27 protein-coding genes and 1 pseudogene (2 of these 28 cut by a window edge) are annotated in these 57671 nt (G+C 69.5%); 12 read left to right on the forward strand and 16 right to left on the reverse strand.

Annotated features, from left to right (window positions below):
* On the reverse strand, positions 1–87 hold the beginning of the coding sequence (locus ACFYTQ_RS01400; RefSeq protein ID WP_387356085.1) for a BTAD domain-containing putative transcriptional regulator. It extends 1971 nt beyond the left edge of the window; only the first 87 of its 2058 coding nucleotides appear in the window; its start codon is at positions 85–87; its stop codon lies beyond the left edge, outside the window.
* A 1177-nt stretch (positions 88–1264) separates the two neighbouring features.
* On the opposite strand from ACFYTQ_RS01400, the gene fabD reads away from it, so the two are divergent.
* Positions 1265–20860, forward strand: a complete 19596-nt coding sequence (fabD, locus tag ACFYTQ_RS01405; RefSeq protein WP_387356087.1) for an ACP S-malonyltransferase — start codon at positions 1265–1267, stop codon at positions 20858–20860.
* 130 nt (positions 20861–20990) lie between these two features.
* Here the strand turns inward: fabD and ACFYTQ_RS01410 are convergent, their stop codons facing one another.
* Positions 20991–22220 (reverse strand): cytochrome P450, encoded by a 1230-nt coding sequence (locus ACFYTQ_RS01410; protein ID WP_387356089.1) that lies wholly within the window; start codon positions 22218–22220, stop codon positions 20991–20993.
* Positions 22217–22486: a phosphopantetheine-binding protein gene (locus tag ACFYTQ_RS01415; protein WP_387356091.1), complete on the reverse strand. Its 270-nt coding sequence runs from the start codon at positions 22484–22486 to the stop codon at positions 22217–22219. Before ACFYTQ_RS01415 ends, ACFYTQ_RS01410 begins: the two co-directional genes overlap by 4 nt.
* Positions 22487–22889: 403 nt before the next feature.
* Between ACFYTQ_RS01415 and ACFYTQ_RS01420 the strand changes: the two genes are divergently transcribed.
* The 3 genes and pseudogenes from ACFYTQ_RS01420 to ACFYTQ_RS01430 form a co-directional block, all read left to right on the forward strand.
* Positions 22890–23102: an MbtH family protein gene (locus ACFYTQ_RS01420; RefSeq protein WP_387356093.1), complete on the forward strand. Its 213-nt coding sequence runs from the start codon at positions 22890–22892 to the stop codon at positions 23100–23102.
* A complete protein-coding gene (locus tag ACFYTQ_RS01425) occupies positions 23099–28258 on the forward strand; it encodes an amino acid adenylation domain-containing protein (RefSeq protein WP_387356095.1) in 5160 nt (1719 codons plus the stop codon). Before ACFYTQ_RS01420 ends, ACFYTQ_RS01425 begins: the two co-directional genes overlap by 4 nt.
* A 451-nt stretch (positions 28259–28709) precedes the next feature.
* Positions 28710–28850: pseudogene (locus ACFYTQ_RS01430) on the forward strand (ribonuclease E/G); the annotation flags it as partial.
* Positions 28851–28919: 69 nt separating this feature from the next.
* On the opposite strand, the gene ACFYTQ_RS01435 reads toward ACFYTQ_RS01430, so the two are convergent.
* The 4 genes from ACFYTQ_RS01435 to ACFYTQ_RS01450 are packed head-to-tail and all read right to left on the reverse strand — an operon-like array spanning position 28920 to position 37924.
* Positions 28920–30449, reverse strand: coding sequence for a serine hydrolase domain-containing protein (locus ACFYTQ_RS01435; protein ID WP_387356097.1), 1530 nt, complete (start codon positions 30447–30449; stop codon positions 28920–28922).
* The gene (locus ACFYTQ_RS01440; RefSeq protein WP_387356099.1) at positions 30439–36546 is read right to left on the reverse strand and encodes an amino acid adenylation domain-containing protein; all 6108 of its coding nucleotides are present in this window, start codon (positions 36544–36546) and stop codon (positions 30439–30441) included. Before ACFYTQ_RS01440 ends, ACFYTQ_RS01435 begins: the two co-directional genes overlap by 11 nt.
* A 4-nt stretch (positions 36547–36550) precedes the next feature.
* Entirely contained in the window at positions 36551–36751 is a 201-nt protein-coding gene (locus tag ACFYTQ_RS01445) for an MbtH family protein (RefSeq protein ID WP_387356101.1), read from the reverse strand.
* A gap of 24 nt (positions 36752–36775) precedes the next feature.
* Positions 36776–37924 (reverse strand): NAD(P)/FAD-dependent oxidoreductase, encoded by a 1149-nt coding sequence (locus tag ACFYTQ_RS01450; RefSeq protein WP_387356103.1) that lies wholly within the window; start codon positions 37922–37924, stop codon positions 36776–36778.
* A gap of 389 nt (positions 37925–38313) precedes the next feature.
* On the opposite strand from ACFYTQ_RS01450, the gene ACFYTQ_RS01455 reads away from it, so the two are divergent.
* From ACFYTQ_RS01455 to ACFYTQ_RS01480, 6 genes are all read left to right on the forward strand, one after another.
* Positions 38314–39081: a hypothetical protein gene (locus ACFYTQ_RS01455; RefSeq protein ID WP_387356105.1), complete on the forward strand. Its 768-nt coding sequence runs from the start codon at positions 38314–38316 to the stop codon at positions 39079–39081.
* A gap of 13 nt (positions 39082–39094) precedes the next feature.
* Positions 39095–40807, forward strand: a complete 1713-nt coding sequence (locus ACFYTQ_RS01460) for an amino acid adenylation domain-containing protein (RefSeq protein ID WP_387356107.1) — start codon at positions 39095–39097, stop codon at positions 40805–40807.
* Entirely contained in the window at positions 40804–42093 is a 1290-nt protein-coding gene (locus ACFYTQ_RS01465; RefSeq protein ID WP_387356108.1) for a cytochrome P450, read from the forward strand. The genes ACFYTQ_RS01460 and ACFYTQ_RS01465 overlap by 4 nt, the downstream gene beginning before the upstream one ends.
* A gap of 25 nt (positions 42094–42118) precedes the next feature.
* Positions 42119–42880, forward strand: a complete 762-nt coding sequence (locus ACFYTQ_RS01470; RefSeq protein ID WP_387356110.1) for a thioesterase II family protein — start codon at positions 42119–42121, stop codon at positions 42878–42880.
* The gene (locus ACFYTQ_RS01475) at positions 42880–43845 is read left to right on the forward strand and encodes a fatty acid desaturase family protein (protein ID WP_387356112.1); all 966 of its coding nucleotides are present in this window, start codon (positions 42880–42882) and stop codon (positions 43843–43845) included. Before ACFYTQ_RS01470 ends, ACFYTQ_RS01475 begins: the two co-directional genes overlap by 1 nt.
* Before the next feature lie 255 nt (positions 43846–44100).
* Positions 44101–45894, forward strand: a complete 1794-nt coding sequence (locus ACFYTQ_RS01480) for an amino acid adenylation domain-containing protein (RefSeq protein WP_387356977.1) — start codon at positions 44101–44103, stop codon at positions 45892–45894.
* A 422-nt stretch (positions 45895–46316) separates the two neighbouring features.
* Here ACFYTQ_RS01480 and ACFYTQ_RS01485 read toward each other — a convergent pair whose 3' ends face one another.
* Positions 46317–47174, reverse strand: coding sequence for a hypothetical protein (locus tag ACFYTQ_RS01485; RefSeq protein ID WP_387356114.1), 858 nt, complete (start codon positions 47172–47174; stop codon positions 46317–46319).
* Between the two features lie 222 nt (positions 47175–47396).
* Positions 47397–49880, reverse strand: a complete 2484-nt coding sequence (leuS, locus tag ACFYTQ_RS01490; RefSeq protein WP_387356116.1) for a leucine--tRNA ligase — start codon at positions 49878–49880, stop codon at positions 47397–47399.
* 570 nt (positions 49881–50450) lie between these two features.
* On the opposite strand from leuS, the gene ACFYTQ_RS01495 reads away from it, so the two are divergent.
* Positions 50451–50810, forward strand: a complete 360-nt coding sequence (locus ACFYTQ_RS01495) for a DUF4254 domain-containing protein (protein WP_387356979.1) — start codon at positions 50451–50453, stop codon at positions 50808–50810.
* Positions 50811–50888: 78 nt separating this feature from the next.
* On the opposite strand, the gene ACFYTQ_RS01500 is transcribed toward ACFYTQ_RS01495, so the two are convergent.
* The 6 genes from ACFYTQ_RS01500 to ACFYTQ_RS01525 are packed head-to-tail and all read right to left on the reverse strand — an operon-like array spanning position 50889 to position 56650.
* The gene (locus tag ACFYTQ_RS01500; RefSeq protein ID WP_387356118.1) at positions 50889–51686 is read right to left on the reverse strand and encodes an ABC transporter permease; all 798 of its coding nucleotides are present in this window, start codon (positions 51684–51686) and stop codon (positions 50889–50891) included.
* 3 nt (positions 51687–51689) lie between these two features.
* The gene (locus ACFYTQ_RS01505; RefSeq protein ID WP_387356120.1) at positions 51690–52586 is read right to left on the reverse strand and encodes a 2-aminoethylphosphonate ABC transporter permease subunit; all 897 of its coding nucleotides are present in this window, start codon (positions 52584–52586) and stop codon (positions 51690–51692) included.
* A complete protein-coding gene (locus tag ACFYTQ_RS01510) occupies positions 52583–53743 on the reverse strand; it encodes an ABC transporter ATP-binding protein (protein ID WP_387356122.1) in 1161 nt (386 codons plus the stop codon). Before ACFYTQ_RS01510 ends, ACFYTQ_RS01505 begins: the two co-directional genes overlap by 4 nt.
* Positions 53743–54792 carry a 2-aminoethylphosphonate ABC transporter substrate-binding protein gene (locus ACFYTQ_RS01515; RefSeq protein WP_387356981.1) on the reverse strand — a complete coding sequence of 350 codons (1050 nt, stop codon included), beginning with the start codon at positions 54790–54792 and terminating at the stop codon, positions 53743–53745. The genes ACFYTQ_RS01510 and ACFYTQ_RS01515 overlap by 1 nt, the downstream gene beginning before the upstream one ends.
* 53 nt (positions 54793–54845) lie before the next feature.
* The gene (locus ACFYTQ_RS01520) at positions 54846–55523 is read right to left on the reverse strand and encodes a phosphonatase-like hydrolase (RefSeq protein ID WP_387356123.1); all 678 of its coding nucleotides are present in this window, start codon (positions 55521–55523) and stop codon (positions 54846–54848) included.
* 11 nt (positions 55524–55534) lie between these two features.
* Positions 55535–56650: a TIGR03364 family FAD-dependent oxidoreductase gene (locus ACFYTQ_RS01525; protein WP_387356125.1), complete on the reverse strand. Its 1116-nt coding sequence runs from the start codon at positions 56648–56650 to the stop codon at positions 55535–55537.
* A gap of 97 nt (positions 56651–56747) precedes the next feature.
* On the opposite strand from ACFYTQ_RS01525, the gene ACFYTQ_RS01530 reads away from it, so the two are divergent.
* Positions 56748–57452: a GntR family transcriptional regulator gene (locus ACFYTQ_RS01530; RefSeq protein ID WP_387356126.1), complete on the forward strand. Its 705-nt coding sequence runs from the start codon at positions 56748–56750 to the stop codon at positions 57450–57452.
* 3 nt (positions 57453–57455) lie between these two features.
* On the opposite strand, the gene ACFYTQ_RS01535 is transcribed toward ACFYTQ_RS01530, so the two are convergent.
* Positions 57456–57671: the end of a protein kinase gene (locus tag ACFYTQ_RS01535; protein WP_387356128.1), read on the reverse strand. It continues 1602 nt past the right edge of the window; only the last 216 of its 1818 coding nucleotides appear in the window; its start codon lies beyond the right edge, outside the window — the gene reads right to left on this strand; it ends in the stop codon at positions 57456–57458.

Below are 57671 nucleotides of genomic sequence, written 5' to 3' on the forward strand. Positions count from 1 at the left end.
ACGCGAGGCGACCTCGTGCTGCGTCAGCCCGACGCGACGACGGCCGCGCCGGACGACCGCACCCAAATCGTTCTGTTCGTTGATCATTGACACCCCCGGTGAAAGAAGGAATAGCGGTGGCCAAAACGTTTGGCGTACTTCCGAAAATGACGCCGTAGAGATAGCGAATTCGCACAGCCGTCGGTCTCGGCGACGACCATTCATGTCGGCGAGTCCAACCGCGTTACCGCGCATCCCAGCCGATCACCTCTTGGCGTACTCACCCCCAGAATCGACCATGACCGGAAACATACCAGCGGACCTAGGGGTGTGCAAGATCAAAAAGGATCGACTGTTAGCGACTATGTCGACGCGTCGGGAAAAGCGATGTCGATATGACAGACGGATGCCAGAAACCTTACTTCGGACATGACGTTACAACTACTGCTAGTGCCACGTCTCGACCTGCGCGGCGATGGTCGATACGGGAACAGCACGGGCATCGATCGGGAATCGGAGAACCCCGGCGATCGACTGTTGTCAAGACCGGACATGGCCGGGCGGCAGGGCCATCGACCCGCCCGAACAGTGTGAATCCACCCGAACACTGTGTGGTAAGGATCCGATCGGAAGGGTCGGCGTGTTGCACGGACTCGACGCGCGGGTTGCGGAGACCCGCGGTCGGGGACGGCGGCGTTCCGACCGGAAAGCGAACACCGCTGTTCATCGAATCGTCCGATTCTCGTGCGGGCGGTGATGTCGAATCCGGATTTCCGGTCCGCCGGTGGAACGGTATTTCCGGTCTTTTTCGGCAATGCCTGCTCCCTTCTTCTCGTTTGCGGAAAATATCCTGGGGTCGGTTGATCGCGCACTCGATTCGGGCATGACAATTCATGCTTGCGCGATGCGAAAGTGGAGGAAACCTTGGAACGTATTTCAGTTGTCGACCCTTGTCGGGTCCGTACGCTCAGTTCCTGAAAATATTCGGCCCGACGATCGTCGCCGTGCTTCCGGAACGCTGTCGGGAAGTCGACGAGCGATGAGTTCGAACCGTGCCTCCGAAGATACTGCGGGGCACCGACAACAACGAGGAGCGACGGTCGCGGGACCGTCGGGCGCTGCCGTAGCGCAGTGGCATCGGTGCCCGCATCCGCCTTCTGACCAGCGCCGACCGATCGCGTGGTGTGTCAGGGACGTGACCGCGCCTCGCCACGCGCCTCCGCGACGATGAGCGTGCCCGACTCCACGGGTCGCGAACGTCGGTTGCTGAAGGGGAATGGTGACGGTGTCGAACGGGAATGTGTTCATGTTCGCCGGGCAGGGCTCGCAGTACTTCGGCATGGGTCGCGAACTGCGTTCGGCCCACCCGGTTTTCGCGCGTTCGCTGCGTGAGCTGGGCACGATGTTCGCCGACCACGGCACGCCCGGCCTGCTCGACGAGCTGTATCGGACCGACGTCTCCGCGGCCACGCCGTTCGACGCGTTGCGCTACACCCATCCCGCGCTGGCCGCGCTGCAGTTGGCCCTGTTCGACATGCTCGTCGCCGAGGACATCGTGCCGGACTGTCTGCTCGGCTACAGCCTGGGCGAGTCGGTCGCGGCCTGCGCCGCCGGCGTACTGGACCGGGAACGCCTGGTCGCGTGCCTGAGCGAACAGGTCCGACTGGTCGAGCGGCACTGCCCCGAGGGCGCGATGCTGGCCGTGCTCGGGATCCGGCCCGAGGACTACGACCCGGCGGCCGACGAGGTCGAACTCGCCGCGATCAACTACGACGAGCATTTCGTGCTGTCCGGTCGTCCGGAGGCGATCGCGAGGGCCGGTGAGCGGTTGCGGGCCGCCGGTGCCACCTGCCCGATCCTGCCCGTCCGGTACGCCTTCCACACCGCCGACATGGATCGCATCGGCGCCGACTACCTCCGCGTGCTGGCCGCGGAACCCTTGCGGCAGCCCGAGATTCGCCTCATGTCCTGCGCCGCGAGCGGCTTCGTCGCCGACCCCGCTCCCGACGACCTGTGGCGAATGTTCCGCGCCCCCATTATGTTCCGGGACGCGGTGCGGCTGTTGGAGCAGCGGGAGGACGGGCTGCGCTATGTGGACCTCTCGCCGTCGGGCACCCTCGCGGGCTTCGCCGCCCGCGACTTCGGCCCGGACTCGACGGCCCGTACCTTCCCGCTGCTGGACCGGTTCGCGCCGGTGTCCCGCCGCCTCGAGGAGGTCCGAGCGTTGCGGCCGAAGACTGCCGCGCGCACGCCGTCCCGGCCGCCGCGGACCGCCGTGGTCTTTCCCGGCCAAGGCTCACAGCAGCTGGGCATGGCCGACGAGCTCTTCGATGAATTCCCCGATTTGAGAGCACAGGCGGATGAAATCCTCGGATATTCGGTTGCCGAATTGTGCCGGGAGGACGCCGCGGGAAATCTGGGTCGCACCGAATTCACCCAGCCCGCACTGTTCGTGGCCAATGCTCTGTACTACCGAGCCTGGGAGCGCGAGCACGGTCCGGCAAATTTTTTCGCCGGCCACAGTCTCGGTGAATACAACGCCCTCTGGGCGGCCGGCGCCTTCGATTTCGCCACCGGGCTGAGGCTGGTACGCGCCCGAGGCCGCCTGATGGCGGCCGCGACCGGTGGTGGAATGGCCGCGATCGTCGGCAAGAGTGAGTCGGCGGTGCGAGCCGTGCTCGCCGATCACGGTCTCGACCTCGACATCGCCAACTTCAACGCCCCGGATCAGCTGGTGCTGTCGGGTCCGGAGGACGTGGTGGCACGCGCCCAGGACGCTTTCACCGCGGCCGGTGCCCGATTTGTACGATTGCGCGTGAGTGGCGCCTTTCATTCGCGCTGGATGGCCGGCGCGCGAGCGGAATTCGAGCGGTTCCTCGCCGGAGTGGAGTTGCGTCCGCCGACCCGGCCGGTGATATCGAACGTGACCGCGCGCGCGTACCCGGACGCCGATATCCGCCCGCTGTTGCTGGATCAGCTCACGAGCCCGGTGCGCTGGGAGGCCGGCATGCGGCACCTGCTCGACCAAGGTGTCGGCGAGGTGGTCGAAACCGGCCCGGGGCGGGTGCTGACCGGACTGCTCGGCAAGATCCGCGCCGCGGCCGACGGCGACGTCCCCGTTCCATTCCGGAAGGATTCGGCCGCACCGGCTTCGGTGCCGACCCGGAGCGCCGGTATGGCGGTCGCGGTCGTCGGCATCGGGTGCCGGATGCCGGGCGCCCGCGATCATCGCCGGTTCTTCGCCAACCTGCGGGCCGGGGTGGACTCGGTGCGCGAGGTGCCCGCCGATCGCTTCGATGCCTCGCGCTACTACGACCCCGACATCACTCGTCCGGATCGTTCGGTCAGCAAGTGGCTCGGGGTGCTCGACGACCCGTACCGCTTCGACCACGAATACTTCGGCCTCACACCGCGAGACGCGCGCCTCCTGGATCCGCTGCAGCGGCTGCTGCTCGAGGAGACCCAGCACTGTCTCGACGACGCGGGCATCACCGCCGCCACGCTCGCCGCGGCGCGCACCGCCGTCTACATCGGCAACTTCGAGCGCGACCACCTCATCGAGATGAGCGACCGGCCGATCGAAAGCCATTCCGTGCTCGGCGTTTACGACTGTCTGCTCGCCAACCGCCTCTCGGACGCGTTCGACCTCACCGGCGCGAGCGTGTCGGTGGACGCGGCCTGTGCCTCGTCGCTGGTCGCGATCCACCTGGGCGCGCAGGCGCTGGAGACGGGCGAGACCGACTACGTGCTCGCGGGCGGGGTGAATCTGAGCACCCAGCCGTGGAAGTACATCGGCTTCTCCAAGGCACGCATGCTGAGCCCCGGCGGCCGCTGCAAGACCTTCGACCGGGACGCCGACGGCTTCGTTCCCGGCGACGGGGTCGGGGTGGTGCTGTTGCGGCGCCTCGACGACGCGGTGCGCGACGGCGACCACATCTACGGCGTGATCCGCGGCACCGCCGTCAACCACAGCGGCTCCCGCACCACGATCACCGCACCGACCGTCGCCGCCGAACGATCGGTCGTCGCCGCGGCGGTATCTCGCGCGGGTGTGGATCCGCGCGCGATCACCTATGTCGAAACACACGGCACCGGAACGGCTCTCGGCGATCCGATCGAGGTGGAGGCGCTGCGCCAGGTGTTCGCGCCCGCGTCCGGCGACACCGGCTGGTGCGCGCTGGGCTCGGTGAAATCCAATATCGGGCATCTCGAGGGTGCGGCCGGGGTGGCCGGCCTGATCAAGGTGCTCATGATGATGCAGCGGCGGCGGATCGTCCCCACGCTGCACGTGCGCACGGTCAATCCGCTGATCGATGTGACGAGCAGCCCGTTCCGCCTCGCGTTGGCGGAGTCGGACTGGCTGCCCGCCGCACCGGGAGCGCCGCTGTGCGCCGGGGTTAGTTCGTTCGGATTCGGGGGAGTGAACTCCCACATCGTCGTGGAGGAATACGTGGGGGAGCGGCCCGCGAACGCGGCGGCATCATTGACGACGGAACCTGGTGCGCGCCAACCCTTCCTGCTGTCCGCGCACACTCCCGCCGCACTCGATCGTCTGGTGACCTCCTGGCGGCAGGCCACCGGAGCCGACGGCTACGTGGCCGCGCCGATAGCCGACATCTGCAAGACGTTGGCGACCGGCCGCACTCATCAGCGAATCCGGCTCGCCGGTCTGGTCGCCTCCTACGCCGACATCGACGCACTGCTGTCCGCGGCGAGCGGAACAGCGACAGCGGAGCCGCAGGGCTGGGCCCTGGAGATCGGGCTGCTGCCGCTGCCCTCGCCGGACGAACTCGAAAGCCTGCTCGCCGCAGCGCCTTTCGACGAGATCCTCACCGACTGCGCGGCTGGCGAGACCCCTGCCGAGCGGGCGGCCGCCATCCGAGCCGAGTTGTCCCAGGGCGGCGAGCGGGCCCGATCCCGGTACACCGAGCTGATCGTCCGCGCACTGCTGCGCCTGGGACTGCGCCCCGATCTGGTGGTTCCGATCGGAGCGGGCATCCGGCCCACCCTCGCCGCTCTCGGCTGCCTGGACTCCCCGACCGCCGTCGAAAGCGCCACGGGCGCAACCGGACAATCGGACCTTCGCCCACCGGCATTCCCGGTGCTGGTTCCCGCGACCGGTCGAGTCGTCCATCCGATCGCCCTCGACCGGGACTACCTCGCCGAGCTCGCCGCCACCCCGGATCCTGCACCCGCCACTCTCACCGCGGCACTGGATCTGGCGATCCGCCTCGCCGGTCAACGCACCCTGCGCCAATACCTGCACGACTGGCAGCGCGTGCTCGACGAGCGTGGGCTCGCCGACTGGACCGTCCGCGATCCGGCTGCTGTCGCCTCGAAGACCGCCTTCCAGCCCCGCGAAACGCTGATCCTCACCGTCGCGTTCCAGCACGCGCTGCGTCGGCTCACCAGCAAATGGTCGCTACCGCTGGCTCGGCTCGACGCCGACGAGCGCGTAATGGAGTTGGTCGACCTCCTGCTCGACGACGTCCTGACCCCCGCCGCGGTTCTGGATCTGCTGCTCGGCGGCGCGGACGGACTCGCCGCGGCCGCCGCGCGGGCCGATCGTGATCGAGTGGACCTTGCCCAACCGGATCGTTACCCGGTGCTGCGTCGTCGCCACGCGTTCCCGACCGGCCTGCGCGATCCTCGAGACTGGGTCGAATCGAATGCCAGCACAGCAGATTTCGCCGTTCCCGACGGGTTGTCCGTCGTACGGGTGGGCGCCAGAGCGGGCGTCGCGGATCCGGCGGTGTCGATCACCGGCACTCCGGCGGCCGACCCGCTCACGCCCGCCCTACTCGAATTGTGGCGTCGGGGAGTGGATATCGACTGGTCGCACCATCCCGTCGGATCGGCCGGAGTCACCGTTCCTCTGCCCACCACGGAGTTCGACGGCATCGTGCATCGCGACGCTCCCGCCGTGGACGAGCCGCAGGTGATCGAGGTAGCGGCGGAGTGGGTGACCGCGGATTCCCGAATCGGAGCGGAGCCCGGTCCCGTCCTGATAGGGGCATCGCCGACCCAGCTCCATGAAATACGCGGCGCCGCAGCGGGTCCGGCGAAGGCCGCGAGCGCCGCGTTTCCCGCCGTGAGGTTCGCGGCCGTGCTCGACGGCGCCGTCCCGGACACGACCATCGATGCCGGAACCTCGGTCGTCCCGCTCACCGACTCCGATGCCTGGGACCGCGCTCTCGACACCACCGCCGAGTTCGGTGCGCCCGTGCGCGCGGTGATCCTGGTCCTCGGCGGCCTCGAGGGCCCCGCCGCCGCCCTGCAGGCCGCCAAGGCCGCCTTCGGGCTGGGTGTCACGATCCTCGCGGTCGGCCGGCACGACAATGGTTCGCTCCCACCGGATCTGGCGGCGCTGTCCGGTATGGCGCGCACCCTGCGCCGCGAAACCGACGGGGTCCGCCTGCGGGTGGTCGCGCTCGGTGGCGGCCTCGCCGATCCGGCCACCTGGGCCGTGCTCGCCGACGAGGCCGCTCGGCACGACGGCGGCGACCTCGTCCGGCATCACCTGGGCATCCGGGCCACGCGCCGCTTCGTTCCCCTGCCCGCCGCCGCACCGCATACCGTGGAGCCGTCGCCCGACGGCGATGTCTACGTGATCACCGGCGGCCTCGGCCGCATCGGCCGCCTCGTCGCCGCACACATGCTCCGGCGTCCCGGAGTTCGAGTGGCATTGGTCGGGCGCACGCCGGAAGGCGATGTCTCCCATGTCGATCTCACCTCCGACGCCGACCGGGTGGGGTACTTCTCCGGCGACATCTCCGACCCGGCCGCTACGGGCGAACTACTGGATCGGGTACGGTCCCGCTTCGGCCCCGTCACCGGCGTCTTCCACGCCGCGGGTGTATTGCGGGACCGAAACCTGGTGCACAAGCCGCTCGCGGATCTGCGCGACGTTCTCGCCCCGAAGGTGCTCGGCGCGATCAATCTGGACCGCGCCACCCGCGACGACCCGCTGCGCGTGTTCGTCCTGTTCTCCTCGATGGTGGCGACCGTCGGCAATCCCGGCCAGGCCGACTACGCCACGGCCAACGCCTACCTCGACGAGTTCGCTTCGGCGCGAGAGGTGCTGCGCGCGAACGGAAGTCGTCGCGGACGCAGCGTCTCCATCGGCTGGCCGGTGTGGCAGGAGGGCGGCATGGCCGCCACCGGCGGCGGAATCCTGGTCGGCGACCACGGCATGCGCCCCATGCCCAGCGAGACCGGCCTGGCCATTCTGGACCGCCTGTGCGCCACCGGTTCCGGGGCGCATCCGATCCTGCACGGCGACCCCGCGGCCCTGCTGCGCTTGCTGGAACTCGACTCCTCGGCACCGAAATCGACTGCGCCACAAACGAAACGCGCTGTCGCCGAAACAGCGACCACTGTCCCCGTGACGGAGATGGCGTCGGTGACGGCCCTGTCCCGGCGCTATGTCCGGGATCGCATCGCCGCCCTGCGCGGCGTCGACCCCGGCACGATCGATCTGCACACCGGCCTCGACCAACTCGGGCTCGACTCCATCGTCGTCAGCGAGTTCAACGCCACCGTCGCCGCCGAACTGGGCCCGGTGAGCGAAACCCTCCTGTTCGAATCGCGCAATCTCGCCGCGGTCGCCGACCGCATCGCCGCCGCTCGACCGACCGAACTCGCGTCTCGATACGGTTCCGCGGCAACCGACGACAACGGCTCGGCCGAGCCCGCGGGCACCACGACCGAACCACGAACGGCGGTGCACACCGTCGCCGAGACTGCGGTCCGCGACCGCGATATCGCGGTGATCGGCATGGCGGGCCGCTACCCGCAGGCCCCCGACCTGGACGCCTTCTGGCGCAATCTCGCCGAGGGCCGCGACAGCGTCACCGAGGTCCCCGCCGACCGCTGGGACTCCCGCGACCGCCCCGAAAGCCGCTGGGGCGGCTTTCTCACCGACGTCGACGCCTTCGATCCGCTGTTCTTCGGCATCTCGCCCCGCGACGCCGCCGCGATGGACCCGCAGGAGCGCCTGTTCCTCCAAACCGCCTGGCACGCTTTGGAAGACGCGGGCTACCCACCGCTGCGTCTGGGTGACCCCGACCAGCCCGGAGCCCGCTCGGTCGGCGTGTTCGTCGGCGTCACCACCCAGACCTACCCGTACCTGGACACCCGGCGGCGGCCCGACGACCCGATGGTTCCGCCGTCGAATCAGTGGGCCATCGCCAACCGAGTCTCCTACCGGCTGGATCTGCGCGGACCCAGCATGCCGGTGGACACGGCATGCGCGGCGGCGCTCACCGCCATCCACCTCGCGGCGCACAGCCTGGTTCGCGGTGAATGCGAGATGGCATTGGTCGGCGGGGTCAACCTCTACCTGCATCCCGTCAAATTCGACTGGCTGGCCCAACTGCGGATGCTCTCCCCGACCGGACGCTGCCACACCTTCGGCGCGGCCGCCGACGGCTTCGTCCCCGGCGAGGGCGTGGGCGCGGTGGTGTTGAAGCCGCTGCGCGCGGCGCTGGCCGACGGTGACGAAATCCTCGGCGTCATCAAGGGATCCGCCGTCGGACACGGCGGCCGCACGAGCGGGTTCACCGTCCCCAACCCGGTCGAACAGGCCCAGGTCGTGCGCCGCGCCCTCGCCGACGCCGAGGTCGGCCCGGACACCATCGGCTACCTCGAGGCACACGGCACCGGAACCCAGCTGGGCGACCCCATCGAACTGTCCGGGCTCACCCTGGCCTTCGGTGATCTCCCCGCGGGCAGCTGCGCCATCGGCTCGGTGAAATCGAACATCGGTCACCTCGAATCCGCCGCGGGTCTCGCCGGGCTGACCAAGGTGCTGCTGCAACTGCGGCACGGCCGCCTCGTCCCGTCCCTGCACAGCGAACCGGAGAACCCGCGAATCACTCTCGCGGACACGCCGTTCCGCGTGAATCGCGGCCTCACCGACTGGCCCCCACCGATGGTGAACGGTGCGCCGGGCCCGCGCCGGGCGGGCATCAGCGCCTTCGGCGCGGGCGGGGCCAACGCACACGTCATCGTGGAGGAAGCGCCGCCGCGCGAGCAGGTGCGCGGGCCTGCCCAGGGCACGCACCTCGTGGTGGTCTCGGCCACCGACCGGGAACGACTGCGGGCCCACTGCGCCCGACTGGCTCGGGCGATCGACAGCCGTGCGGGCGACTACCGCGTCTCCGAACTCGCCTATCAACTGCAGGTACGCCGTGAGCCGCTGGACGACCGACTCGCCCTTCTGGTCGAGGACACCGCGACGCTCACCGACCTTCTCCGCGCGGTCGCCGAGGACCGCCCGCTGCCCGCCCCGCATCGGCTGACCGGAACCGGCACCGCTCCGCGTCCGGACGACATGTGGGAGAACGAGATCGCCACCGCAATCGCGGCCCGCGACCTCCCCGCCTTGGCGGCGCTGTGGGTCGAGGGCGCGCACGTGCCGTGGGAGCGGCTGTACTCCACGCCCATGCCGCACGTTCGGCTGCCCGGTTACCCGTTCGCCACCGAGCGCTGCTGGCTGCCGGACGCCGCACCCACCCGAGGCTCGCAGGCGATCCCCACACCACTCGCCGGGACGCCGGACGCCACCGGTTCGACCATCGAATTCACCGGTGCCGAACCAATACTCGGCGACCACCGCGTCGACGACGTCCCGATCCTGCCCGCTGTCGCCTATGTGGAAGCGGTACGCGCGGCCGCGAACATCGACGTCCCCTTCCGCGTGCGCAACACCGTCTGGTACGCGCCGATCGCGGTCCCGCAACCGCGAACGGTCCGGGTGGAACTGTCGAACACCGGTCAGCGCAACACATTCGAGCTGACCGACCGATCATCCGGCACGGTCCACGCCACCGGACTGCTGGAAACCTCGACCGACGGCTCCCCGGAGCCGTTGGACATCGCCGCGATCCGCGCCCGCTGCTCGACGACCCGGACCGCCGCCGAGTTCTATCCCGAGATCCGCCGCCGCGGACTCGCGCTCGGCCCCACCTATCAGGGCATCACCGAACTGAGGTACACCGACGACGAGGCCCTCACCGAACTGCGCCTGCCCACCCCCGCCACCGGCCACCTGCTCGACCCCGGCATGCTCGACGCCGCGCTGCAAGCGAGCCTGTGGCTCCTCGCCCTGCGCACCGACCGGCTGCACCTGCCCTACTCGGCCGGATCCGTCGAAGTGCACGGCGGCACACCGAAATCCGGATACGCGCACGTCGTTGTCCGCAAGTCCACCCCCGATGGCACCAAACTGGACGTCAGCCTGGCCGACGTGGACGGTCGCGTCCTGGTGAAGGTCACCGACTTGTGGCTGCGCCCCTGGCAGTCCGCGGCCGCACCCGACCGAGCCGGATCCTGGTTCTTCCCTGAATGGGTCGCGGCGCAACGAGATCAGCGCCGCGATCCCGGTCGCACGCTGATCGTCGCCTCGACACCGGCGCTGGGGGAGCGTCTGCTGGATGAATTGGATCGACGAACCGGCCGCCGAGGCTCCGCCGTGCTCGCCACCCTCGGAACCGAGTTCGCCACCGCCGGGGCTGGCCGCTACCTGCTGGATCCGCTGTCGGAGTCCGACATCGAAGCCGTCCTCGCGGCGATCAGGCCGGTCGATACAGTGATCACCACGCACCCCGAATCATTCGGCACCGCAACTGATTTCGATGCCGCGTTCGACCATGCCGTCCTGCCGATGTTCCACCTGATCCGGGCACTCGTCCGAGCCGGTGGCACGCGGCGGGTTCGCGTCGTCGCCGGAATCCCCGCGGCCTCACCGCCGCATCGGGCGCTCGGCGGTCTGCTGCGCACGGCGACCCGCGAGAGCACCCGGATCTCACACGTCCTGGTGGAACTCCCCGACTTCGACGGCGAGTCCACCGAACAGTTGATCGCCGAGGCCCTCGGCGCGGCCGACGGGATCCACATACGGGCGACGGCCGAAGGCCGCGACGTGCGTCGCTGGCGGCGCTCCACCCCGTCGCCCGACGCCCCGGAACTCCGCCGCGGCGGTGTCTACCTGATCACCGGGGGCGTCGGAGGTTTGGGCGCACTCGTCGCGGAATGGCTGGCGCGAACGGCCGGAGCGCGGGTGGTCCTCGTCGGCCGCTCACCGCAGGACGCACGCGCTCGGGCAGTGCTCGATCGCGTGACCGAACTCGGCGGCGAGGGCCGCTACATCCAGGCCGATGTCTCCACCGCCGCCGGCGCCCGCGCGGCCGTGGCTGCCGCGGACACCGAATTCGGTGCGCTGCAAGGGTTCTTCCACTGCGCCGCCGTCCTGCGTGACGACTACCTCGTCCGCCAGAGCGCCGACAACATGCGCGCGGCGGCGGGCGCGAAGGCGTTCGGCGTGGTCCAGCTCGACGCGGCCCTGTCCGGCCGCGCGCTCGAGGTCAGATGCCTGTTTTCCTCGGCGGCGGCCGCGCTCGGCAGCGTCGCCCAAGCGCCGTACGCGTACGCCAACGCGTTCCTCGACGCCTACGCCGAGTGGTGCACCGACCGCGGTCGGCGCACCGTTTCCATCGGCTGGCCCCTGTGGGCCGACGGCGGGATGCGGGTGGATGCCGAAGTCGCCGAACGACTCCGGGCGGTCTTCGACATGGAGCCGCTCGACACCGACGAAGGTCTGGCCGCGCTCGGAACCGCCGTCCGCACCGGCACACCCCATCTGGTCTACGTTCCCGGCGACGGCACCGCAGTGGCTCGTGAACTCGGCGCTGACAATCACGACGACGAAAAGCCGACGGGGACAAGCGAACAACAGATCCCGGACACCGCGGTGCACGATCTCGTCATCGCCGATATCGCCGATATCGCCGGTCTGGCACCCCACCGGATTCGCTCCGACCGCGCCATCGGTGACTACGGCTTCGACTCCCTCTCCTTCGGCCGCCTGGCCAACCAGCTGAGCAAACGCCTGAACATCGACCTGACCCCGGCCCTGTTCTTCGAATACACCACCGTCCGAGCGGTCGCCGGCCACCTCCGATCCGAATATCCCGCCGCGATCGCCAGCGCACTGGCCGACACCGCGGCCACCCCGGCCGCGACCACGCCCACCCAGACCACGACCGAATCAGCGCCACCCGCCAAGACCGTCCCCGGCGACACCGCGCAATCCGGGCCGGAACCGATCGCGATCATCGGCATGCATGCCACCCTGCCCGGCAGCCGTGACCCCGACGAATTCTGGCGTCACCTCGCGGCGGGCGACGACCTCGTCACCGAGATTCCCGCCCAACGCTGGGACTGGCGCGACAACTACCACCCCACCCCGGGCCCGGGCCGCACCAACAGCCGCTGGGGCGGATTCCTGCCCGAGGTGGACACTTTCGACGCCGCCTTCTTCGGCATCACGCCGCGCGAGGCCCGGCTGATGGACCCGCAACAGCGACTGTTCCTGCAAACCGCGTACCGCGCGATCGAGGAGGCCGGGTACCGGCCCGCCGAACTGGCCCATGGGCGGACCGGACTGTTCGTCGGCGTCGGCTCGCACGACTACCAGGAGTTGCTGCGGGAGGCCGGGGTACCGGTCGAAGCCTTCACCACCACCGGGATGTTCCACGCCATCCTGGCCAACCGGGTGTCCTATCTGCTGGACCTGAAGGGCCCGAGCTTCCCGATCGACACCGCCTGCTCCAGTTCCCTGGTGGCACTGCGTTCGGCGGTCGAATCCCTGCGCGTGGGCAGCTGCGACACCGCACTGGTGGGCGGAGTGAATCTACTGCTCGCGCCCATGGTGTACATCTCCTTCGCCCGCGCCGGGATGCTCAGCCCCACCGGGCGATGCCGCACCTTCGACGCCGCCGCCGACGGCTACGTGCGGGCCGAGGGCGTCGGCGCGCTGCTGCTGAAACCGCTGTCGGCGGCCGTGCGCGACGGCGATCACATCCACGCCGTCATCCGCGGCAGCGCCGTCAATCACGGCGGCAGGGTCAACACCCTCACCACCCCCAACCCGAACGCCCAGGCCGACCTGATCGTGGCCGCCTTCGAGGAGGGCGGCATCGATCCCGCCACGGTCGGGTACCTCGAATTGCACGGCACCGGAACGGCATTGGGCGACCCGATCGAGATCAACGGCATCCACCGGGCCTTCCGCGAACTGCGCGATCGCGCGGGCCGTCCCCGCCTGACCACCCCGACCACGATCATCGGCTCGGTCAAATCGAATATGGGACACGCCGAGGCGGCCGCGGGCGTCGCGGGCATCGTCAAGGTGATCCTCGCGATGCGGCACGGCCGCATCCCCGCCAACCTGCACTTGCACGAGCTGAACCCGCAGATCCGTCTCGACGGCGGCCCCTTGACCATCGCCGACCGTGAATTGCCCTGGCCCCGCCCGCGTACCGCCGAAGGCGCCGAACAACCGCGACGCGCGGGCGTGAGCTCCTTCGGTTTCGGCGGCGTCAACGGCCACGTGCTGCTCGAGGAATACCTCCCTCCCGCAACGGCTTCCGCACCGTCCTCGGGGGAGCAGATATTCGTGCTGTCGGCCCGAACCCCGGAACGACTGCGCGCCTACGCCGCCGCACTCGCGACCGCTTGCGCCACCGCGGGCGACCCGGCCGATATCGCCTACACCCTCCAGGTCGGCCGAGAACCCATGGCGCACCGGCTGGCCGTGGTCACCGCCTCCCTCGGCGTCCTCGCGGCCGAACTCTCCGCGTTCGCCGAAACCGGTGTGCCCGGGCCCCATTCGCTCACCGGTACGCCGGACCCGGACGCCGAGCCCTCGGATCTCCCGGCGTCCGATTTCGCGGCCCGATGGATAGCGGGCGGTGACGTGGACTGGGCCCTCCTGCACCGGAACCGTTCGCCTCGACGAGTCGGCCTGCCCACCTATCCTTTCGCGCCGGACCGCTACTGGATCCCGGAAGATCGCGCCCCGCAACCCGATCCGCGGGCGACCGGCGCCGCCCTCCCGCTGTCGTCGAAGACCTCCGGCACCGCGAGTTCACCCACCGAGGTCACCTTCGATGTCCGGTTGTCTCCCGACGACCCCCTGATCCGCGATCACGTGGTCCAGGGCGCGAATGTCGTCGCCGGAGTGGTGCAACTCGAACTGGCCGCGGCCGCCGTCGCCGAGCACCGGCCCGAACTGCGCCACGTCGTCGACCTGTGCTGGTTGCGGCCGCTGGAGGTCCCGGCGACGGGAACGACGGTATCCATCCGCCTGACCGAGACCGCGGGCGAACTCCGCCACGAGATCCGAACCGGCACCGAGCCGGAACAAACCGTCCACTCCACGGGCCGGTGGATCCCGGACGACGGCTCCGCCCCCGAACCCCTCGACCCGGATCACCTCGCGAGCCGGTGCCCCAACGAGATCCGCGACTCCGACATCTACCGCACCTTCGAACGCATCGGCATCGACTACGGTCCCGCCTTCCGCGGAATTCGCGCCGCCCGCGCGGGCGAAGGGAGCCTGCTGGCCCGCGTCGACGCCGAGCGACCGGCGACCGTCCTCGACGCCGCCCTCCAGGCTGTCACCGTTCTCGCGGCCGCCCAGGGAGCCGAACCATCGACCACCCGGCTGCCGTTCGCGGTCGACCGGGTCGAGCGCTTCGCCGAACCACCCACCCGCGGCTACGTCCATGTGACGACCCGCGACACCGAGCACGATGTGGTGATCGCCGACGAGTCGGGCCGCGTCTGCGTCCGCTTCTCGGGTGTGACGATTCGCGAGGCACCCGATCCGCTCGACGGGATCTTGTATCGCCCCGAGTGGCAGGCCGAACCCATCGCGAACCCCGGTGTCTCCCACGGGAACTGGCTGATCGTCCAGCGCGGGAACGCGTTCGGCCTCGCCGCCGCATTGGCCGACCGGCACGACGGACCGGTTCAGCGGCTCGTGGTCGGGACACGCAACCAGCGCGTGAACGACGACACCTGGGAGATCGACGCCGACGATCCCGGCAGCGGTCTCACCGACTTCCTCCGCGCGACCGAACGGATCGACCAGATCTGGTTCCTCAGCGCCCTACGGGACGACCCGTCCGAATCGGAATCGACGAAAACCGGTGCGCTGCTGCTGTTCCGGCTCGTACGAGCACTGGCCGATGCCGGCCACCTCTCCGGCGTCACCCTTCGGGCCGTCGTCAACGACGCCTCCGACGCCGCCGGACGCCTGATCGGCAACCCGGAGGCGGCAGCGGTGGTCGGCTTCACGAAGTCCCTGGCCCGGGAGTATCCGCGGCTCGGCGTCAACTGCGTCGACATCGGAGTGCCCGTCGGGACCCGACCGGAACCCGGCGAACTGACCCGCATCATCGACGCGCTGCTCACAGAACCGACCCACCCGGACAATCGGGACGTGGCCCTGGCCGACGGCCGTCGCCTGGTCCGGCGGCTCCGGCCGATCCCGTCGATTCCCGTGCGACACAGCGTGTTCCGTCCTGGCGGTCACTACGTGATCTTCGGGGGAGCCGGAGGAATCGGCCTGGCACTGGCCGAATATCTGGCGCAGCGGGTGTCCGCCCGCCTGCTTCTGGTCGGCCGCGGTCCACGCGACCAGCGCATCGAGGACGCCCTGACCCGGTTGACCCGCCTCGGCGGCCAACCCGAGTACTGGCCCGCGGACGTCACCGACGCCGACGCGGTGCGGGCGGTGATCGATAAGGCTTCCGCGTCCGGTCGCATCCACGGCGTGATCCACGCGGCCATGGTGTTGCGGGACGGCAGCGTGGAACGCCTGTCCGAGCGCGCCTTCGAGGCGGTGCTGGCGCCGAAGGTGACGGGCACCCGCGTGCTGGGCCGGGAACTGAGCGGCGAACCGCTCGATTTCCTGCTGGTGTTGTCCTCGGTGCAGTCGTTCACCGGCGCCGCCGGGCAAGCGAACTACGCGGCCGCGTCCACCGCCCAGGATGCCCTGGCCCATCGCCTGGCCGCCCGCTGCGACTTCCCGGTCCACGTGGTGAATTGGGGACCGTGGTCGGGAGTCGGCCGAGTGGCGTCGCTCGAATATCAGCGGAGCCTGCGTGCCCGCGGCTATGTGCCGTTGACGCCCGCCGAAGGCATGTTGGCGATCGAGCGCGTCTTGGCCTACGGGGAGCGGCAAGTCGTCGTCGTGCGTGCCGACCGGCCCGTCCTGGATTCGATCGGCGTTCTGGAAACCCCTGCGCCGCGCCCTGATCCGGTGCCGCGCTTCGATGCCGACCCACGGGCGCGGGCCGCGCTCGACGATTACATTGCCGCCGCTGTCCGGCAGGTGTGCGCCCCAGCATTGCCCGCCCCCGGCGAAAACCGTTCCCGCGCGGACATCATCGCTCGGCTCGGGGCCGTGCCCGAACACCATCCCCTCGTGCATGCCCTGCTGGACATCCTCACCCGGCACGGTCTGCTCATCGAGGACGCCGGGCAGTGCACCGGAACGGCCGCGGCGGTGCGGGCGCCGCGTCCGGAAACCCTGCGGGCCGACTTCCCCACCCTCACCGCGCAGCTGGATCTGGTGATCCGTTGTATGTCGGCGCTGCCCGAGGTCCTCGCCGGTACCCGTCACGCGACCGAGGTCCTCTTCCCGGACGGCTCCAGCGATGCCGTGGCAGCCACCTACCGGACCCAGTTGACCGACTACTGCAATGCGATCGTCGCCCGCCGCATCGCCGATGCGCACCCGACGCGCGTTCTCGAGATCGGCGCCGGGACCGGCGCCACCACCGAACCGGTCCTGGCGGCGCTCGCCGCCGCCGGAATCGACGCCGAATACGACTTCACCGACATCTCCGCCGGACTGCTGCGCCGAGCCGAGCGATCCGTGCGACGCCAAGGCATTCCGATGCGCTTCCGTCGACTGGACATCGAAAAGCCGACGCGCCCACAAGGTTTCGAATCCGGCTCCTACGACGTCGTACTCGCGGGCAACGTCCTGCACGCCACCCACGACCTGGACGCCGTCCTGGACAGCGTCCTCGACCTGCTGGCCCCCGGCGGCATGCTGGTCCTCACCGAGGTCACCGCGGTGCAACCGTTCCACACCGTCACCTTCGGCCTCCTCGACGGTTGGTGGCGGCACCACGACGAGGGCCGTCGCCTGCCCGGCTCCCCGCTGCTCGACACCCATCTGTGGCGTAATCGCTTGGAGGATAGAGGTTTCACCGACGTGTCCACTCTCGGCTCCGCCGCTCCCGAACACCTGACCCAGCACGTGCTGACCGCCCACCGGCCCTCCGGAGCGCGACCCGACACCGCAACCGATCCGGCGCGTGCGGACGTGCCCGACCGGCCGACATCACCTTCCCGGTCGGCGGACGAACACCCCGACGGGCTCGTGGTCCACGGTCCCGGCACATCGGCACCGGATCCGCGACCTGTGCGGGCGGCGTCCCCGGAAACGAACGGCGACACCCGCGCCCTCGAAGAGGTCGTCCGGACGACCGTCACCGAACAGGTAGCGGGTTGTCTCGGCGTACCTGTCGACGAAATCCGCACGCACACACCGCTTTCGGACCTCGGTGTCGACTCGATCGTCGCGGTCGAGCTCACCAATCGACTCAACGACGCCCTCGGCACCACCCTGAAAACGATCGTGGTCTTCGACCATCCCACCGTCGCCGACCTGTCCGACTTCATCGCGAAACGGCACGCCGACCGGTTGACCGGACTCCTGCCGCAACAACCCACCCCGGCGCACACCGCCCCCACCAACGGGTCCACGACGGCGGGAGCGCTCGTCACACCCGTAGCCGTTCGATTCGAAAAGCCGGGCCACCCAAGGGATCTGCGAGTCGTCCCCGTCGAACCGGTCGCACCGGGCCCCGGCGAGGTCGAGATCCGGGTACGCGCGTTCCCGATCAACTTCTCCGATTTCCTCTTCGCCAAGGGCCTGTATCCGACCATGCCGGACTTCCCGTGCACCCCGGGTGTCGAGGTGTCCGGCGTCGTGGCGCGAGTCGGCGCGGGGGTGACCCGATTCGCCGTCGGCGACGAGGTGATCGCTTTGACCGGCCCGCGATTCGGCGGCCAGGCCACGTTGGTGGTGACCGACGCGGACTTCGTCGTCGCCAAGCCACCGCAGGTCAGCCACGAACAAGCCTGCGGTTTCCCGGTCGCGTTCCTGGCCATGTACCTCGCCTTCGAACGTGCCGCGGTCCAGCCCGGCGACCGCGTGCTGATTCCCTCGGCCACCGGCACCAACGGGCTCATCGCGATCCAACTCGCCCGCCTCGCCGGCGCCGAGGTGATCGCCACCGCGAGCACCGCCCACAAGATCGAATACCTGCGCGGCCTCGGCATCACCGACGCCATCGATCACCGGCGGACGGACGTCGTATCCGAGGTCCTGCGCCGCACATCGGGCGCGGGCGTCGACGTGGTCGTCAACACCCAGGGCGGCAACGCGATCCAACAGGGCCTCGACGTCCTCGCCCCCGAGGGCCGCTACGTCGAGACCGCGGTCTTCGGCCTCCAGGCCACCGCCGGGCTCGACCTGTCCCACCTGGTCGACAACCAGAGTTTCCACAGCCTCAACACGAAGAAGTACTTCCGCCGCCACCCCGAACAGCGCACCCACTACCTGTCCATCGCGGCCGATCACCTGGCCCGAGGCGCGGTGACCCCGACCGTCGCCCACATCGTGCCCTTCGATCGGATCGCCGAGGCGTACGCCCTCAAGGACAATCGCGACCTCATCGGCCGCGTCGTCGTGACCATGCCCGATCCGGGCGAGCCCGCCACGATCAGCCATACGGACCCGGCATCGAGTTCGCGACCGGAGGAGGCCGAACCGGTTGCCACACAACGCTTTACCGCGAGCTCGATGGGCGAACGGGTGATGGCTGCGAGCCAGCACAGCAACGGAACCCCTCCCGCCCCGAACGGTTCGGCGGAGGCACACCGTGATCCGGCCACGAAACCGCCTGTGCGGTCGTCCGGCGACAGCGAGGCGCACACCCCTCGGACGAACCCCGCCCGCGACACCGACATCGCGGTGATCGGCATGTCGGGACGCTTCCCGGGCGCCGCCGATCTCGACCAGTTCTGGCGGAACCTGGCCGACGGCGTCTGCTCGATCGGCCCGGTGCCGCCGCACCGCTGGGCCGCCACCGGACGCTGCCGCGAAGGCGGCTTCCTCGACGACGTATCCGGTTTCGACGCACGGTTCTTCGGTCTCGACGAGGCCGAGGCCGACTTCACCGACCCGCAACAGCGACTGTTCCTGGAGCAGTCCTGGCTCGCGCTCGAGGAGGCGGGCTACGCGGCCTCCGAGCTGCGCGGCCGCCCGTGCGGTGTCTTCGTCGGCGCCGGGCCGAGTCAATACCTGGCCCGCATGAGCGCGGCGGGCGTGGCCAAACCGGCCTCGGTGTTCTGGGGTAACGAGGCGTCGGTACTGGCCGGGCGGATCGCCTACTTCCTGGACCTCACCGGACCCACCATGACGGTCAACACCGCGTGCTCGTCATCGCTGGTAGCCCTGCATCTGGCCGTGCGCAGCCTCCTCTCCGGCGAATGCGAGACCGCCCTCGCGGGTGGCGTATTCCTCACCTTCGACCCGGACTACTTCACGGTCGCCGAGCGCGGCGGCATGCTGGCCGCCGACGGGCGCTGCAAAACCTTCGATGCGGCCGCCGACGGTTTCGGCCCGGGTGAGGCCGTCGTCGCCCTCGTCCTGAAGCCGCTCTCGGCCGCCCTCCGGGACGGCGACCACATCCACGGCGTCATCAAAGGCACCGCCGTGAATCAGGACGGCCGCACCAACGGCCTCACCGCCCCCAGCGGGCGAGCCCAGACCCGCGTGGTGCTCGAGGCCCTCGACCGGGCCGGTGTAGATCCGGCGACGCTCGGCTACCTCGAGGCCCACGGAACCGGCACGCGTCTCGGTGACGCGATCGAAATCGAGGCGCTGACAACGGCATTCGCCCAGCACACGAGCCGCACCGGCTTCTGCTCCATCGGCACGGTCAAGACGAATATCGGCCACACCGCCGCGGCCTCCGGACTGGCCGGAGTCGTCAAGGCGCTGCTGTCCATGCGCCACCGCCAACTCCCCGCCACCTTGCACCTGACCCACCCGAACCCGTTGATCGATTTCGACGACACACCCTTCGTCGTCAATACCGAACTGCGGCAATGGGATACGGACGCCGACCACCCTCGCCGCGCCGCCGTATCGAGTTTCGCCTTCAGCGGCACCAACGCCCACGTCGTCCTCGAGGAAGCCCCGCACGCCTCCGCCCCCGAACCGAGTCCCCGCACGCACGGCCCCTTCGTCATCCCCCTCTCCGCGCCGACCCCGACCGCGCTCGCGGCCCGCCGCACCCAACTGGCCCAGTGGCTCACCGACACCGGCGCCACGACCCCGCTCGCACACCTGGCCCACCATCTCCAGGTCCACCGCGACCACTTCCCGCATCGAGCGGTCTTCCTGGCCCACACTCACGAAGAACTACACGCCGCCCTGACCGCGACACACCCTCCCGCCTCAGCCCTCCCCGACATCGCCACCGCCTACCTGTCCGGCGCCGATGTCGACTGGCGCGCGCAATGGACCACGCCCGGCCCCCGTCTCTCCCTCCCCACCTATCCCTTCGAGCGAAAGGCCCACTGGTACACCGACAACGACACGGTCTTCGGCTCCGTCCCGACCGCGAACCCCCAATCCCCAACCGCCGCCGAGGAACCCGCCGAACTCTCGTCCGCTGACCCAGCCGGTGTCTCCCCCTGGGAGGTAGCGAATGCCGCGGTACTCCAGGCGATGTCGACGGTCCTCGCCCGGCCACACACCGATTTCGATCTCAACGCGACGCATACGGATCACGGCATAGATTCGGTCCGAGCCATGGCCATCGTCACCCAGATCAACCGAACCCTCGGCGATGTCATAGGGCCCACCGATCTTTTCAACCACCCCGACCTGCGCAGCCTCATAGACCACGCGGCGAACCGCCTCGCGGCCGCCGAAGCGAGATGAATACCCGCCGACCGTCCCTCGGGCGCGCAGGTCCGCTCGATCGGGGCGGCGGCATCGGGTCACCTGGTCCTCGGCTCGCGACGGGTGAGCGTTATGGCCGCGAAGGTGGTATCTCGCTCCCGGTGCGCGCTTACGGAGTGTTGTTGGCGCGCAGGGCAACCGGAAGGCTGGACAAGCCGCGGATATGGGCACTGAGCCGCCAGCTGAGCTCATCCGGATCCACCGCCAAGGCGAGGTGGTCGAACGTGTCCAAGAGGCGGCCGAAGGCGATCTCCGCCTCCAGCCGGGCCAGCGGTGCGCCGAGGCAGTAGTGCATGCCGTGGCCGAAGGCGACGTGGCCGGTCGGTCGGCGAGTGATGTCGACCCGGTCGGGGTCGGGGAAGCGGGCCGGGTCGCGGTTCGCTGAAGTGAGGGCTACGACGACGAATTCACCCGCGGGGATGTCGACACCGCCGATCCTCGTGGCCTGCTTGGTGTATCGCGTCGAGGTGATGTTGACGGGACTCTCGTAGCGGAGGAACTCCTCGATCGCGGCGGGCAACAGCGTCCGGTCGGCGCGCAGCGCGGCGAGCTGTTCCGGGTTGCGCAGCAGCGCCAGGGTGCCGCTGGCGATGAGGTTGACCGTGGTCTCGTGCCCGGCGAACAGCAGCAGGAACGCCGTCGACACCAGCTCGCGTTCGCTGAGGGCGTCGTCACCATCCCGGGCGTGCACCAGCCGACCCAGCAGATCATCGGTGGGCTGTTCGCGTTTGCGGGCCACCGACGAAACCAGGTACGCCTGCATGGCTTTGGCGGCGGCGCGCATTTCCCGGAAGCCGCCGGTGGTGCCGACGATCGCGGCGCTCCAGCGACGGAAGTCGTCCCGGTCGGCGGTGTCGACGCCGAGCAGTTCGCAGATCACGGTCAACGGCAGCGGGTAGGCGAATTCGGCGAGGAGGTCGGCCTCGTCCCGGCCGACCAGACCGGCGACGAGTTCGTCCGCGATCTCGGTGATGCGGGGGCGCAACTGTTCCACGGCGCGCGGCGTGAACACCGTCGAGACCAGCCGCCGCAGCCGCGTGTGCACGGGCGGATCGGAGTTGAGCATATGGGTGCGCAGGCTCTCACCCATCGTGTCGATGATGCCGCGCCCGCGGGCGATGCGCATGATCTCGTCGGAGTCCTTGGCGATCGCCGGGTCGGTCAGCGCCGCCCGCACATCGTCGTAGCGTGTCACCAACCAGAGACGTTCGCCGCCGGGGATGTCCGCGACACAGACTGGCGCCTCGGTGCGCAGTCGCTCGTAGAGCCGATACGGATCGGCGAGGAATGCGGCGTCCAACTCGACAGGACGGCGCCCGGCCACGGTCTGCTCGTTCACCCGACCGTCTCCTGGGACAGCAACTCCTCGACCGCCTCCCGGAATTCACCGAAGATCGGCGTGTCCCAGACCTGCAGCATGTCGACCTCGACGCCCAATTCGCGGCGCAGGAACGACACGATCCGGGTGACCATGATCGAATCGCCGCCCAGTTCGAAGAAGTCGTCGTCGTCCCCGACGTCGGCCACCCCGAGCGTTTTCCGCCAGGATTCCGCGATGATGTCCGCGGGCGGCGTCGACTCCGATGGGGTGGATGGGTCGGACATAGTCGAACTCCGTTCTCGGCCACAGTGATCGCGTCTCGATTGTCGGCCTCCGGCCTGGCATGCCACGTCTGCGGCTGTGCCGCAATCTCTCTCGCGAACCGCGAGCGCATCCGCGTCCCGGCCGCCGGATGCGGGGCGAGTACGGATCCGGTTCGGCGAGATCGAGTTCACCCCGCGGCGCTCGGCGTTCGGCTCGATTCGCGAGCGCGGGTTCGAGCCGGTTCCCGTACTCGCTCCGCGGCGGTGCGCGGATGTGTCCCCTGCCTTCGGCTTTCCGGGCACACGTCGGCAATCGTCCTGTCTCGAGCGTGACGGCGGCCTGGCGCACGATCGATTCCGGGCCCCCGCGGGCCGTTCCGCATCGACCGAAAGGGAGTGCCACGGTGACAGGTGGGTTCGGGCAATGAGCCGATTCGACGAGTATCTGGTGGTCCGCAACGACGTCGGACAGTATTCGGTCTGGCCCGCGTCCCGCCCACTGCCCGACGGCTGGCGGGCGACGGGCGCACGCGGCACCCGCCCTGAATGCCTGTCCCACATCGATACGGTGTGGACCGATATCCGGCCTCGCCGCACCGACGCCGGTGCCGCTCCCGGGCAGCGGGTCACCCCATGACGCCGGGAAAGTCGATCACGCCGGTCGACAGGTCGGCGCCGCTGCCGCTGTCGTTCGCTCAGCAGCGGCTGTGGTTCCTGGACCGTCTGATGCCGGGCAGCCCGTTCTACAACGTGCCGATGTCCTACCGCCTCTCCGGCCCGGTCGACGCCGACGTACTGCGGCGGGCCTTCGAACAATTGGTGGCCCGGCACGAGGTGCTGCGCACCGTCATCGCCGACGACGCGGGAGCACCACGGCAGGTGATCGGATCGCCCGGCCCGATGCCCGTGCCGGTGGTGGACGTCGCCGCCGCGCCCGATCCGGTCACCGCCGCGGCCGAACACGCGCTGCGAGAGGCACGGACCCCCTTCGACCTGGCCACGGGCCCGCTGCTGCGAGCGTGCCTGGTCCGGCTCGCCGCCGACGACCACGTCCTGCTGGTCACCCTGCACCACATCGTGACCGACGGCTGGTCCACCGGTGTCCTGCTACGCGACTTGAACGCCCTGTACGAATCCTGCCGGACCGGCACCCCACCCGACCTCCCCGAATTGCCCGTCCAATACGCGGATTTCGCGGTGTGGCAGCACGAGTGGCTGACCGGTGCGGCGCTGCGGGAACAGCTGGACTACTGGCGTGACCAACTGGCCGGGTTGACGGCATTGGAACTGCCGACCGATCACGCCCGTCCCGCCGTGCCGACCTTCGCCGGCGGCGCATACCATTTCGTGGTTCCCGCCGAGGTGACCCAGCGACTGCGCCTGCTGAGCCGGACCAATCGGGTCTCGCTGTTCATGACGCTGCTGTCGGTCTTCCAGGCACTGCTGGCGCGCGACACCGATTCCGACGACATCGCCGTCGGCACGCCGATCGCGGGACGTGCCCGCGCCGAGGTGGAGGAACTGATCGGATTCTTCGTCAACACCCTGGTGATCCGCACCGATTGCGGCGACGACCCGACCTTCACCCAACTGCTCGCCCGCACCCGCTCCGTGGCCCTGGGCGCCTACGCTCACCAGGATCTGCCGTTCGAACAGCTGGTCAACGAGCTGGCGCCGCACCGCGACCTGGCCCGAAACCCATTGACGCAGGTCATCTTCCAGCTGCTCAGCGCCCCCAGCGAGAAGCTCCGACTGGCGGGCGCGCAGGCCGAACCGTTCGGGATGGACACCGATATCGTCCGGTTCGACCTCGAACTGCATTTCGTCGACCACGGATTACACCTGACCGGCGCGCTGGTCTACGCGCGAGATCTGTTCGAGCGGTCCACGATCGAGCGTATCGCCGATCGCTACCTGCGGGTCCTCGACGCGGTGCTTGCCGATCCCGACATCCGCCTGTCGCGACTGAACCGGCTCTCCGAAGCCGAACAGCGCGCGCTCACCACCCGTAACGACACCGCGACCCCGCTGCCCGAAAACGCTACCCTGATTTCGCTCTTTCGCGCGCAGGCCGTTCGGACCCCGCACGCGGTGGCCGTCGTGTGCGGCGAGAACAGCCGTACCTACGCCGAACTGGACCGCGAGTCCGAGGTCGTGGCCCGGCGGCTGCGCGCCCGGGGCATCGGTCCCGGGGCGTTGGTCGGCGTCTGCCTCGATCGAGGTCTCGAGGCGATCGTCGCCATCCTCGCCGTGCTCCGATCCGGCGCCGGGTATCTGCCGCTCGACCCCGAATACCCGCTGCCCCGACTGGAATTCATGCTCGCCGACACCGGCGTCACCGCGGTCGTCTCGACCCGCGCGGCGCGGCCGGGCCTCACTGGTGTCGACTGGATCCTGCTGGACGACACAACGGAAGACAGTGCGCCGCAACCTCTTCCGGACCACACCGACCCCGGCGCGGTGGCCTATGTCATGTACACCTCGGGATCGACGGGAACCCCGAAGGGCGTCGCCGTCGAACACCGGTCCGTCATTCGGCTGGTCTGGAACGCCGATTACGCGGACCTCGGCCCCGGCACTGTGATGTTGCACGCGGCGCCGTTGACCTTCGACGCGACCACCTTCGAAATCTGGGGCCCGCTGTTGCACGGCGGACGGCTGGTCGTGTCCGGGGAACGAATTCCCACGGTCGCGGGCCTGCGAGAGCTGTTCGCGCGCAACGAGATAACCACCGCGTGGCTGACCTCGGCACTGTTCAACTCGATCGTCGACGCCGATCCCGCCGTTCTGGCAGGGCTGCGGGAGCTGCTGGTCGGCGGCGAAGCCTTATCGCGCGAACACATCGCCAAGGCCCGCCGAACGCATCCCCGGCTGAGGTTGATCAATGGATACGGCCCCACCGAATGCACGACATTCAGCTGCACCGCGACGGTGAACGACGAGCTGTTGGAGTGCAGGTCGATCCCCATCGGCCGCCCGATTCCCAACACCCGTGTGTACGTACTGGACGGCTTCGGCGACCCGGTGCCCGACGGGGTGGTCGGCGAACTGCATATCGGCGGGCCCGGGGTGGCGCGCGGGTACGTGAACAGGGGTGGTCTGACCGCGGACCGTTTCGTGCCCGATCCCTTCGGTCCGCCGGGCGGCCGACTGTACCGGACCGGAGATCTGGTCTGGTGGAATCCGCTGGGCCTTCTGGAATACGCGGGCCGGGTGGACCAGCAGGAGAAGGTCAACGGGTACCGCATCGAACCGGGTGAGGTCGAGGCCGCGTTGCTGGCCCATCCGGGAATCGAACGCGCGGCCGTCGTCGTGCGTGCGGATCGTCCGGGAGACCGGCGGTTGGTCGGCTATGTGATCGCCGATCCGGCGGCCGACGCCACCACCGACGAGGGCGACCTCGTCGAGCAGTGGCGAACCGTCTACGACGACCTGTACTCCGGGAGCGCCTATCTCGACGCCTCGGCCGAAACACCCTCGGATGCAGGCAAATTGGGTACCGACTTCAGCGGCTGGAACAGCAGCTACACCGGCGCGCCGATCGACGTGGCGCAGATGCGGGAATGGCGCGACGCCACCGTAGCCCGGATCCGGGCCTTGCGGCCGCGGCGGATTCTGGAGATCGGCGTCGGTTCCGGTCTGCTCCTCGCGCCGCTCGCGCCCGACAGCGCCGAATACTGGGCGACGGACTTCTCCGCCGTCGTGGTGGCCCGCCTGCGGGCCCAGATCGAAGGCGAGGACTGGGCATCACGAGTCCGGCTCGAACACCGCGCCGCCGACCGACTCGATGATCTGCCCACCGAGTATTTCGACACCATCATCGTGAATTCCGTGGTCCAGTACTTCCCGGGCGAACGGTATCTGCGCCGGGTTCTCGAACAAGCCGCGCGCCTGCTGACCCCCGGGGGCGCGGTGTTTCTCGGTGACATCCGCAACCTCGACCTGTTGCGCGAATTCACCACCGCGACGGAGATGACCAACGGTGGCCCCGGCGATTCGGATGCGTTGCGGCAGCGCGTATCCCGTGCCCTCGCCGCCGAACCCGAGTTGCTGCTGTCGCCCCGCTACTTCACGACGGTGGCCGGGTTCGACGCCGTGGACGTTCAGGTGAAGCGCGGTCTGTCGGTCAACGAGCTGACGCGGTACCGCTACGACGTCGTCCTGTCCCGCGAGCCGTCGAAACCATTGTCGCTGGCGGCGGCTCCCGCCGTGCGGTTCGAGGACGCGCGCGCGGTGCGGTCGGCATTGGCCGAAACATCCGAACTCCTGCGGGTGACCGACATTCCGCACGCGGGACTGATCGACGAAGTCTCCGCGGCCCGGACGATCTGGTCCGGTCGGCCGGACGAGACGGTCGAGAAGGCGGGGGCGGAGGCGATCCTGCCGCCGCTGTCGGAGCGCCCCGACGATCGGTTGCTGCCGGAGGATCTGCACGACATCGCCGCGAGAGAGGGCTTTTCGGCCGCCGTCACCTGGTCGTCGTGGCCCGGGTACCTCGAGGCCGTCTTCGCGCGTCGTGAACTGGCCGACGGTCGGCGCTTGACCGATGTGTTGCGCGTCGGCGACGACGATGAGCGCCCGCTCGCGAGCAAGCCCGAGCGCAGTCTGCTCGCCGCGCAGGCCATCCGTTTCCTGACCGGACGCCTCCCGAAGTACTTGGTGCCCACCGCGATAGTCGTGCTCGACGAATTCCCGTTGACCGCCAACGGGAAGCTGGACCGCGCGGCCCTGCCCGCACCCAGCTACCGCGGACAGGACGACTACCGGTCGCCCTCCACACCCGCCGAGGAGGTCCTGGCCGGAATCTACGCTCGCGTACTCGGTCTGGAACGCGTCGGCGTCGACGACTCCTTCTTCGACCTGGGCGGCAACTCCCTGCTCGCCATGCGAGTGGTCGCCGCGGTCCAGAACGCCTTCGGCACCGACCTGGCGGTCCGCGTCCTGTTCGAGGCGTCCTCGGTCGCCGAACTCGCGGCCCTCGTACAACGCGACGTCCGCCCCGCCCGCGTTCCCCCGTTGGAGACGATCCGAGGCGGCACCGGAACACCCCTGATCTGCGTCCACCCCGGCGGCGGCATGTCGATGTCCTACCGCACCTTGGCGCCCCATCTCGACTGTCCGATCACCGGCATCCGGCAGGTCCCCGACGCCGACGACCCGCGCCCGAAGTCGTTGCGCGCCATGGCCGAACGGTACGCCGATCTGATCCAGGCCGAGCATCCCGGCAACGCCTACCATCTCCTCGGCTGGTCCTTCGGCGGCGTGGTGGCCCACGAACTGGCCGTGGTCCTCCAGTCCCGCGGCGCCACCGTCACCTCCCTGACCCTCCTCGATTCCTACGTGGTCCCACCCGAACACCGCACCGAGACCTCCGACGACGACCTCGCCGCGCTGGTCCTCAACGGTTACCTCCTCGACGCGGACATCGACCTCCCCTCGGGGACCCGCCTCGACTACACCGACATCCTCGCCATAGCTACCCGCCAGGGCACCGCCGAATCCCTCCCCCCGGAGTGGCTGCTACGCACGATCCTCGACAACGTCCACGCCAACGTCGCCCTGGCCCACCACCACACCCCCCGCCGCTACAACGGCGACCTCACCGTGATCACAGCCCAGAACGGCCCCTTCACCCACCTGACCCCCCAAGCCTGGCAACCCCACATAACCGGCCGAATCACCACCCACCCCATCCCCTGCACCCACGGCACCATGCTCCACCCCCACGCCGTAACCCTCTACGCCCCACACCTCCGCACCCTGACCTCCACCGACACCACCCTCCAAACCTGATCCACGCCCGCGGTTCTGCTCTGTGCCTCGAGCCGCAACGCAATTGGGGCAGCCGATACCGCTGTATCTCGACCGCCATTCAGCGACAGCCCACCCGGCCCTCCAACTACCAACGCCGAGTCCATAGGCGGCCTCCACCGTCACCGCCAAAGAAGCCGCCCACCAAGCCATCCGGGATGACTCGTGCCCGCGGCCGGGAAGCGTCAACGACAGCGGTACATCAGGACACGATGACGTCTTCGAGCGTCGGAGCCGTACTTTCCGCTGCCATAGCTGTTGAGGCGCAACCACATTCAGAAGGCGCGTTCGGTCCGACCTTTGAAGACGGTGCTGACCTGCGGGCAAGAAGCGCAACGCCGTTCTCGTCTGTCCAGCTCGCCCTCGCTGCGATGTCCCTTACGTCGTGCTCGAGAGCAAGGAGCCCTACCGGATCCCAGAGCCTGCCAGGCACCTGGTCATCGACCACACCGACGCCATGACCGTCATCGACGTCGACACCGGCAAGTTCACCGGCGCGGGCTGCAGCAACCTCGAGGAGACAGTCACCCGCGACAACCTGGAGGCGGCCGACGAGGCACTTCGCGGGTCCCGCGATTTCACAACCGGATTCTCATGGCGATGGTTCGGCATGTCCGCCGCTACGGATCACGCCGCTGATTCCTCACGGGTGGGGGACGGCCAGAAACTCGACCGGGATGGGGAATTCGGGTGTGGTGTTGCCACATTCGAGGGCCCAGAGGGCGGCGGCGGGGCCTTGGCGCGTGGCGTGGGCGCGGAGGGAGTCGGGGTCGGGGGCCAAGGCTGATATCTGGTCTACGGCTGTGGTGAAGGCTGCTACGTCGGGGCCGGGTGGGGTGGAGCCGTCGGCGGGGCGGGTTGCTCGGGCCATGGCTTCTGTGGTGGCCTCGTCCCAGCGGTCGGTGACGCCCAGGGTGCCGTAGACGCGTTCGGCGGCCAAGGCGCCCATCCAGGCGGATGCCTCGCGGGTGGGGGTTTGGGCGGTGGTCTGGTGGATCGATGTGTGTTGGGGAGCAGCGAGTTTCGAGCGTTGGGCGGCGCGGGCCAGGCGCGGGGGGATGCCTTCGACCGCCCAGCGGCCCGCCCAGCCCGCGACGATTCCGGCGGCGTTGCGGTCGGCGGGGTTGTGCAGCTGCATCATGTCCCATTTGTTGGTCATCGCCACCACGATCAGGTCGCGGTGCGGGTAGACGCGGGCGTCCCACCACGAGCCCCAGGGGTAGGCCGCGGAATGGCCCCACCAGTAGCGTTCGCCGAGGCGTTGCGGGCTCCCCAGTTCGAGGGCGATTCCGGCCCAGGTGTCGGGGGTGACGGGACTGCTGCGGCTGATTCGGGGTTGCAGCATCTGCGCGAGGCTCGTGGGGGAGAGGATGCCGTCGCCCTTGGCGCTGCGCAGCAGCGATTGGAGCAGCCGCGCGTAGTCGGCCGGTGAGGTGACCAGTCCGGCAGCGGGGTATGTGGCGCTGTGCAATTCGGGGGTGGGGACGCACCATGGGCCGAAGCCCATGTATCCGACGGCCCGGTTCGCGCCCGCGCGCAACTCGTCCCAACGTCCGGGTGCGCTGTTCCCCGCGGGAAGAGCCGAGTCGGTCATGCCGAGCGGGCGCAGGATGTGGCGGTCGACGTACTCGTCGTACCGGGTTCCGCTGAGATGTTCGACAGCGCAACCGATCAGGGACATGCCCAGGCTGGAATACGCGTAGGTGCCGGGGGTGCCGCGCAGCGGTGACACGCCGCCGTATTCGGGGGTGGCGCCGATCGCGAGCCGTCGCGCGAAGTGGTCGGCGAACGGCCCAGGGTGGGTGAGGGTGGCGTCGATGAAGTCGGTTCGATAGCCGCCCTGGTGCGAGGCGAGCATGGCCGCCGAGATCGGCTCCGGGTCCGGGGGTCGCAATCCGCTGGGCAGGAAGTCGTTGATCGGTGCGTCGACGTCGATACAGCCCGCCTCGGCGAGCTGCATGAGCGCGATACCCAGGAGCGGCTTGCTGAGCGAGCCCGCGGGGCCCGAGCTGTCGGCCGTCATGGGCGTGAGTGCCGCCAGATCCGCGTAACCGGCCGCGAGCGAACGGAATTCGGTCGGCGTGGCCAGTGCGACCCCGACGCCGGGCGCGCCCGTGGCGGCGAGGATCTGGGGCAGGATGTGGGCGAGCGCGTCGGCCAGATCATCGAGCATGACTCGCGTTCACCTCCTCGTGAGTCGGGCCCGATGCGGGCGGTGTGGAAGTCGCGAAACCGCCACCGAATTCGCCCGCCAGCCGGATCGCGGCCACCGCGGCGCCGAGGCCGGGCGTGCCGGGATCGACGAGCGCGGTGACGGCGGCGGCGTAGGCGCGGCCGATCCGAGCGATGGCGGCCTCGGTGAATCGACCGGTGTCGTACATGAGCTGGGCCCAGGGCCGCTCGCCGTCCTCGACGATGAGGGTGAGTGGGTAGTTGTTCGAATCGTCGGCCCGCAATGCCTCCGGCGTCAGTCCACCCATCGCTGCCCGCACGGTGTCGTCGACGGGAAAGTTCTCGAACACCAGGACACTGTCGAACAACGAGGTTCCCCGCCGGACGGCGCTGTACCGAGCCACCTCGCCCAAAGGTGTGTGCTCCGAGGGCATGTGGGCTCGCTCGCGCTGCGTCTGTCGCAGCCACTCCCGGATCGGAATGTCTCCGTCGAGGCGGATCCGCACCGGCAAGGTGTTGATGACGGTTCCGATCATCGTCTCGATACCGGGCACCCCGGAACGGCCCGAGCTGGTGGCCCCGAAGACGACATCGTCGTGGCCGCTGTACGCGCTCAGGACCAGCCCCCAGCCCGCCTGGCACACCGTGTTCCGGGTCAGCCGGGCCTCGCGAACGAATCGGTCCAGCGCTGAACCGAACCCGTCCGGCAGCGGCACCTGGGTCAGCCGGTGTACGGGATCGCCGTCCGATCGACCGTTCTTCGCGCGTCGATCCGTGGGGCGAACGCTGTCGGCGACGGACGCCAAGGGCAGTGGGGTGGGCGTGGTGAAGCCGGACAGGTATCCGGTCCAGAAGGCTCGGTCGGGTCCAGTGGGACGGTGGATGTGCCAGGCGACGTAGTCGCGGAACCGTTGGCGGGCAGGCAGTTCCACGACGATGCCGTCGCGTTCCGCCCGGTACAGCGCCAGGACGTCCTCGATGAGCATCGCGCTGCTCCAGCCGTCCAGGAGAATGTGATGCGACTCCATGAGGACTCGCCACGTCGAGGACGTCAGGCGGATCAGGGTGATGCGCAGCGCCGCTTCCGCCGCGAGATCGAAGCCCCGGGTTCGCGCGGTCGCGAGCAGTCGGTCGAGACGGGCGGCGTGCTCTGCGACGGGATGAGTGGACCAATCCAGCCGTGTCACCTCCGGTGCGATGCGTTCGTCCACGACCTGAAGCGGACGATCGACCGTCGCCCACAACAATCGCGTGCGCAGCACCGGGTGCCGCCGCGCCGCCTCCCGCCAGGCGGCGGTGAAAGCGTCGGGATCGAGTTCGCCTATCTCCCAAGACATTCGGGTGGTGTACATGGCCGGCCCGGAGACCAGGCTGTGGAACAGGATGCCCTCCTGCACCGGGGTCAGGGGGTAGACGTCCTCGATTCCCCGACCGGAGCCGAACTCGCGAGCCAGCTCGGCGGTGGACAGCCCGGACAGGGGGTAGTCGGCGGCGATACGGCGGCCGGACTCCGGTCGTTCGGCGACCTCGGTCAAGGCTTCCAGCGCCGATATCGTTGCCGCGCCGACCTTCTCGATCGTGGCGCACTCGAATGCGGTGCTGTCGTAGCAGAAGTCGAAACGCAGCCGCCCGTCCCGCAGTTGTGCGACCACCTCCAAGGGGTAGGGGAGCGGCCGGTCGGGGGCGGCGGCCGCGCGCAGCGGGGCGCCGATCGGGACGACGACCGCGTTCCCGGTTCCGGCCGTGTCGGTGCGTCCCAGATAGTTGAGCTGAACCTGGGGCGTCGGCAGGTCGGCGAACGGATCGGTCGTCCGCAGGTGCCGCAGGACGCCGAATCCTGCCCGGTGGTCGGGTAGCGCGCGCATCGCTTCCTTCACCGCGACGAGGCAGTCCGCGGGGTCGGCCGCCGCGAGGGTGACGCCGAGGGGATGCACGCTGGTGAACCAGCCGACGGTACGGGTGAGGTCCAGATCCGAGAACATCGCGTCGCGGCCGTGTCCCTCGAGATCGATCACCTGCCGGGTCGCGCCCGTCCAATCCCGCAGGGCCATCAGCAGCGCGGTCAGCACGGCGTCGACGAGTCCGGCCCGGAAGGCGACCGGCAGTGCCGCCGAGAGCCTTCGAGTGTGCTCGGCACTCAGCTCGGATTCGACGATCCGCATGGCACCGCGCCGACCCGGTGCGACCGCGTCATCGCGGTCGCGCGGCAGGGGCGCGACCGGCCCCTCCAGCATCGCGCGCCAGCGGGGAAGGTCGTCGTCAGGCTCGGTGGTCCGGGCGTACTCCCGTAGCCGTACCGCCCAGTCTCGGTAGGACGACGTCTTGGCGGGCAGGCCCACCGGCGAAGCCGAGTCACGGCACAGTCGGTTCAGATCCTCGAGCAGCACTTGCCAGGACACGGCGTCGACGCACAGGTGGTGCACGGCCACTACGAGAATCTCGCCCGCCCGCACGGCGTTCAAAGCCCTGCCATCGCTCAGGTCGAACCGTGCGTGGGCGCGCTCGATCGCCTCCGATTCGGTTGCGGCGGAGAGAACTTCGAGACGGGCGCTCGGCCGGTGCGGGGCGATGGTTTGCCGCCATTGCCCGTCCGATCGGACGAAGCGCGCCCGCAGCAGATCGTGATGGGCGACCAGCCGATCCAGGGCGGCATCGACGACAGCGTCCGGCAGATCCTCATCAATTCGCAGCACCACGTATTGGGAGACCCAATCCGTCTCGGGATCACCGGCATTCAGGAAGTCGGCCTGGATCGGAGTCAGGGGCACCGGGCCGGTGAGCTCGCCCTGTTCGGCGACGGTGAGCGCGGGTGTCTCGGTGGCGCCCGCCGCCAGTTCGGCGACGGTCTGATAGCGGAACAACTGATTGGGAGACAGCCGAACTCCGGCCCGTTCGGCGCGGGTGGCCACCTCGATCGCCCGCAGCGAATCACCACCGAGCGCGAAGAAATTGTCGTGCACACCGATCTCGGCCACCCCGAGAACCGCGCACCACACCTCCGCGAGCAGCCGCTCGGCGGCGGTGCGCGGCGGGGTACGATCGCCGCCGCGTGGAGCCGGAGGGTCGGGCAGCGCCCGCTGATCGACCTTGCCGTTGGCGTTGAGCGGCAACTCGTCGAGCACCACGAACACGCTGGGCACCATGTACTCCGGCACCCGCTCGGACAGGTGCCCGCGCAACGACTCCGACAGTGCGCGTGGCTCGGCGTCGCCCGCCGCGACATAGCCGATCAGGCGTTTGGCGCCGGTGTGGTCCGCGCGCGCCACGACCACCGCGGCCCGGACCGCGGGATGGGTGCGCAGCTGCGCCTCGATCTCGCCCGGTTCGATCCGGAAGCCGCGCACCTTGACCTGGAAATCGCTGCGCCCCACGAACTCCAGATTCCCATCGGGCCATTGCCGCACCAGATCCCCGGTGCGATACATGCGCGCGCCCGCCGGGCCGAACGGGCAGGCGACGAATCGATCCGCGGTCAGCCGCACCCGGCCGAGATAGCCGCGCGCCAATTGCACACCCGCGACATACAATTCGCCGACCACGCCGGTCGGCACGGGCTGCAACCCGGCGTCGAGCACGTAGAGCCGGGTATTCCAGGTGGGCCGTCCCAGCGGAATCCGGTCCAGCCCCGGTACGAGCCGATGGAAATTGGTCTGCCCGGACACCTCCGCCGGGCCGTACTGGTTGTGCAACTCCGCTCGCGGGAACACCTCGTGGAAGCGGTTCACCAGATCGGGGGTGATCGCCTCGCCGCCGCAGTGCACCATCCGCAGCTCGTCGCAGGCGGCGGCCTCCGGTTCGGCCAGGAACGCGCGCAACATGGCGGGCACGAAATGCGCGATCGTGACCCGCTCGGCTCGCATCAGTCGCGCCAATTCCTTCGGATCGCGCTGATCCCCGGGCGGCGCCACCACCACGGTGGCCCCGGATGTCAACGGCCACAACACCTCCCACATGGAGGCGTCGAAGGTGAATGGGGCCTTCTGCAACAGCCGGTCGCCCGCGCCGAGCCGATACTCGTGCTGATCGCAGGCCAACAGGTTGGCCGGACCGCGGTGCGGGGTGACGATGCACTTGGGCGTGCCCGTGGAGCCGGAGGTGAAGACGGCGTGGGCGAGATTGTCCGGGCGGACATTCGTGACCGGCGCGGTGATCGGACCGTCGGCCAGCACGGTCAGTTCCCGATCGAGTTCGAGCACCGGCACACCCACCCGGCCCGCCAGCTCGGACGCGGCGTCGCTCAGCGCGATCAACGCCCGGGCGCCGGTAGCGTCCAATAGTTCGCGCAGGCGGGACGGCGGCTGGGCGGGATCGAGAATGGTCAGCGCCGCACCGCTTTTCAGAACACCGATCATGGCGACGATCGCCGGAGCCGACCGTTGCGCGCAGATCGCGACAATGTGTTCGGGACCCGCGCCCAGTGCCCGCAGGCGGTGGGCGAGGGCGTTGGCGTGCTCGTCGAGGCGGCGGTAGGTCAGCGATCCATCGGTGGCGATCACCGCCGGGTGGTCGGGCGTGCGGCGGGCCTGGGCGGCGAACAGCTCGTGCAGGCAGATCGGTTCGACGGGTCGATCGGTATCGTTGTGGGCCACCAGGATTCGGTGTTGCTCGTCGGCGCTGAGCAGCGGCAGCGCGGCGATCGGGGTGTCCGGGCGGTGGGCGGCCGACCGCAGCAGCGTCACGAAGCCGTCGGCGAACCGTTCGATGGTCGAGGCGTCGTACAGCTCGGTCGTGTACTCGACGCGGCCCACGAAACCGTCGGGCCCTTCGGCGATCGCCATCGCCAGGTCGAATTTGCTGGTGCCGGTGCCGGTAGGGAACGGCGTGCTGGTCACGCCGGGCAATGTGAAGACCTCCTCGGCGCCCGCCCCTTCGACCGCGGCCAGCTCGAGCTCGGGTGCGCTGTTGTTGAACCGCGACACCACCTGGAAGCTGATCTGGTGCAGCGGATGGGTGCTCAGCTGACGCGTCGGTTGCAGCCGGTCCACCAGAACGTCGAACGGTGCGCGCTGATGATCGAACGCCGCCAGCGCCGTATCCCGCGCCCGCCGCACCGCCTCCCGGAAGGTGGGCTCGCCGCTCAGATCCGTGCGCAGCACGATGTCGTTGACGAAGAACCCGACCAGCGCCTCGAGCTCCACCCGATCCCGCCCGGCGACCGGTGAACCCAGCACCACATCGTCCTCGCCGGTATAGCGGGACAACTGGACCGACAGCGCCGCGACCAACACCATGAACAGCGTCGCCCGCTCGGCGCGGGCGAGCTCCCGCAACCCGGCCGCCACATCGGCGGGCACGGTGAACATGTGCTCGGCGCCCTCGAACCGGGGCACCACCGGGCGGGGACGGTCCGGCGGCAGCGTCACCAATTGCGGTATGCCGGAGAGCTTCTCGACCCAGTAGTCGAGATCGGGCCGCCATTGCTCACGGGCCGAGGCGGACCGCTGCCACGCCGCGAAGTCGGCGTACTGGATCGGCGGCTCCGGCAACTCCGGCTCGACGCCGCGCCGGTAGGCGTCGTAGGCGACGCGCACCTCCCGGTAGATGATCGACAGCGACCAGCTGTCGGTGACGATGTGATGCATCGTCAACAACAGCACGTGGTCCTCCGCGCCCAGCTCCACTACCGAAACACGCAGCGGCGCATCCCGTTCCAGCTCGAAGGGACGCCGCGCCTCGTGGCGCGCCAGCTCGCGCGCCCAGCTCTCGCTCGACTCCCACGTGTGCCCGGCCTCGGTGAACCGGTGGACCGTGAGGGGGAACGGGGTCGGCGCGCCGATCACCTGCACCGGCTCGGCCCCGGCCATGCCCAGGGTGGTCCGCAGGATCTCGTGCCGGGCGACGAGCAGGGTGAACGCGTGCCGCACCGCGTCGATGTCGAGGCGGCCGCGGATGCGGTAGGCCATCGGCGCGTTGTAGACCTCCTTGCGCGGCAGCAGCCGGTCGAGCACCCACAATCGTTGTTGCGCATACGACATCGGCAGCGGGGCGGTGCGGTCGGCTCGCGGAATCGCGTCCGGTGCGGCGATGCCCGCCCGTTCGCGCAATCGGGCCAGCAGCAGGGTGCGCCGCGCGGCGGCGGCCTCGGGTGGCAGGGTCATCGGATCACTCGGCCCGGCCGGGGACGCGCAGGCTCTTCGGCCGCAGATCCGTCCACACCCGGCCGATGTGGTCCAGGCATTCCTGTTCGGTGCCCGAGACGCCCGTGTCGAACCATCCTTCGGGAAGCGGGCGGTCGGCCCACCAGATCGAGTACTGTTCCTCGGCGTTGACCACCGCGGAGAAGACGCCGCTGGTGTCGGTCATATCGTCCTCGCTCTCGAGTCTCGGTCAGACGTAGGCGAATTCGGTGCGGGGCACCTCGCCGCGGAACCGGTCCGCGTGCAGCGAACCGATATCGATGCAGGGCTCGCATCCCAGCACCAGATCGGACACCACCTCGCCCACCGCCGGCGCCTGCATGAAGCCGTGCCCGGAAAACCCCGCGGCGTAGAGGAATCGGCTCACGGTGGTGGACTCGCCGATGAGCGCGTTGTGGTCCGGCGTCACCTCGTACAGCCCCGCCCAGCCGCCGGACAGGCCGACATCCATCAGGCCGGGTGTGCGTTCCCGCACGGCGGCGGTCAGCCGGGGCAGCCAGTCGTCGGTCGGGGTGGTGGAGAAGCCCGGCCGCACATCGGGATCGGACATGCCGATCAACAGGCCGCGGCCCTCCCGGCGGAAGTAGTAGGCGGTGGCGAAGTCGATGGTGAACGGCGCCGGGATCGTGGCGTCGACCGGGCCGGTGAAGATGATCTGCCGACGATAGGGCAGCACCGGCAGGTCGACGCCCACCATCTCGCCGACGGCGGCCGACCACGCGCCCGCGGCGCAGATCACCGTGTTCGTCGCGATGCTGCCCCGATCGGTGTCGACGGCGCGAATCTCCCCGCCCGCCAGCTGAATTCCGGTGACGGTGCAGCGGGTGAACAGCCGCGCGCCGCGGCGGCGGGCGGCGGTCGCGTAGCCCAGCACCACCGACTCCGGCGTGCAGTGCCCGTCCTGCGGCGAATAGGCCGCCGCCAACAGCCCTTCGGTGTCGATCAGGGGCGAGAGTCGCTTGGCCTCGTCGGGGTCGACCATCCGGGTCGGGATGCCGAGCGAATTCTGGAGCGCCACATTCTGTTCGAAGGCCGTCACGTCGTCGGGCCGGGACAGCAGGAACAGGTAGCCGACGGTCCGCAGGTCGATCTCCTGGCCGTGGTCGAGATGGAATCTGCTGTAGGCGGCCATACTTCGGGCCGCGATCTGGATGTTGACCGTGTCCGAGAACTGGGTGCGCACCCCACCGGCCGCCTTACAGGTCGACCCCGACCCGAGTTCGCCGCGCTCGAGCAGCACCACGTCGGAGACACCGGCGGCCGCGAGATGGTAGGCGATGCTGGTCCCGATGACACCGCCGCCGATGATGACGATCCGCGCGAACGAGGGTAGCGACATCTCGAATCTCCCAGGTAGTCGTTGGCTCGTGCCCATGGTGTGCGAAGGGCCTGACGAGCCGCTGGTGTGTCGGGGCCGCGACGTTTTCGGTGACGGCACTGCGCACGCCGGTGCTGGGCGGGGGGATCAAGGGTTGGGTACGGGAGCCCGTGCCGCGGCCGGGCGCGGGCACACCGGTATCGCCGGGGTCCGTGGGGAACCCGTGGTCACTCGTCCTCCGGCGAACTGAACAGGACGATCGCGGTTTTCGGGCCGGTGCATCGGTGCCACTGCGGTGACGGGCCCGGCTTACAGAATCGGCACATGATCGTTCGACCGTTCCCGACCGGCCCCGTCGCGGCACGAGCCACCACGGCGGAGATCGAACGCGTGCCCGGCGGAGCCTCGCGATGACGACGCCACGCGAGGTCGTCATCGACACCGCCTTCAACGGCCCCCCGAATTCCGCGCACGGCGGTTACGCCTGCGCGACCTTCGCCCGGGCCACGGAATCGACCGCGCCCGTGACGGTCACGTTGCTGCGGCCCCCGCCGTTGAACACCCCGATGACCCTGACCGGCGGCGGGCGCGGCTGGCTCGTGCACGCCGACGACGCGCTGATCGCCACCGCCGCCCCCGCGCCCGCCGCCTCGAGTGCGCTGCTGGATCCGCCGCCTCCCGTCGACGCGACCACCGCCGCCGCGGCGACGCGGGCCTTCGCCCCTCGCGCGCACCCGTTCCCGACCTGTTTCGTCTGCGGCCACGACCGCCCGGACGGCTCCGGTCTGCGGCTGGCTCCCGGCCCGGTGCCGGAAAGGCCGAATACCACCGCGTGCCAATGGGTTCCGCCCGGTGCGCCGGGGCGGCCGGTGTCCGCCGAGTTGATCTGGAGTGCACTGGACTGCCCGGGTGGCTGGGTGCGCGATCCCGCCGCCGCGCCGGCCGTGCTCACCCGCATGGCCGCGGAGATCACCGGTCCCGTCGAGGCGGGCCGTCCGCACATCGTGGTCGCCGCGCTGCGCCGGGAGCAGGGCCGCACCCGCACGGTCGGCACCGCGGTCTACGCGGCCGAACCTGGTTCGGTGTCCCGTCCGCTCGCCGCCGCGACCGCGATCTGGACGCTGCTCGCCGAGCGGCCCCGCCCACCCGTCCCCACCGGCTCCCGCCCCCGCGGCTGAGAAAGGAGACCTCGTGCGCACGGATCTCGCCGACACGATCACCAGCGTGTTCAAATGCGGTGTCGCCGACCACCCGGACCGGATCGCGCTCAGCGCGCCCGACGGCGACCTCACCTACGCCCAGTTGGACGCCGCCGCGAGCCGCCTGGCGAGCAGGTTGCGGGCGCTCGGTGTGCGGCCGGACGACCCGGTCGGGGTGGCGCTACCCCGCTCCGCGGATCTGGTGGTGGCGCTGCTGGCGGTGCTCGAAGCGGGCGGCGGGTATCTCGCGCTGGATCCGTATCAGCCCGAGACGGGCCGGGCCACGATCCTCGCCGACGCCGGGGCGAAGGTCGTTCTCACGCCCGAACTGGTTCGGGAACTGTCCGAGGAACCGGACGCGGGCGTGTCGGAACCCGAAACCCGTGGCAGCACAGCGTATTTCGCGTACACCTCCGGTTCGACCGGAAGGCCGAAGGGGGTGTGCGTTCCGCATCGGGCGGTGCTGCGGCTGGTGCGCGATCAACGGGCGCTGCCGCTCGATTCCGGCGAGGTGTTCGCCCAATTGGCGCCCGTCGCCTTCGACGCCTCCACATTCGAGATCTGGGGGCCGCTGCTCAACGGTGCCCGGCTGGTGGTGCCGCCGCCCGGCGACCCGACCCCGGCGCTGCTCGCCGATCTGGTGGGACGGCAGGGGGTGAGCGTGCTGTGGTTGACCGCGGGCCTGTTCCACGCCACGGTCGAGGCCGGGATCGGAAGACTGCGCGGGCTGCGGTATCTCGTGGCGGGCGGCGACGTCCTGTCCGCCGCGCACGTCGACCGCGCCCTGACCGAACTGCCCGGCCTGACCGTCATCAACGGTTACGGCCCGACCGAGAACACCACCTTCACCACCTGCCACCGCATGACCGCGCCGCTGGGCACGGATCGAGTTCCGATCGGGCGGCCGATCGACGGCACGACGGTGCATCTGCTCGACGCCGACCTGAACCCCGTGCCCGACGGGGAAATCGGCGAATTGTGGGCCGCGGGAGCGGGTTTGGCCTTCGGCTACCACAACGATCCGGTCCGGACCGCGCGGCAGTTCCGCCCCGACCCGCGTGTGCCCGGTGGGCGTCTGTACCGCACCGGCGATCTCGCCGCGCTTCGGAACGGGGTGCTGGAATTCCACGGCCGGGTGGACGATCAGGTGAAGATCCGCGGGTTCCGGGTCGAGCCCGCGGAGATCGAGGCGGCGTTGCGTCGGCATCCGGAGATCCTCGACGCCGCCGTGGTCGCGCAGGAGCGGCCGGACGGGCGTGTGCCGGTCGCGTTCTACCTGGGCGAGATCACACTCACCTCCGCGGAGTTGCGCGAGCATCTCGCGGAGCTGGTGCCGCAGTACATGATTCCGGCGGTGTTCCATCGGCTCGAGGAACTGCCACTCACCGCCAACGGCAAGGTCGACCGCGCCCGACTGGCGACGCTCACCCTGCCGGAACGTCCCGAGCTCAGCACCGACTATCGGCCGCCGGGCACCGAGACCGAGACCTTCCTCGCCGGACTGTGGGCGGATCTGATGCAGGTGCGGCAGGTCGGGGTCGAGGACGACTTCTTCGAACTCGGCGGGCACTCCCTGATGGCCACCCGGATCACCGCCGAGATCGGCGCCCGCTACGGCTTCGTGGTGTCGACCGCCGACTTCTACGCCGATCCGACCGTCGCCCACCTGGCGACGCTCGTCGACGAAGGGCGGGCGAGCCGATGAGAATCACTGTGCCGCAGCCGGATACGCCCGATATCGATCTGGCGTCGATCGACTTCTTCGACCCGAACTGGTACGCCACCGGCGACCCGCATCCGGTGTGGGCGCAGATGCGTCGCGATGCCCCGGTGCACCGCCAGGTCCTGCCCGACGGGCGGGAATTCCGTTCGGTGACCCGATATCAGGACGTGCGGGCCGTGCTGCGCGACCACACGCGCTTCACCTCCGAACGCGGCACGCTGCTGTCCATCCTCGGCGGCACCGACCCCGCGGGCGGCAAGATGATGGCCGCCAGCGACCCGCCCGTGCACACCGCGCTGCGCACACCCATGGCGAAGGTCCTCTCGGCCCGCGAATTACGCTCCGGCACACCGCGAATCCGGCGCATCGTGCAGCGCATGCTCGCGCCGCTGCTGGACGGCGAGCCGTGGGACCTCGCGGCGGCCGGGGCGGAGTTCCCGATCATGTTCACCGGCGGATTGATGGGCCTTCCCGAATCCGACTGGCCGCGGCTGACCCGGCTGACCACCATGGCCATCGCCCCCGAGGATCCCGACTTCCGTGACGGTGACGGGGCCTTGGCGGCGGCGCATCACGAACTGTTCGCCTACTTCTCCGCGCAGGTGCGCGGGCGACGACAGGATCCGGGTGACGATCTGCTCGGATTCCTCGTGCGCATGCGAGCCGACGGCCGCGCCCTGCGTCACGACGAACTCGTCTACAACTGCTACAGCCTGCTGCTCGGCGCGAATGTGACCACACCGCACGCGGTGGCGGCCACCGTGCTGGCCTGCGTCGAGAACCCGGACGAGTACCGGCGCTGGACCGCGGACCGATCGATGACGCCGACCGCCGTGGAGGAGGGGCTGCGGTGGGCGTCCCCGGCCAACCACTTCATGCGCTACGCCGTCGCCGACACCAAACTCTCCGGGGAGCCGATCGCCGCGGGGGAGGCGGTGGTGGCGTGGCTGGGGTCGGCGAACCGGGACGACCGCGTCTTCGCCGAACCCTATCGATTCGATCTGAGCCGCAACCCGAATCAACACGTCGCGTTCGGATACGGGCCGCACTACTGCATCGGCGCGCCGCTGGCCCGCATCGCGCTGCGGCTGCTGTTCGACGAGATCACCGCCGCCGTCGAGGAATTCGAGATCGCCGGGCCGATCGAGCATCTCGCCTCGACCTTCACCGCCGGGATCAAACGACTCCCGGTGCGAGCCAAGCTGTTTCCGGACGCCGAGCGACTGCTCGATCGAGCGCGCTCCGAGGACGGACCGATCCCGGTATGACCGCGCGCGACCATGGAGGTGAGCGATGACCACTGCCCGACCGGCGCCGCGTCGACGCGGCGGCCTGCTGCGCCCACCGAGCCCCGACGCCGCCGCGCGGCTGTTCTGCTTCCCCTACTCCGGCCTGGGCGCGTCGATGTACCGGCGCTGGCCGCGCCGCGTCGGGGAGGTCGAGATCTGCCTGATCCAGCCGCCGGGCCGCGAGAACCGCATGCGCGACCCGCATTTCGGTCGTTACGAGGACCTGGCGGAACTGCTGGTCCCGGATCTGGAGCCGTGGCTGGATCGGCCGTTCGGATTCTTCGGGCACTGCGGCGGCGCGCTGGCGGCCTTCGCCACCGCGCTGCGGCTGGGCGCGCGGGGGCCGGACTGTTTGTTCGTCTCCTCGCAGGTGGCTCCGCACGAGGGGCCCTTCGGGCGCTTCCTGCGGATGACCGACGACGAACTGGCCGTCGAACTGGCCGAACTCACCCGGTCTCTCGGTGGCGAGCCGCAGCCGGACATCCTCGCGCTGAGTCTGCGGGTGCTGCGCGCCGACGTCACCGCCAATCAGCGCTATCGCCTCGACGAGCCGGTCCGGCTGCCCGGCCGGGTGGTCGCGATCGGCTGGGCGGACGACCGGGAGATCCGGCCCGAGCAGATGACGGGCTGGCGCGAGTACGCGACCCCGGACCGGTTCAGCTCCACGGTGCTGCCCGGCGCTCATTACGAATTCCTCAGCGCCCCAACGGTTCTGTTCGAACAGTTCGCCGCCGGGATGGGCGCGTCGATGACGGAGGTGGGTTGATGTCACCGCGTATCTGGGCGCATTCGCCCAAGGACGCCGTGCTGCTCGGGATCAGTCTGTCGCAGCTGGCGGTCATGATCGCCGCGGCGCTGACCTGGTCCGGCACCGGACCGGTCGTCCGCGGGTCCGGTTTCCTCGTGGTCACGGCGATGATGACCTACAACATCATCGTGGTGTCGCATCTGTTCACCCATGTGCCATGGTTCGTCTCGGGCAGGCTCAATGCCATTGCGTCGGTGCTGAATTCGATCGCCATCGGGCAGTCGGTGCAGGCGTATCACCTGACCCATGTCCGCAATCATCACCGGTACAACAATGATCCCGTCGGGGCGGACGGCACCACCAAGGACAAATCCTCCACCTACCGCGACGGACGCGACGGCGACCACACACCGTTGCCGCGGTATGTGCTGCTCGGCGCGCTGGACTCGCTGCTCGGCCGGGGCCGGGAGTTGATCGGTGTGGTCCGGTTGTGGCGACTCGGGGCTGCGGACGCGAATCTGCTTGCGCTGGCGTCGAATCGAGAGCCACGCCGTAGCCGGGAACTGCGGCAGGTGCGGGCCGACCGCGCCGCGCATTGCCTGTCGCTGGTCGGGTTCGCCGTGTTGTCGTGGCAGTGGACCCTGTTCTGTTATCTACCGGCCTTCTTCGCGGCATTGGCTCTGGTCAACGTCCAGAACTATTACCGTCACTACGGCGCGGATCCCTCACACCGCGGCGCGGACTCGGTCAGCCACTACGGCCGCGTCTACAACCGCCTCACCTTCAACGACGGCTACCACCAGGAACACCACCTGAGCCCGGCCACCCATTGGACCAAACTCCCGACCGTCCGAGACCGCCGCCGCGACCTGCTCGACGCCCGCCCCCGCATCGTCAGCCCGGTCCCGGCCATGCTCGGCTTCCTCCATCGCGGCCGCCCCCTCCTCCACCGCGCCCCCACCGACCAACCCACGAACTCATGAGCGCGGCGGCGATCTCCACCCGGCTGCCTGCTATCGGCGAGGTGGACGCGAAAACCCCACGCGCACTGGCGACCCTGCCGGTTTTCGCGGCGGTGCGAGGGTCCGATGTCGCTGTCGGGCTGGGCGGGATTCAACTTGCGGGTCGGTCCTGGTCGGGGCGGCCGTGTTGGGTAGACGAGTCAGGGCGGTGATTCGATGAGCGTCGCGAAAGACGTTGATGCGCCGGGTTTCTCGGCGGTGAGTGATCGTGTCGCCATGCGGGCCGCTGAGCAGCCGGGGGCGACGGCTGTGGCCTGGATGGGTGGTGTGTTGTGTTATCGGGAGCTCGATCGGTGGGCCGATCGTCTTGCGCGATTGCTGCGGGCTCGGGGGGTTGGGCCGGAAGTCGTTGTGGGAGTTTGGTTGCCCAGGGAGCCTCGTTTGATCGTGGCTCTGCTGGCGGTGCTGCGGGCGGGTGGGGCGTATCTTCCGCTGGATCCCGGCTATCCGGCGGAGCGGTTGCGTCATATCGTGTCCGATGCCCGGCCGCGGGTGGTCGTGACGGCGGGGGACCGGGCGCTGCCGGGGACGGTCGTGGTGGATTTGGATCGCGACGCCGAAGTCATTGCGGCGCAGGACGAAGGGTGTCCGGAGGGTGGGGTTCGGCCGGACAATTCGGCCTACGTCATCTACACGTCGGGATCGACCGGTGCGCCGAAGGGCGTGGTGGTTCCGCATCGTGGGCTGTCGCATCTGGTGGACTGGCATATCGCGCGTTACGGCCTTACGCGCAGCGATCGGTGTGCGCAGGTGGCCGCTCTCGGATTCGACGCCTCGGTGTGGGAGATCTGGCCGGTGCTGGTTGCCGGGGCCGGGCTGCATCTGCCGCCCGAGGGGGTGCGTGGTGTGCCGGATCGTCTGACCGCTTGGTTGGCCGAACGGCGGATCACCGTGACCTTTCTGCCGACGCCGCTGGCGCAGGAGGTGCTGCGGGATTCGAGGCACCGTGAGATCGGTGCGCGGGCGCTTCTCGTCGGGGGTGACGCGCTGACCGCGGCGCCTACGGCGGGGACACCGTTCGCGGTGGTGAATCATTATGGGCCGACCGAGAATACGGTGGTGGCGACGGCGGGGGAGGTATCGCCCGGTGGGCCGGGGCTGCCGTCGATCGGGAGGCCGATCGAGGGGGTACGGGCCGTGGTCCTCGACGATCGTCTGCGGCCGGTTCTGGTGGGAACCCCGGGTGAACTCTGGCTCGGGGGAGACGGTTTGGCGCGCGGTTACCTCGGCGGTCCCGGGCGGACGGCGGAACGGTTCGTGGCGGACCCGGCGGGCGGAGGGCGACGTCTCTACCGCACGGGCGACATGGTGAGTGTTCGGCCCGACGGGGAGTTCGACTTCCACGGGCGACGCGACGACCAAATCTCATTGCGCGGGGTCCGGATCGAGTTGGGGGAGGTGGTGGCCGCCGTGCGCGAGGACGCGGCGGTGGCCGATGCCACGGCCATCGTCCGCCCGGCGCCGAACGGGACGGACCAGTTGATCGCGTATGTGATCCCGGCCGAGCCCGCGAGCTTCGACGCGACAGCCCTGCTGGCCCGCCTCGCCGCTGTCCTACCGGCTGCGATGGTGCCCGTCCTGGTCGTCGCGATCGAGCGTTTCCCGCTCACCCCGCACGGCAAGATCGATCGGGCCCGGTTGCCGGAACCCGCGGTCACGCGTTCGGAACCGCCGCGTGACGGTCTGGAAGCCCGGCTCGCCGAACTCTGGTACGACATGCTCGGCCTGCCGGGAACCGAACCGAACATCCACGCGAATTTCCTTGCCCTGGGCGGACATTCGCTGCTGGCCACCCAGCTGACCGTGCGGCTGCGCGAGCAGTTCGCGATGGAGCTGCCGACACGCGTGGCGCTCGCCGCCCCCACCATCGCCGAACTCGCCGACCTCCTGCGCGCACACGAACCGGCCCCCGGCCATCTGGATACGGTCGTCCAAGTGCACGGGGAGGTCGCCGCCCTGAGCGACGAGGAGGTGACGGCCCTGCTCGCCGACCTCGAGGACCAACGCTGAGAGCCGTCACCGGAGCGATGCGTCTTCGTCGGCCGAGCCGCTGACGCACATCTCCTACCCAGCAATCGCCGAACGAGCTCGACCAGGTTCACGCCCACGAGAACAGTGAGGCGCTCCTCGCCGTAAGGTCACCGATCGCCCTCGTTGGTGGGCCTTTCGGGCGGTCCCATCCGCCGTGGCGGTCCGCCCTGATCGAACGACGTCCCGAATGGCCTTGTCCATTACGGGAATTCGTTTGGTGGAACCGGGCAGCTGGTCGCGTCCTTCACGAATGCGGTCCGATGGAACGGACCGCGAATCACACTGTCCGTCAGAGTGATTCGCCTTCAACAACTGAGGCCGAGAGTAGCCTTGCCGGTCGCGGCAGTTCGTCTTGCCACACCGAACGGCGAACGCCCGTGTGCATCAGAATGATTCGATGATCAAGTCCACCACAAGAACTCCCCCTGATCCGACACACCACTGAAGCAGGTCAAAAGGAGACGCCCCCGGTCCCGATCATCGCCGCCCAAAACGGCATGGATGAGGTTCCCATTGATCAGACAGAGGTCCCCGGTATGCACAGGGATGTCGAGGGCGGGGTGGGCGGTGAGGAGTTCCGGCGGATAGGGATAGCCGCTGTGCGTCAGGCCCAGTCGGGCACGGGTGGCGTGGTCCGGGGCGACATTCCAGATTCGGAGGGCCCCGCCCGCCCCGGGTACGTGGGGGTAGACGTTGATGGCCAGTACCCGGCGAACGGTTTGAATCTCGAAACCCGCTTGCAGGGGATCACTGAGTTGGGCGAGGTCGTCGTGGGGAAGGAGGAGGTACTCGCCGATGTTGTTCCAGCACACGGCCTTCGAATCCCCCGCACGGCGCCCGTCGTGCTCTGCGGGACGGCCGGTGAGCGCCCCGCTGGCCAGGAGCAGCTCGCGCAACCGGGATACCGGGTCGTGGACGCCGGTGTAGAGGGCCCGCATGGCGGGGGCGGTGGCCGCCGCTTGGTCCAGGTATTGGTCCGTGGTCTTCTCGATGTGGGATGCGCCGAGGACGTATGCCTCCACGCCGTCGGCGCCCTCGCCGTAACGGGGGATCCGGTCGGTCGAGTTCGCGAAGTTCGCGGTGAGCACGGAACAGTCGGCGGCACTGACGTATTCGGAAACCAGGTAGGCGGCGAGTCGTCCGTCGAGGACGTCCAGCACGCGATCGACGTCGACGGTGCGGGCGGTGCGGTGGACCCGGAACCGATCGACCGGCAGGGGGGTACCGGTGACAGGGGCGGTGAGCAGATCGTCGGTCATGGAACCACGATGGCGGTCCGGGTCGATGTCGAGTGGTCACCGGATCGTCGCCTCGGGCCTCGATCGTTCCCGGTCATCGTCGTCCGAGCGGCGAGCGACGGCGGCCCTACGGTCCTGGTACGGCCGAGTCCGATTGTGCGGTGCGGCCTTCGGAGGTTCGGGGCGGCTGCTGCTTCAAGTCCGGACCAGGTCCTCCCCGCACCCGCACCGCCGCCCCCGAACTCACCGAGCCGAAACGATATTCACCAGTTTCGGCGCCCGCACGATGATCTTGGCGATCTCCCGACCCGCCAGCGCGTGCCGCACCTTCTCCGACGCGACGGCCAGTCCGCGCAGCGACTCCTCGTCGGCGTCCACGGCGACCTCCACGCGGTCGCGGAGTTTGCCGTCGACCTGGATGACGCAGGTCGTGGTGTCGGCGGCGACCAGGGCGGGGTCGGCGGTGGGCCAGCCCGCGACCGCGACCGAGGGGCTGTGGCCGAGGCGTTCCCACGCCTCCTCGGCGGTGAAGGGCGCGAAGCAGGACATCATCCGGACGAGGGATTCGACGCCGAACCGGACGATCGGGTCGCCGGGGCCCTCGGCGCCGTCGACCGCCTTGCGCAGCACATTGGTGAGCTGCATGAGCTGGGCGATGGCGACATTGAGGCGCTTGCCCGTCATCAACGCGGTGGTCTGGTCGATGATGCGGTGGATCGAGCGGGCCAGGTCGCCCGCGGGGTCCGCGCCCGTGTCGGCGGTGGGAGCCGCGCCGATCTCGGTGGCGAGACGCCAGACTCGGGACAGCCATTTGACCGAACCGTGGGGGGAGACGTCGGCCCAGTCGATGTCGTCCTCCGGCGGGCCCGCGAAGATCATGGTCACGCGGACGGCGTCGGGGCCGTAGGCGGCCAGCTGCTCTTGCAGATTGACCAGATTGCCCTTGGACTTGCTCATGGCGCTGCCGTCCATGAGCACCTGGCCCTGATTGGTGAGGCGCTTGAACGGTTCGGTGAACGACAGCAGGCCCGCGTCGTGCAGGGCCTTGGTCAGGAACCGGGAGTACATCAGGTGGCCGGTGGCGTGTTCCTTGCCGCCGATGTACTCGTCCACGGGCAGCCACCGTTCGATCCCGGCCGGATCGAACGGGCCGTCGGTGTAGTCCGGATTCGGGTAACGCAGGAAGTACCAGCTGGAGTCGACGAAGGTGTCCATGGTGTCGGTGTCGCGCCGGGCCTCGCCGCCGCAGGCGGGACAGCTGACCCGCACCCAGTCCTCGGCGCTCTCCAGCGGGGACTTGCCGCCGGACGGGCGCAATTCGTAACCGCTGGTGGGCAGCCGAACCGGGAGCTGATCGTCGGGGACGGGCACCAAACCGCAGGCACCGCAATGGATGATCGGGATCGGCGTGCCCCAGTACCGCTGCCGCGACAGCAGCCAGTCCCGCAGCCGATAGGTGACCGCTCGCTCGCCGAGCCCGCGGCGCGCGAGATCGTCCGTGATGGCGGTGATCGCCTCGGCCTTGGACAGGCCGTCGAAAGCGCCGGAGTTGACCAGCTTGCCGTCGCCCGCGGTGGCGACGCCGGTTTCGTTCGGGTCCGGCTCGCCGGTGTCGACCACGACCCGCACCGGAATATCCATGGCGCGCGCGAAATCCAGATCGCGCTGATCGTGCGCGGGCACGGCCATCACCGCGCCGGTGCCGTAATCGGCGAGCACGTAATCGGAGGCGTAGATCGGCAGCCGCTCACCGCTCACCGGATTGATCGCGTAACGACCCAGGAACACACCGGTTTTCGGCCGATCGGTGGCCAACCGCTCGATATCGGTGGCCGCCGACGCCGCCTGCCGGTACGCCTCGAAATCGTCCTTGCGTTCGGGCGCGCACAGCCGCGCGGCCAGCGGGGCGTCGAAGGCGACCACGAAGAATGTGGCGCCGAACAAGGTGTCCGGGCGGGTGGTGAACACCCGCACCGGCTCGTCGTACCCCTCGACGGTGAAATCGACGTACGCGCCCTCGGACCGACCGATCCAATTGCGTTGCATGGTCAGGATTTCCGCGGGCCAATCGATCTCGGCCATATCGTCGAGCAGCCGCTGGGCGTAGGCGGTCGTCTTGAAGAACCACTGGGTCAGCGCGCGCTGCACCACCTGCGCGCCGCAGCGCTCGCAGCGGCCCTGGATGACCTGCTCGTTCGCCAGCACCGTCTGATCATTGGGGCACCAGTTGACGTGCGCGTCCTTGCGGTAGGCCAGGCCCTGTTCGAACAGCCGCAGGAACAGCCATTGATTCCAGCGGTAATACTCCGGGTCGCTGGTGTGGAACCGGGTGCGCCAATCGAAGGAGATGCCCAACCGCCGGAACGATTCGGCCTGGGTCTCGATATTCGCGTATGTCCAATCACGGGGATCCAGATCGCGTTTCAGCGCCGCGTTCTCCGCGGGCAGGCCGAACGAATCCCAGCCGATCGGCAACAAGGTCTGATAACCCCGCAAACGCAGGAATCGGGCAATCGCGTCGCTGATCGAATAGACCTCGGCATGACCCATGTGCAGATCGCCGGACGGGTACGGGAACATGCTCACCACATAACGCCGGTCGCTGTCGTCGAGCCCGGTGAGCTTTTCGACTTCGAACGTACGGCGGTCCGCCCACACGCCCATCCATTTATCGATGATGGCGTGCGGGTTATAGGTCTCCTCGGCCGAGGTGTTGTCAGCGGTCATGAGTCCAGTTCATTCGTGTCCCGGATGGTCGTAGGTCAGTCTGTCACACGGGTTGGCCGGGCTCCTAACCCAAGCCCGGCCCCCCTCACGCGGTCCGACACGCCCTGTCCGACACGCCCATTTGTGAAGCCCGGTTCACACCGAACCCATTCCCCGAAACCCGTGTGGCCAGTGTCGATTTGCGTAGCCGTCCACACGTCGCGATTCGAGTGGCGCGTCCGGTACCTGGACGTTCGAGCGGGTTCTATCATCGCCACGATCATGCATCGAAAGGCAGTTATGGAACCGACCGGTGTGTTCTGCGAAAGCCCTGGATACGGCCGGTGAGTCTGTGCGGACGCAATGTTGCGTTCTTACAGATGAAAGAGCATGATCCGAGCTAGCCTAGTTCTGGACCACTGATCGAAGCGGTACATCTGAACCCCGGAGACCAATCATGTTGGTGCGATCGATGTTGCGGCGAGATGCCTGTGGGGAGCGACGATGACGACCATGTCGATGGCCGGCGTGCTGCCGACGGCGCCACAGCTGTTGTGCGCGTTCCAAGGTCGTCGCTTCCAGGATCGGGCGCTGTTGCGGTCGGCGCGGGCACTGGCCGAACTGCACAGCCGCCGGGCGGCGGTGTGCGATCCGTCGATGCTCGCCGAGATCGACTGCCGGCGCGGCGAACTCGTGGAGGACATCAACGATTGGGTGGATCACGAACTGCCCCAACACCGCAACGGCGCGCAGTTGCACACCGAGAGCCTCGGCGCGGTGGTGGACCGGATGGCCCGCAGTTGGGTGGACGCGAATCAGGCCATCGATCGCCACGGACCGCGCAGCGACAATACCCATAAACACTGGTATCACCTGGCCGAACTCGTCGACGGCTACACTGATCTCGTCATCGATGTGGCCGGTGGCCGCCGTCGGTTACCGGAACAGTGATCGAAGACGGCGGGCGCAACGACGCGCCTCGCCCGGCGTGCCGCGCGGTCGACTGGCGCGGCACGCCCGTTCGGTTCCTCAGCGCAGCGCGGCCCGGCTCCGCAGCCGCCCGAGGATCAGCAGCACCAGCAGCGTGACGGCGACCAGCACCGTCGTGCTCGCGGCGGCGTCGAACACCTCGCCGCGATCGGTGGCCGCGAAGATGCCGACCGGCAACGTCTTCCAGGTCGCCGGATAGACCATGATCGTCGCGCCCAGTTCGCCCATGGATAGCGCGACCGCCAGACCCGCCGCCGCGCCGAGCGCGGGCAGCAGGAGGGGCAGGGTGATTCGGAGCAGCACCCGGACCGGTCCCGCGCCCAGCGATTCGGCGGCCTGCCGGTAACTCGGGTCGAGCCGATCCAATGCGGCCGACACCGCGCTGAAGGCGTAGGCGAGCACCAGCACCGAATGTGCAACGATCACTATCCATTTCGTGCCGCCCAGCAGCAGCGGCCGCTCGTTGAACGCGATCAGCACGCCGAGCCCGATCGCCACCGACGGCACCGCCACCGGCAGGTGGAACACCGCGTCGGTGAGCCGCCGCCACCAGCCCGGCGCCTCCCGCGCGGCCAGCGCCGCCCAGGTGCCCAGCACCAGCGCGACGGCCCCGGCCAGCAGCGCCGTCTGCAAACTCACGGACAGGCTCGCCGCCTCCTCGCCCGACAGCGCGTGCCCGAAATTGGCGAAGCCCAGGTGCGACGGCAGCGGCCCGGTCCATCGTCCGGCCAGCGCCGCGGCCACCACGGTCGCGATCGGCGCGGCGAACACGATCAGCACCACGAGCGCGAAGACGGCCAGCACCACCGCCCGCCCGGTGCGGGTCCACACCAGCACGGTTCAGCCCTCCGTTCGAATCCTGGTGACCCGGCCGAAGATCAGCCGATACGCCACGTACAGCGTCAGCGACAGCAACACCTGCACCGAGGCCAGCACGGCCGCGCCCGGAAGATCGAAGGTGACGATGCCGCGGGTGTAGATGAGCGCGGGCAGCGTGATCACCCCCTTCGCGCCGGTGAACAGCACGATCCCGAACTCGTTGAGCGTCAACAGCAGAACCAGACTGCCGCCCGCCGCGAGCGCGGGCCACGCCTCCGGCAACACCACCTGCCGCAGCACCCGCCACGGCGACGCGCCCAGACTCGCCGCCACATCGAGCTGTTCGCGCGGCAGTTGCGCGAACGCGGCCAGCAGCGGGCGCACCACGAACGGGGTGAAATACGTGATCTCGGCCAGCACGACACCCGTCGGTGTGGTCAGGAAATCGACGGTGAGCGAACGGGTTCCGCCGATCCGATCCAGCAGCGCGTTCACCGCCCCGGCCGTGCCGTAGAGGAAGGTGAACGCGAGCGTGATCAGGAACGACGGCAGGGTGAGGATGGTATCGATCACCCGCCCCACCACCCCCGCGCCCGGGAACGGCACGAAGGCCAGCACCACCGCGACGAAGGTCCCCAGCACCAGGCAGCCCGCCGTCGAGCACACCGCGATGGACACCGTGCGCCACAGCGCGTCCCGGAACGACCGCGATCCGAGCACCTGCGACCACACCCCGAGGCCGCGGCCCGACGCGGTCTCGGTCGATTCGGTGAGCACCCGCGCGATCGGATAGACCGCGATGAGCGCGACCACCGCCAGCGGCGGCAGCGACCACAGCACCGGCCGCCAGACCCGGTGCGCGGCAGGGCGTTCGGGCGGCTCGGTGACCTCGGGTTCGAGAACGGTCGACAGGGTCATCCCCGCTCGCCCCCGACGGGAGCCGGGATCAGCACCCCGGCCGGATCGGGCAGCAGCACGCCCACCACCGCGCCGACGGCGTGGTCGGCCTGGCCCGGCACGTCGGCGAGGAGTTCGACCGGCAGCCCGTTCACGTCCAGTCGCAGGCGGGTCGTCGCGCCGCGCCACACCGCGGACAACACCGTCGCGGGCAGGGCCTCGCGTTCGGCGGTCGTGCCGATGCGGACGGTGTGCGGGCGCACGCACAGCAGACCCTCGTCGTCGGGCGCCCAATCCAATTGGCCCACACCGGGTGTGGGTGCCTCGGCGCGCAGCGTGCGGGTGCCGGAGGTGACGAACGCGGCGGTGCCGGAGACGTGTTTCACCGTGCACGGCACCAGGTTCGCGCCGCCGAGGAAGGCCGCGGTGAACGAACTCGGCGGGCGTCGCCACAGATTCTCGGCGGTATCGATGTCCACCAGCCGGGCGTCGCGCATGACCGCGATCCGGTCGGCCAGCGCCAGCGCCTCGGACTGATCGTGGGTGACGTACAGCATCGCCGTGTCCGGCAACGCCTTTCGCAGATCCTGGAGTTCGGTGAGCATGGACTGCCGCAATTGCGCGTCGAGCGCGGCGAGCGGTTCGTCGAGGAGCAGCACCTTGGGCCGGATGGCCAGCGCGCGGGCGATCGCGACGCGCTGCTGCTGACCGCCGGACAGCTCGCGCGGCAGCCGGTCGGCGTAGGCGGCCATGCCGACCATCTCCAGCGCCTCGCCCACCCGCTCGCGCACCCGGCCGCGCGGCACGCGATGCGCCCGCAGGCCGAAGGCGACATTGTCGCGCACCCGCATGTGCGGGAACAGCGCGTAGGACTGCACGACCACGCCGATCCCGCGCTTGGCGGGCGACAGGTCGGTCACGTCGCGGCCGGACAGCCGGACCGCGCCCGCGCTGGGCCGGACGAATCCGGCCAGCGCCTTGAGCGCGGTCGACTTCCCGGAACCGCTGGGGCCCAACAGCGCAACGGTTTCGCCCGCGGCCACGCGCAGGGTGAAATCGGTCAGCGCGGCCGTGGCCTTGCGGCCCCGGCCGTAGCGGACGCCGACCCGATCGAACACGATGGCGGGTTCGGCGTCGGCGGTGCCGGTGGCCGCGACGGAGGTCGACGGTGCGGACATCAGCTGCCGGTGGCCTTCTGATAGGCGGCGACGTCGGCGTCCAGCTCGGTGAGCACCTTGTTCCAGTCGGGGGTGACGATGGCGACGTCCTTGATGTAGGCCGCCGGGGAGTCGGCGCCCGCCGGGGCGGAGTCCTTCAGATCCTTGCGCACCGGAACCGCTTTGGCGTCGGGGCCGAGGGTCTTCTGGACGTCGGCGGAGAGCAGGTACTCCATCAGCTTCTTCGCCGCGTCCTTGTGCGGGGCGCCCTTGGCCAGGCCCATGACGTAGGGCAGGGCGACGGTGCTGCGCTTGCCGTCGGCGGTGGCGGGGAAGAAGAGGGTGAACTTCGAGCCCTTCTCCTTGATGGTGGCCAGATTCATCTGCACGTCGCCGTTGGCGACGAGCAGTTCGCCGTTGTCCACCTTGGGTTGCAGCTTGCCGGTCGAGGAGGACGGGCCGACATTGTTGGCCTGCAACTTCGCCAGGTAGTCCAGCGCGCCCTGCTTACCGTAGAGCTGCTGGAGCAGGATCAGCACGGCCGTGCCGTCCCCGGCCTGCCCGGGGGTGGAGTACTGGATCTTGCCCTTGTACTCCGGCTTCAACAGGTCGTCCCAGGTGAGCTTCGAGCTGTCCACCGACGGATTCGCGATGAACGACAGGTAGTTTCCGGCGAGCGAGACGTACTTGCCGCCGGGATCCTTGTCGGTGTCGGCGACCGCGCTCAGATCCACGCCGCTGTCCTGGAGCAGTCCGGACCTGTTCGCCTTCTGGATGAACGGCGGCAGCGTGACCACGACGTCGGCCTGCGGGTTGGACTGTTCCTTGTCGACGCGGTTGACCACCTCCCCGGACCCGGCCTCGACGTAGTTCACCGCGATACCGGTCTGTTCCTTGAATTTCGCGAACTGGGTCTTGTACCAGTCGCCCACGCCGTCGGCGGAGTAGACGGTGACGGTCTGGTCGCCGGAGGTCGAGGTGCCGGTGCCGCCGCACGCCGCGGCGGTGAGGGCGACCGCGGCGGCGGAGGTCAGGGCGAGGGCGGCGCGTGCGAGGCGACGGGACGGAATACGCACGATGACAACAACTTTCGTGTGCAGCGAAGGGTGGATCGAAGGGACGGTTACGGGGTGGTGAGCAGTTCGGCGAACTCGACGACCGAGTCCACGATGTGGGTGGCGCCCGCCGCGCGCAGCTGCTCCTCGCTGTGCGCGCCGGTCAGGGTGCCCGCCACGATCCGGGCGCCCGCCGCGAGGCCGCTGGCGATATCGCTGGTGGTGTCGCCGAGCACGGCCACCCGGTCGACCGCGTCGGCGCGCAGGCGCAGCAGCGCGGTGAGCACCAGATCCGGGTAGGGGCGGCCGCGTCCGGCCTCGGCGGGGGCGAGGGTCAGATCCGCGATGTCGTTCCAGCCCAGGGCGTTCAGGAGTTTGTCCTGGGTGGTGCGGCTGAAGCCGGTGGTCAGCGCGACCTTGATCCCGGCCGCGCGCAGCGCCGTGATCGCCTCGGCCGCACCGGGAATCGGGGTGGCCTCGGCGGCGAACTCGTCGTAGGTTTGCTCGAAGGTCCGGTTCGCCAACTGGGCGCGGTCCTCGTCGCCGAACAGCGCGCGGAAGACCGTGATCTTGGATTGGCCCATCGTGTCGAGCACGTAGGCGCGCGCGGTCTCGCGTTCGGTCCCGCTCTCGGGCAGTCCCACGGCCGTCGCGGCGGCGTCGAACGCGCGCAGCACCAGGCCGCCGTCGGCGACGGTGGTCCCGGCCATGTCCAGGACGGCCAGTTCGATCCGCTTGTCGGACACGATATTTCCTCTCACAGGTTCAGCAGGTCGGCGGTTTCCTCGCCGAGGGCGGGGCCCAGGGTCATGCCGCGCCCGCCCGGTCCGGTGACGACCCAGACGCCGTCGGCGGCCCGCACGCGGGTGACGATGGCGGCGGGATCGATGCTCTGGCTGTAGACCCCGGCCCAGCGGCGCACGATGGGCGGGAGCTTGCGGCCCAGCAACTCCTCGGCGACGGCGGTCAGATGGTCGTAGGGGGCCTCGTCGACGTCGAAGGCGAACGGTTCGTCGTATTCGTGGGTGTCGCCGATGGTGAGTCCGCCGTGCAGGCGCTGCACGCACAGCAGCTGCATCTTGTGCTGGGCGGCGGTGAACGTCTGCGACTCCTCGCGCGCGAGCGAGTCCAGGGCCGGTCCCGCGAAACCGGGGTAGTAGCGGAAGCTGTCGCCGTCGGCGATTGCGGTGGTGAGTTGTTCGCCGAGCGGGGCGGTCTGCATCATCTGCAACCGCACGCGGCGAAAGGGCATGTCGCCCACCAGTTCCCGGGCCAGTCCCGAATGCGCCGCGCCCGGGCAGACCAGCACCACATCGCCGGTGAAGCGGCGGCCCCGGTCGTCGACGACGGTGGTGCCGGTGACGGTGCGCGCCTCGGTCCCCGCGTAGAAGCTGTAGCGCCCGCTCGCCTCCATGAACGCGCGCAGGGCGGGCAGCGCCTGCCGGGATTCGACCGCCGCGTCCGTCGAACAGTGCAGGCCCGCAAGGAATTTGCCGCGCAGGGCCGGATTGAGCGCCCGCACCCGGTCCGGGTCGAGCAGTGCGAAACCGCGTTCGGCGGCGGTCGGCCCGGCCGCCGCGGCCTCGGCGACGGCGAGTTCGGCCTCGGTGCGCACCAGCGTGATCGATCCGGCGGGGCGGAAGCCGACGCCCGGCACCCGCCCGCCGATCTCCTCCCACAGCTGCCGCGACCGCAGCGTGATCGCCAATTCCCCTGCGGCGCGGCCCGATACCCACACCAACCCGAAGTTGCGCACGGTGGCGCCGCGGGCCTCGACCTCGCGCTCGAGCTGCACCACCTCGTGCCCGCGGCGGACCGCGGCGAAGGCGTGGGCGGTGCCGAGAATTCCGCCGCCGATGATGACCAAACGCATGACCAGCATCATGCTCAATGGTCTAGACCGACGGGTGTGGGCGAGGCCAACGTTCGGTTAACAATTGGTATAGACCAATCTCGGGTACGCTGGGCGCATGGAGGTGACGCGGCAGCCGAAGGCGTATCGGGTGCGCACGCAGATCGAGCGGATCATCGACGACCTGGCCGAGGGGGATCCGGTGCCCTCCGAGCGGGAGCTCGCGGGGCGGTTCGAGGTGGCGCGCGAGACGGTTCGGCAGGCCCTGCGGGATCTGTTGGTGGAGGGGCGGATTCGGCGGCAGGGGCGGGGCACGGTGGTGTCGCGGCCGAAGATGGTGCAGCCGTTGTCGTTACGGTCCTATACCGAGGCCGCGATCGGTCTGGGGCGCAAGCCCGGCCGGGTGCTGGTCGGGTGGGACGATGTCGCCGCCGACGCCGACACCGCCGACGCGCTCGGCCTCGAGACCGGTTCGCCCGTCATGCATCTGGAGCGGATCCTGCTCGCGGACGGGGAGAAGATCGGGCTGGAGAGCACGTTCCTGACACTGGAGCGGTTCGGCGGGCTGCGCGCGGTCTACGATCCGACGACGTCGCTGTACGCGGCCATGCGGGCGGCGGGGGTGGTGTTCGGGTCGGCGCGGGAGCGGGTGGAGACGGTGCTGGCGTCCCCGCGCGAGGCGGCGCTGCTGGAGTGCACGACCGCGTTGCCGATGATCCTGTTGCACCGGCGGACCGTCGACACCGACGGGCGTCCCATCGAACGGGTGCGGTCGCTGTATCGCGGCGACCGGATCGCGTTCGAAGCGGTACTGCGGGAATGACTCTCACTGCCGGGTGAGTTCGCCGGAGGCGAAGTTGGCGGGATTGCCGATCTCGCGCCAATCGATGCGCAGTCGGCCCTCGCCCGCCGGAGTGAGATCCAGCGAGCCGGCCACGCACCGTCCGTCGGGATTGTCGGTGGGGGTCTCGGTGGCGGTGACGGACCCGTTCACGGGCGGCGTGAGCGTCATGGTGCCCCGGCAGCCGAGTGTGCTGTTCTC

It is taken from the genome of Nocardia sp. NPDC004068 (assembly GCF_042874315.1).
Taxonomy (GTDB): Bacteria; Actinomycetota; Actinomycetes; order Mycobacteriales; family Mycobacteriaceae; genus Nocardia.

What these genes read in the sequence shown, in the direction of transcription:
- ACFYTQ_RS01510 (WP_387356122.1), bottom strand. Translation starts at nt 53,743, where the DNA reads ATGTCCGCACCGTCGACCTCCGTCGCGGCCACCGGCACCGCCGACGCC.
- ACFYTQ_RS01445 (WP_387356101.1), bottom strand. Translation starts at nt 36,751, where the DNA reads ATGACCGACACCAGCGGCGTCTTCTCCGCGGTGGTCAACGCCGAGGAA.
- ACFYTQ_RS01475 (WP_387356112.1), top strand. Translation starts at nt 42,880, where the DNA reads ATGTCACCGCGTATCTGGGCGCATTCGCCCAAGGACGCCGTGCTGCTC.
- ACFYTQ_RS01455 (WP_387356105.1), top strand. Translation starts at nt 38,314, where the DNA reads ATGACGACGCCACGCGAGGTCGTCATCGACACCGCCTTCAACGGCCCC.
- ACFYTQ_RS01440 (WP_387356099.1), bottom strand. Translation starts at nt 36,546, where the DNA reads ATGACCCTGCCACCCGAGGCCGCCGCCGCGCGGCGCACCCTGCTGCTG.
- leuS (WP_387356116.1), bottom strand. Translation starts at nt 49,880, where the DNA reads ATGACCGCTGACAACACCTCGGCCGAGGAGACCTATAACCCGCACGCC.
- ACFYTQ_RS01425 (WP_387356095.1), top strand. Translation starts at nt 23,099, where the DNA reads ATGACGCCGGGAAAGTCGATCACGCCGGTCGACAGGTCGGCGCCGCTG.
- ACFYTQ_RS01485 (WP_387356114.1), bottom strand. Translation starts at nt 47,174, where the DNA reads ATGACCGACGATCTGCTCACCGCCCCTGTCACCGGTACCCCCCTGCCG.
- ACFYTQ_RS01420 (WP_387356093.1), top strand. Translation starts at nt 22,890, where the DNA reads ATGAGCCGATTCGACGAGTATCTGGTGGTCCGCAACGACGTCGGACAG.
- ACFYTQ_RS01415 (WP_387356091.1), bottom strand. Translation starts at nt 22,486, where the DNA reads ATGTCCGACCCATCCACCCCATCGGAGTCGACGCCGCCCGCGGACATC.
- ACFYTQ_RS01480 (WP_387356977.1), top strand. Translation starts at nt 44,101, where the DNA reads ATGCGGGCCGCTGAGCAGCCGGGGGCGACGGCTGTGGCCTGGATGGGT.
- ACFYTQ_RS01450 (WP_387356103.1), bottom strand. Translation starts at nt 37,924, where the DNA reads ATGTCGCTACCCTCGTTCGCGCGGATCGTCATCATCGGCGGCGGTGTC.
- ACFYTQ_RS01530 (WP_387356126.1), top strand. Translation starts at nt 56,748, where the DNA reads ATGGAGGTGACGCGGCAGCCGAAGGCGTATCGGGTGCGCACGCAGATC.
- ACFYTQ_RS01435 (WP_387356097.1), bottom strand. Translation starts at nt 30,449, where the DNA reads ATGCTCGATGATCTGGCCGACGCGCTCGCCCACATCCTGCCCCAGATC.
- ACFYTQ_RS01465 (WP_387356108.1), top strand. Translation starts at nt 40,804, where the DNA reads ATGAGAATCACTGTGCCGCAGCCGGATACGCCCGATATCGATCTGGCG.
- ACFYTQ_RS01505 (WP_387356120.1), bottom strand. Translation starts at nt 52,586, where the DNA reads ATGACCCTGTCGACCGTTCTCGAACCCGAGGTCACCGAGCCGCCCGAA.
- ACFYTQ_RS01470 (WP_387356110.1), top strand. Translation starts at nt 42,119, where the DNA reads ATGACCACTGCCCGACCGGCGCCGCGTCGACGCGGCGGCCTGCTGCGC.
- ACFYTQ_RS01525 (WP_387356125.1), bottom strand. Translation starts at nt 56,650, where the DNA reads ATGCGTTTGGTCATCATCGGCGGCGGAATTCTCGGCACCGCCCACGCC.